A 55,796-nucleotide genomic window follows, 5' to 3' on the forward strand; every position below is an offset into this window, starting at 1 on the left:
CGACGACGCCCTGCAACTCTTTGGCGGCTATGGTTATATCCGCGAGTACCCGCTCGAGCGCTACCTGCGCGATACCCGGGTTCACCGCATTCTGGAGGGGACGAATGAAGTGATGCGGCTCATCATCGCCCGCCGTCTGCTGGCCGAGCCCGGTCTGGCGCTGGAGTAGCGAGAGGGGGCCGCCCTGACGACGCGGTTGGCGTGACTCGTCGTCAGGCTTTGTGAGCCAGCCGCAGGTCGGCTCCATTCAACCCTGTCATCATGGGGCAGGTTTTTTGACAAGGACAACGCAATGACAAGGATCAGGCTCGAATATCACGGTCACGTGGCCTACATCACCCTCGACCATCCTCCCGCCAACACCTGGACGCTCGCCAGCCTGCAGGCCTTCCTGCAGATGATGGTGGAGCTCGACGGCCGCCCCGACGTGGTGGCGCTGGTGATCCGCGGGGCCGGGGACAAGTTCTTCTGTGCCGGCGCCGATCTCAACATGTTTGCCGACGGCAACCTGGAGCACGCCCACGAAGTGGCCGAGGCCTTTGGCCGCGCCTTCGAGGCGCTGGCCCGCTTTCACGGGGTCAGCATCGCCGCCATCAACGGCTACGCCATGGGGGGCGGCCTCGAGGTAGCGCTGGCCTGCGACATCCGCATCGCCGAGCAGCAGGCCAAGCTGGGCTTGCCGGAGGCCTCGGTGGGGCTCTTGCCCTGCGCCGGCGGCACCCAGCGCCTCACCGAACTGGTGGGACCGGGCTGGGCCAAGCGGATGATCCTCTGCGGCGAGAAGGTGAGCGCCACCCTGGCCTACGAGATGGGGCTGGTGGAGGAGGTGGTGAAGGAGGGCCACGCCTGGGAGGCGGCGCACCAGATGGCCCAGCTGGTGGAGCGCCAGAGCCCGAGCGCCCTGCGCGCCTGCAAGACCCTCATCAATCAGGGGCGCAGCGGCCATCGGGACGCGGCGCTGCCGCTCGAGCGCAGCCTGTTCCTCACCCTGTTTGACGATGCCAACCAGCGGGAAGGGGTGACCGCCTTCCTCGAGAAACGGGCCCCGCGCTGGCACTACGACCAATCGAAGCCTGTGAAGAGTGAGGGAGTGAAGGATGAATGAGGTAATGATGGCGGCCCGCCGTGTCGCAGGGGCTGATACCCGGTCTGCGGAGGCCAGCCATGAGTGAGCCTGTGCGCATCGATACCCTCCCCACGGCGGATGGTCGCCACATCGGCATGCTGACCTTGGCCAGCCCCGCCTCCCTCAATGCCCTGAGCCTTGAGATGATCCAGTTGTTGCAGGCAGCGCTGACCCGCTGGGAGCAGGACCCGGCCATCGTCTGCGTGCTGCTGCAGGGGGCCGGCGAGAAGGCGTTTTGCGCCGGCGGCGACATCCGCTCTTTTTATTACCGCAAGCAGGAGGCGAGCGAGTCGGCACTGTTCGGCTATGCTCGCGACTTCTTCCTGCAGGAGTACCGGCTCGATCACCACATCCACTGCTACGGCAAGCCCCTCATCTGCGTGGCGGACGGCATCTGCATGGGGGGCGGTATCGGCCTCTTTGCCGGGGCCGGTTTTCGGGTGGTGACCGAGAAGAGCCTGTTCGCCATGCCGGAGGTGACCATAGGCCTCTACCCCGACGTGGGGGCCAGCTGGTTTTTGAGCCGCATGCCAGGCCGGCTCGGGCTCTGGCTCGGTCTCACCGGGGCCCGCTTCAACGGGGCGGACGCCATCGGTCTGGGTCTGGCGGATCACGCCATGGCGAGCCACGAGCGGGCGGAGCTGCCGGCGCGCCTCGCCGCCCTCGACTGGTCCGGCGCTGTCGATGCCAGCGAGCAGATCGAGGGACTGCTGTCCGGTTTGCAGCAATCTCTTGGCCAGACGCTGCCGGCCCCCGTGCTGTTGCCCCACCAGGCTCGCATCGATGCGCTGTTGGCCAGCCGCTCCCTGCAAGGGGTGTTGGCACGCCTCGAGGGGGCCGAGCTGGACGAACCGGCGCTGGCCCAGGCGCGGGCGACCTGCCAGAGCGGCAGCCCCATCAGCCGCGCCATTCTCTGGCGCCAGTTCTGGCAGGCACGGCGCCAGTCGCTGGCCGAGGTGTTTGCCGACGAGCTGACTCTCTCGGTCAACTGCGTGCTCAGAGGGGACTTCGTGGAAGGGGTGCGGGCCCTGCTCATCGACAAGGACAAATCCCCCCGCTGGCAGGCCCCGCAGACAGGCGAGGCCTGGCTGGATGACTTCTATCGCTGGCCCGAGGGGGACAACCCCTTGCGCCCCTGCTGACGCGGGATCACACACAAGGAACAGACCATGACAAGGATTGGATTTATCGGGCTTGGCAACATGGGGGGCCCCATGGCCGCCAACCTGGCCAGGGCGGGGCACACAGTGCAGGTGTTTGATCTGGTGGCCGAGAGCCTGACCCGCGCCATCGAGGCCGGCTGCATCGCCGCCGGCGATGCCCGCGAGGCGGTGAGCGGCTGCGAGCTGGTGATCAGCATGCTGCCGGCGGGGGAGCATGTGCGCAGCCTCTGGTTGGGTGAAAGCGCCGGTGAGCGGGGTGGGCAGGATCTGCTGGCGGCCCTGCCGCACGGCGCCCTGGTCATCGACTGCTCCACCATAGACGTGGCCTCGGCCCGCCAGGTGGGGGCGGCGGCGAAGGCGCGCGGTATCCGTTTTCTCGATGCTCCGGTGTCGGGAGGGGTGGCCGGCGCGGCGGCGGGGACGCTCACCTTCATCGTCGGCGGCGAACTGGCGGATTTTGAAGCGGCCAAACCCGTGCTCGCCTGCATGGGGCAGAACCTGTTCCACGCCGGAGCGCTCGGTGCGGGCCAGATCGCCAAGATGTGCAACAACATGCTGCTTGCCATCCACATGGCGGGCACCGCCGAGGCGCTGGCGCTCGGGGTCAAGGAGGGGCTGGATCCGGGCGTGCTCTCCACCATCATGGGCAAGAGCTCGGGCAACAACTGGAGCCTCGAGCGCTACAACCCCTGGCCCGGGGTGATGGAGAACGTACCGGCGTCGCGCAACTATCAGGGGGGCTTCATGACCCGGCTGATGGTCAAAGACCTGGGGCTCGCCATGGCCCTGGCCGAGCATGCCCACAGCGCCGTGCCCATGGGGGCGCTGGCGCGCAACCTGTTCAACCTGCACGCCACCAAGGGGCAGGGGGCCCGGGATTTTTCCAGCATCGTCGAACTCTATCTGGACAAGACAGAGCCGGGTTAAGGGCCGCTATCTACCTTTTTACCCGATAGTCTTTGACTCGATAGTCACCGGCCATCTCACCAGGAGCATTTATGGATATCACACAGAAAGTCATCGCCATCACGGGGGCGGGCAGGGGGCTGGGCCGCGCCATCGCCCTGAGTCTGGCGGAACAGGGGGCGCAGCTTGCGCTCATCGACGTCAACCGCACCGATCTGGAGGTGACCGAGGCGGAGGTGCGCAGCCGTGACGGCCGCTGCGCCCTGTTCGTCTGCAACGTGGCGAGCGAGCCGGAGGTCGAGGCGACCTTCACCGCCATCAAGGATCAGTTCGGGGTCCTGCACGGCCTCGTCAACTGCGCCGGCATTCTGCGGGACGGCATGCTGATCAAGGTGAAGGAGGGGACGCTTGCGGAGAAGATGAGCCTGGCCCAGTGGCAGAGCGTCATCGACGTCAACCTCACCGGCACCTTCCTGTGCGGGCGCGAGGGGGCGGCGCTGATGGCCACCGGCGGGGAGGGGGGCGTCATCATCAACATCTCCTCCATCGCCCGTGCCGGCAACATGGGTCAGAGCAACTATGCCGCCAGCAAGGCGGGGGTGGCCTCGCTGGTGGTCACCTGGGGGAAGGAGCTGGCCCGCCACGGCATCCGGGTGATGGGCATCGCCCCCGGAGTCTTCGCCACCGACATGACGGCGGCGATGAAGCCCGAAGCCATGGCCCGCATGCAGCAGGCCATCCCGGTGGGGAGCCTCGGGCAGGCGGCGCAACTGGCCCAGACGGTGCATTTTATTCTCGCCAATGACTATCTGTCGGGGCGGATGATCGAGCTGGACGGCGGCTTGCGCCTCTAAATTCCAGCTCTCTTTTGCAGATGCCCCTGGCCCTCGGCGCAGGGGCATTTTTATTGAAACGTTTGTCAGCAGTCAGGTTTGCCGAGCTCGGCTGCAAGCTGCATTCTCATGCAGGTCTTATCCGCAAAAAGGGGGCTCAGGTCATGGAAAAATGTGAAATATCAACGGGTCTTTCTTAATTTGAACCAGCTCACAGGCCCCCGGGGTCAGTGCTGTAAAATTGCGCGCGGTCAAGGCGGTGCATGATTGACGGTACGAGGGATTGCGGTCGGAATAGTCATGCAATATAGTTGCCGCCTTTTTCACGGGGTACGGATTTCTAGCCCCTCCCATATTGCGCGCAGTATGAATACGGACGCTCTGCCGCCGCCTAATTAAACAGGATTGAGATGGACAAGAAACTGGGGCTTGGCGCCCTCATCTCGCTGGTGATCGGCTCCATGGTCGGTGCCGGGGTCTTCAGTCTGCCGCAAAACATCGCCGCTCATGCCAGTGCCGGGGCCGTCGCTTTGGGATGGGCCATCACAGGTATCGGCATGATCTGCCTCGCGCTTGTGTATCAGAACCTCTCCATGCGTCGCCCTGATCTCGATGGCGGCATCTTCAGCTATGCCAAGGCCGGTTTCGGCGATTTCATCGGCTTCAACGCCGCCTGGGGCTACTGGCTCTGCCAGCTGCTGGCCAACGTCTCCTACGCCATCGTGGTGTTCAGCGCACTGAGTTACTTCTTCGACACGCCGGACAACGTCATTTTCGGTGACGGCAACACCCCAGTGGCCATCACGCTCGCCTCCATCCTCATCTGGTCGGTACACGCCCTGGTGCTGCGCGGCATCCAGGTGGCGGCGCTGGTGAACATCGTCACCACCATCGCCAAGATGGTGCCGCTCATCGTCTTCTGCGTGGCCATCCTGCTCGCCTTCAACATGGAGACCTTCACCCTGGACATCTGGGGTCAGGGCACCCCTGAGCTGGGTTCGGTGATGGATCAGGTCAAGTCCACCATGAAAGTGACGCTCTGGGTCTTCATCGGCATCGAGGGGGCCGTGGTGGTCTCCGCCCGTGCCCGCCATCGCAAGGACGTAGGCCGTGCCACCGTGCTGGCACTGCTGGGTGCCCTGACGCTCTACGTCATGGTGACCCTGTTCTCGCTGGGGGTCATGAACCAGCCGCAACTGGCGGCCCTCAAGAACCCCTCCACCGCCATGATCCTGGAAGCCGTGGTCGGCCCCTGGGGCGCCTGGCTCATCAACATCGGCCTGGTCATCTCTGTGATGGGGGCCCTGCTGAGCTGGACCGTGCTGGCGGCGGAAGTGCCCTACATCGCGGGCAAGACCGGCGTGTTCCCCGGCTGGTTCGCCAAGGAGAACAAGAACGGCTCGCCCCAGGTGTCGCTCTGGTGCTCCACCTGCCTGGTACAGACCTTCCTCATCATCATCTACTTCCAGAGCAGCACCTATCTGGCGCTGGTCAACATCGCCACCTCGGCGGCGCTGGTGCCCTACGTCTTCTCCGGCGCCTACGGGCTGAAGCTGGCGCTGAAAGGGGAGACCTACGCAGGTCAGCCCCATCAGCGCAAGCGCGACCTGTTCCTGGCGCTGGTGGCGACCGTCTATGGCTGCTGGCTGGTCTATGCCGCCGGGGTCGAGTACCTGCTGCTGGTGGCGCTGCTCTACAGCCCCGGCATCTTCATCTACTGGAAGGCGCGCCAGCATCACGGGCTGCGCGGCCTCAACCGGCTGGAGCAGGGGATGACGGCGGCCCTGCTCGGTTGCGCCGTGCTGGCCTTCTACAAGGTGATGGACGGTACCATTCCCTTGAGTTAACCGGCACAATAAAGAGATGGCCCAAGGGCCATCTCTTTTTTTATGTGCTGCACACGACTCGGTGCGCGGCAGAGCCTCGGAAGGAATTTTTATGCTGTTTATGGGTTATCTGCTGCTGGGGGCATTCGCCGGCATGCTGGCGGGATTGTTCGGCATCGGCGGCGGTCTCATCATAGTGCCCGTGCTGGTACTGAGCTTTCACGCCCAGGGCGTCGCCCCCGACATCATTACCCATCTGGCACTCGGCACCTCGCTGCCCACCATGATCTTCACCGGCTTCAGCTCCCTGCGCGCCCACCAGGAGGCCGGGGCGGTGGACTGGGTGATGATCCGCCGGCTTGGCGCCGGCATGCTGATCGGGGCCTGGCTCGGCGGCATGACCGCCAACCTGCTCAGCGCCAGCACCCTCAACATCATCATCGGCTGCTTCGCCTGGACCATGGCGCTGCAGATGGGGCTCAACCTCAAGCCCAAGGCGGAGCGTCATCTGCCGGGGGCGCTCGGCACCGGCATCGCCGGCACCCTCATCGGCTGGATGTCGGCCTTGTTCGGCATCGGTGGCGGCTCGCTGACCGTGCCTTATCTGAGCTGGAACAGCGTGCCGATGCGCAACGCCGTGGCGGCCTCCGCCGCCTGCAGCATGCCCATCGCCCTGGCGGGCAGCCTCAGCTATCTCTACGCCGGCTGGGGCAACCCGGATCTGCCAGAGTGGAGCCTGGGTTACATCTATCTGCCGGCCCTGCTTGGCATAGTGCTCACCAGTACCCAGTTTGCCCGGGTGGGGGCCAAACTGGCGCACCGACTCTCTCCCCAGCGGCTCAAGCAGGCGTTCGCCCTGTTGATGCTGCTGGTGGGGGCCAAATTCATGCTGTTTAGCTGAACCCTTGGCCAGATTGTTGAAAAATAAGGCGAACGGCACGAGCGAGGGCAGAAAGCCGTTGCATTGATGGGCCAGTTTGCCTATTCTCCTCACCGGTGGTCCTATTGGTCCTCTCGCATTGATAACCCGTCGACCTGGTCAGGACCGGAAGGTAGCAGCCAAGGCGGGGGACTCGAGTGCCGGGATGTGGCTGGTAGGGCCACCACTTGTTTCTGCAATTCAATCAGTTAGCCTCCATTACCCCCTTCAGACCTCTTGGTCATCCACTTGATGTGGATGAGTCTAGCGTCTTCATCCCATATTTCCGATTCTCTGCCGCAAGCTCTCAGGTGCGACCGCAAGGTGACCCTGGTGTCCAGCGCAAACGTCCTCTTGATCTTCCACGTAGTTCCCTTGGGATCATGTTTCCCTCAGTCACTTCACGTGGCCTTTATTGCCATTGCATCCTCTTTGTTTTCACCACGCTAAAACCCCTTTTCGAAAGAGAAGGGGTTGCCGTACGCCTACGGCCAGGCGCTGGAAAGCGCCAGACCGTCGGCAAGCCGGGCACTTGACTGGTGGCGCGTGAACCACTTGCTGGCCTGACGGGCAACGGCCGGCGCAGTGACATCAGACCAGCTGCGCTCGCTTCTCGATCAGGAAATCCATCAGCGCCCGGATCTTGGCCGGCATCTGGGCCCGCGACGGCACATAGAGATAAAACCCCGGGAAGGGGGGGCACCAGGGGGCGAGCACCCGCACCAGTGAGCCGTCACTCAGGTGCTGGCGCACCCGCAGATCCAGGTGTTTGACCAACCCCACCCCCTGCAGGGCCGCCTGCAGCATGCTGTCGTCGTCGTTGAACACGGCGTTGCCCTTGGGATCGACGATCTGGGTGTGCTGCTCCTCATCGGGGGAGGTAAACGACCAGCGGTCGATGGTATTGCTGGAGGTAAAGCGGTAGGCCAGGCAGTTGTGCCGGGTGAGATCCCCCGGGGTCTGCGGCGTGCCATGCTGCCTGAAATAGTCGGGTGAGCCGACGATGGCCATGGTCAGAGGGGGGGTGATGGGCACCGCCACCACGTGTTCATCCAGGCTCTCCCCCAGGCGAATGCCGGCATCCATCCCGTCGGCGATGATGTTGGAAAACCCGTCCGCCATCACCAGCTCCAGCCGCAGTTTGGGATGGCGCGCCAGAAACTCACCCATGTGGGGCTCGAGCAGCAGCCTGGCGGCGATGCGCGAGCTGTTGATGCGAATAAGGCCCGAGGGCTCAAGGTGGGAGTCATTGAGCTCGCTCACCACCCGCTCGATGGCCGTGAGGGAGGGTTGCAGCACGTCCAGCAGGCGCTGCCCCTCCTCGGTCAGCGACATGTCGCGGGTGGTGCGGTTGAGCAGCCGCACCTGCAGCTGCTGCTCCAGCCCCTTCAGGTGCTGGGAGAGGGCGGCGCGGGTCACCCCCATCTCGGTGGCGGCCTTGGTGAAGCTGCGATGACGGGCGATGTGGGCAAACCACGTCAGTGACGCGACGAGTGAAGGTTCTATGGGCATTTGTTTAGCCTGGCTAATCAGTCATGTCTTGATAGGTGCGTATATCTAGCTCAATAGACTTACTACTATTAGCTCGAACTCGCGTCAAGCATGACGCCCCTGAACCTAACGGAGAGCCCGACCATGTCCCACGTCACCTTCCTCAATCGCAACGGCCAAGGCATCACCATGGCCGCCATCGTTCACTTCCCGCCGCACTTCGATGATCGCAAGCAGTACCCGGCGGTCGTAGTCTCCCACCCCGGCGGCGGGGTGAAGGAGCAGACTGCGGGCCTGTACGCCAGCAAGCTGGCCGAGCAGGGCCTCGTTGCCATCGCCTTTGACCGCTCCTATCAGGGCGAGAGCTCGGGCGAGCCGCGCCAGCTGGAGAATCCCCACGTCAGCACCGAGGATGTCAGCGCCGTGGTGGACTACCTGACCACGCTGCCCTATGTCGACGAGAACCGGATCGGGGCCATGGGCATCTGCGCCGGTGCCGGCTACAGCGCCAATGCCGCCATCCAGGATCGCCGCATCAAGGCGCTCGGCATGGTCAGCGCGGTCAACATCGGCCAGATGTTCCGCAATGGCTGGGACAACAGCGTCAAGGATGCCGATGCCATGGGCTATCTGGCGTTCGGCTCTCAGGCGCGCACCGCAGATGCGACCGGCAGCGGCTACGCCACCATCCCCTTGGCCCCCCTGCGTGAAGAGGATGCTCCCAACGAGGAGCTGCGCGAAGCCTGGGAGTACTACCATACCCCGCGCTGCGAGCACCCCAACGCGCCGGGCTTTGCCCTGACCCGCAACCTGAACCAGATCATCACCTACGACGCCTATCACAAGGCCGAGGCCTTCCTGACCCAGCCGATCCTGGCGGTGGCAGGAAGTGTGGCCGGCAGCAAGTGGATGAGCGACGACCTGCTGGCGCGCGCCGCGAGCACAGACAAGACCCTGCATGTGGTGGAGGGGGCCAATCACATGTCCCTCTACGACGTGCCCCGCTTTGTCGACGAGGCCGTCGCCCAGCTGGCCCCCTTCTTCCTGCGAACCCTGAACTAATCGGCCCGCGAGAGGGGGAAACCCCTCTCGCTTATCGAGGAGCATCATCATGAGCCATGTATTGAACCTGACCTATCAGAACCTGGGCTGGCAGACGGCGGCCGACCTCTACCTGCCGCCCGATTTCGACGAGCAAAAGCGCTACCCGGCCATCGTCAGCACCCACCCCATCGGCAGCTGCAAGGAGCAGACCGCCGGCAATGTCTACGCCAAAGGGCTGGCTGCGGCGGGGTTCGTGGTGCTGGTGCACGATGCCAGCTTCCAGGGTGCCAGCGGCGGTGAGCCGCGCTTTATCGAGGATCCGGCCATTCGGGTCTCCGACATCCGCTTCGCGGTGGACTACCTGCAATCCCTCTCTTATGTGGATAGCGATCGCATCGGCGCCATCGGCGTGTGTGGCGGCGGCGCCTACACCATCCATGCGGGCATCACGGATCACCGCCTCAAGGCGCTGGTCTCCATCACAGGGGTCAACTATGGCCGCCTGATCCGCGAAGGCTTCGCCCAGTTCAAACCTCTTGAGCTGGCCCAGGGCATCGCCCGGATGCGCACGGCGCAGGCACAAGGTGACGCTACGGAACCCGCCGATCTGCTGCCGGCGTCCGTGGCGGCGGCCACCGCGGCAGGCATCACCGACATCGACGTGCTGGAGGCCACCGAGTACTACAAGACGGCGCGTGGTCAGCAACCTCACGGCGCGACCCGCCAGCTGATGTCCTTCACCGGCGCCGCCATGGGGTGGGATGCCTTCCTCCATGCCGAGGTGCTGCTGACCCAGCCGCTGATGGTGGTCATCGGCGACAAGGCGGGGGGCTTTGGCGCCTATCGGGATGGTTGGGAGATCTACGGCCGCGCCGCCTCCACCGACAAGCACATTGTCGTGGCCGAAGGTTGGTCCCATTACGACCTCTACGACAAAGCCGAGCCGGTGGCCATCGCCATGGCAAGCGTGGTGCCCTTCTTCCAGCGCACCCTGTGATCCCGCGGTGGGGGCATCCCCACCCATTCAAGCGACAAGGTAAACCGATATGCGAAACGTACTGATCCTCGGCGCCAGCGGCCAGATAGCCCGGTGGGTGGTCAAGGGGCTCGCCGGGCAGGGCGACATCCGCCAGACCCTGCTGCTGCGCGACCCAAAGAAGTTGAGCGGCCGTGAGCCGGCCAACGCCAAAGTGGTGATCGGCAGCGTGCTGGACAAGCCGCTGCTCAAGGAGGCGATGGCAGGACAAGAGATCGTCTACGCCAACCTCAGTGGCGACAATCTGGACAAGCAGGCCCAGGCGGTCATCACCGCCATGCAGGCCACCGGAGTGAAGCGCCTGGTCTTCGTGCTGTCGCTTGGGATCTACGACGAGGTGCCCGGCAAGTTCGGCGAGTGGAATCGCGGGATCATCGGCGAGGAGCTCAAACCCTACCGCCGTGCCGCAGACGCCATCGAGGCATCGGGGCTGGATTACACCATCTTGCGTCCGGCCTGGCTGACCGATGAGGATGAAGTGGATTACGAGCTGACCGCCAAGGGCCAGCCCTTCTTGGGCACTGTGGTGTCGCGCAGGAGCGTGGGGGATCTCATCACCCGGATCCTGGTCTCGCCCGAACTGCACGTGAGGGAGAACCTTGGCATCCACCAACCTGGCAGCGAGGGCGACAAGCCGTACTTCATGTAAGGGGAGGCCAGGGCCCTGGTCTGCGGCGCCGGGACGGGGGCGCGGGCGTCATGTCGCTTGCAGCGACGCCATGCCGGTCCGGTGGGCCTGCTCCAGCTCATCGAGGTCGAGCACATAGGCGCGGTTGTCCGCGAGGCTGACTATCGCCAGATCGATGAAGTGGCGCACCCGGGCGGGCTGGGCGGCGCGACTGCCGTAGTAGAGAAACAGGCCGAGCCTCTGGGTCATGTGCTCGAGCAGCAAGGGCACCAGGCGGCCGGCGCGGATATGTGCCGCCGCCGTCGGCCCGGCCAGCTGGCCGATGACATCGCCGGCCAGCACGGCCCCCAGCTCCACCATCTCGTCGTTGGTGGAGAGCGCCGGGCGCACCGGATGCTCCTGCAGTTCGTCCCCCATCTTGACGTACCAGGGGATCAGGCGTCCGTTGCCGGCGTGGCGAAAGGCACTGCAGCGATGCAGGGCAAGGTCGTGCAGGGTGAGGGGCACGCCATATTTGCGCAGATACGCGGGGGCGGCGCAGATGATGAGCTGCATGGGGAACAGGCGGCGCGCGATCAGCCCCTCCTGGGGCGAGATGCCGATGCGCAGCCCCACATCGACCCGCTCCTCCACCCAGTTGCCGACCCTGTCATCGAGCCGGATATCCGGCTGCACATCGGGATAGCGGCGGCAGTACTCCTCCAGCAGCGGCCCTATGACCGTCTGCACCACGGAGCGCGGGCCCACTATTCGCAGCGGGCCGGCGAACTCCTCACGGGTCTGGCGCGTCGCCGTCAGGGCCTGCTGCAGGCCGAGCAGGGCAGGCTGCGCCGCCTCCAGAAATCGTTGCCCCTCTTCGGTCAGCGACATGCTGCGGGTGGTGCGATGAAACAGGCGTACCCCCAGATAGCTTTCCAGCTGCCCGAGCGCCTTGCTGGCGGCCTGAGGAGAGATCTGCTGGGCTTCGGCCGCCTTGCTGAGGCTGCCCAGCTCGGCCGTGTGTACGAAGGTGGTGATGGAGCGCAATTCGTTGATCATGGTCTGGCTCATGGATTTACATCATTTGGTTGTAACTGATTCCGTCATTTACCATCTAGTTCGATGTTTATCCCATCTCTATAGTGCGTCCATCGACCGCGCCAGCCTTTAGCGCTTGACTCCCCTTCGGGTTGGTTGAGACAAGGGTCTGTGCATCCATGGTTACCAGGGCAGTTTCGGCTGCATTGTGAGAAAAGGAGCAAGCATGCAAACACGTCAATTGGGTCACAACGGGCTGACGGTATCCGCCATCGGTCTGGGCTGCATGGGCTTGAGCTTTGGTTATGGCCCCGCCACCGACAAGGCGGAGGCGATCGCCCTGATCCGGCGCGCCCATGAGCTCGGGGTCACCTTCTTCGATACCGCCGAAGCCTATGGCCCTGGCGACAACGAGTTGCTGCTGGGGGAGGCGCTGGCCCCGTTTCGCGACAAGGTGGTGATCGCCACCAAGTTCGGCTTCAAGCACGGCAAGGTACCCGATGGGCTGGACAGCCGGCCGGAGAATATCCGCGCCGTGGCCGAGGCCTCCCTGCGCCGGCTCAACACCGATGTCATCGATCTCTTCTATCAACACCGCGTCGATCCCGAGGTGCCGATGGAAGAGGTGGCCGGCACAGTACAGGACCTGATCCGCGAGGGGAAAGTGCGCCACTTCGGTCTGTCCGAGGCCGGCGTCGATTCCATCCGCCGCGCCCACAAGGTGCAGCCGGTGGCGGCGCTGCAGAGCGAATATTCCCTCTGGTGGCGTGAGCCCGAGCAGATGATCCTGCCGCTGCTCGACGAGCTGGGGATAGGTTTCGTGCCGTTCAGCCCGCTTGGCAAGGGCTTTCTGACCGGGGCCATCAAGGCCGATACCCGCTTCGAGGCGAACGATTTTCGCAGCATAGTGCCGCGCTTTGCCGAGGAGGCCCGCGCCGCCAACCTGCGCCTGGTGGAGGTGCTGGGGGATCTGGCCGCCAGCAAGGGGGTAACGCCGGCCCAGATTGCGCTTGCCTGGCTGCTGGCCCAGCGGCCCTGGATCGTGCCCATTCCGGGCACCACCAAGCTGCACCGGCTGGAAGAGAACCTGGGGGCCGCCGCCATCAGGCTCGGCAGCCACGAGCTGGCCGACATAGACGCCGCCGTGGCAGGCATCGAGCTGGAAGGGGGGCGCTACCCGGCGCACCTGGGAAAACTGGTGGGGCGCTGAGGCGCCCTGTTTGAAAGCGAGCCGTGCAAGGCACCCGGCCACTGCCGCGTGTCTTGGCAACGCTTGCGTCGCCCCGGTTTGCCGGGGCCCTTATGTTGTTATGACTCACAGGAGCCGCGATGGCCGGTATTATCTCGTCTGTATTGCAATCGGGTCTGCCCGAACATCAGGACTCAAGCCAGTATCGGGCAGGCCGGTTTCACAATCTGGTGGCGCCCCCCGCGCGCAGTGTCTGGAAAGAGGTCGGGATCTGGCGTGACTTCCTGTTTGGCAAGCCAGCCGGCACCCTGCCGGATCGCGCCATCCCGGTGCAGGCGATGACCCTTGCGGATGTCATGGCGGCGCCGGATTCCAGCGTCTGGCGGCTGGGTCACTCCAGCCTGCTGCTCAAATTGCGCGGCCAGTTCTGGTTGACGGATCCCGTCTTCAGCGAGCGCGCATCACCGCTCTCATGGCTTGGTCCCAGGCGCTGGCATGCCCCGCCCATGGCCCTTGAGGATCTGCCGCCCCTGGCCGGGGTGATCCTCTCCCACGATCACTATGACCATCTGGATCAGGCCACCATAGTGGCGCTGCAGGGGCGGGTGGCGCACTTCATCACCCCGCTCGGGGTCGGGGCCAGGCTCCGCGCCTGGGGCGTGCCGGCACACAAGATCAGGGAGCTGGACTGGTGGCAGCAGACCCGGGTCGATGGCATCGAGCTCATCGCCACGCCGGCCCAGCACTTCTCCGGCCGCGGCCTGAGCGATGGCAACCAGACTCTGTGGGCCTCCTGGGTCATTCGCAGCGATGAGTGCAAGCTGTTCTTCAGCGGCGACAGCGGCTATTTCGCCGGCTTCAAGGAGATAGGGGAGCGCCATGGTCCGTTCGACATGGCCTTCCTCGAGACGGGGGCCTACAACGAGCGCTGGGCCCATGTGCACATGTTTCCGGCCCAGACCGCGCAGGCGTTTCACGATCTGCGCGCAGCCTGGCTCTATCCCATCCACAACGGCACCTTCGATCTTGCCATGCACCCATGGGATGAGCCGCTGGAGCAGATCACCCGGCTGGCGGCCGAGCAGCAGATCCCGCTGACCACCCCCATGATGGGGGAGTCGCTGACCTTGCTGGCCCCCCATGGCGGCAGCCCCTGGTGGCGGGAGTGAACCTGGGTCTGGCTCAAGCGTGAAAACGGGCGCCCATGGCGGGCGCCCGCATCGTCGAGCCAGCGCCTGCTACCTTCACGCTGCTGTGTTCGGGCGCAGCGGCGCCGCTTCAAGCCTGATTGCCCAGGGTCATGGTGCGCTTGCGCTGCTCGCGCACCAGATGACGGTTGATCTCCCCCAGCAGCGTCTCCTTGCTGATGGGCTTGGTGATGTAGCCGTTCATGCCGTGAGACAGATAGTACTGCTTCGATTCGGGCATGGCATCCGCGGTCAGGGCGATGATGGGAATGTCGGCCCAGCTCTGGCTCGAGGCGCGAATATGGGTGGTGGCCGCCAGCCCGTCCATCACCGGCATCTGCACATCCATCAACACGATGTCGAAGGTCTCTTGCGCCAGTCTGGCCAGCGCCTCTTCCCCCTGCAGCGCCAGCGTCACCCGATGGCCGGCAGACGCGAGCATGGCACCGATGACCTTGCGATTGGTGGCGTTGTCGTCCACCAGCAAGATGCGATAGCTCTCCTGACTGGTCGGCTTGCTGGGCAGGCTGGTCATCGACGGGGTGGTCGCCTGGGCCGGCCAGAGATAGGTAAAGGTGCTGCCGAACCCCTCGTGGCTCTCGACCGAGATGTCGCCCCCCATCAGGCGGGCGAGGTTGCGAGAGATCTCGAGGCCCAGCCCCGAGCCACCATATTGGCGGGTGATGGAGATGTCGGCCTGGGAGAAGCGCTGGAACAGGTTGCCCATCTGGTACTTGCTCATGCCGATGCCGGTGTCCTGAATCGCGATCCGAATCGAATGACGCTCCTTGTCCAGCGGCTGGCTGTCCACCCTGATGTTCACCTCGCCCTGGTGGGTGAACTTGATGGCGTTGCTGAGCAGGTTGAACAGGATCTGGCGCACCCGCAGGGGGTCCATCATCAACCATTCCGGCGTGTTGGGGGCCAGGGTCAGGCTGAGCTTGATCCCCTTCGCATCGCAATTGCTCTGCATCAGGGCCCGGATGTCCTCCAGCAGCTTGGGCAGATGGTGGGGCACGAGCTGCAGCTCGATACGCCCCTCTTCCAGTTTCGAGATATCCAGAATGTCGTTGAGCAGCCCCAGCAGATGGTTGGCTGACTCCCGTGCCGTCTCCAGGTACTCCCGCTCTCTGGGGGCCATGGTGCGATCCGCCAGCAGCGACAACATGCCGAGTATGCCGTTCATGGGGGTGCGGATCTCGTGGCTCATGTTGGCCAGAAAGCTGCTTTTCGCCCGCTGACCCGCTTCGGCCTCGCGGTTGGCCCGCACCAACTTCTCGTTGAGCTGCTGCATCAGCTTGTGCTGCAGGAACGAGATATTCATCTGCCGCCAGATGAGCAGGGCCAGCACGAACAGCAGGGCAAACTGCAGGGCCGCGATCAGGCTGGTGGTGATGATCTGCTGGCGGACCCCCTCGCGGCGGGCGACGTCAAGCAGGGTCGCCTGCTCGTTGACCTCCAGGGTCAGCTGGTGGAGCTGGGGGAGCAGGACGGTCAGTTGCTGATCAAGCTGCTGATGGGCCGCCTGATCCAGCGGCTTGTGCTGGACCGGCCCGAGCCAGAGATCGGCCAGGGCGATGAAGCGGCGCATCTCCTTGCTGGCCTGCTGATAAATCTGGGTATGTTGCAGCAGGTTGCGATCCTTGCTCTCCAGCACCAGCTCAATCCGGCTGACCAGAATGTCGTATCTGAGCTGGAACTTGACCCGCGGCTCATTTTTCAGGGCATTTTGAAAGCGCAGCGCCTCGTTGTAGAGCTGGAAATAGTTCCACATGACGTTGTCTTCACCCTGACTGGTGCTGTGCTGCAGCTCCTCGAACTGCCGGTACTGGACGGTACCGATACCGGCAAACGCCAGCAACAGCACGCAGAGCACGACGAACAGGGAGCGCTGACTGGCTGCCATGGATTGCATGATGCGGTTCACTCCACCTTGATCTTGTTGATCTGCCAGATGGCACGGCCGTAATAGAGCTTGTTGCGAAGCTCGGGGTATTGATCAAACGGGTAGATGAGGAACAGGGGCCCCTTGTCGCGCACCGACAGCGGCTTGCCATCGATGCTGCGGGCCAGGATCACCTGATACTGGGCGGCATCGCTGGTGGGCACCTGGATCGAGTAGTCGTTGAGCGCCGTGATGGTCAGCTGCTTGCCGCTGGCGCCCACCTTGGCCAGCAGATCGCTCAGACGGGGGCCGCGAAAGGTCTTCTCTTCGTCATACCAGGGGGTGTGAGTCTTGATCTCGTATTCGGGCAGTTGATCCAGCATGGCGGTGTCCCACAGGGCGTCCTGCTGGTAATTGGGCTGGGTAATGGCGCCTTCCACCCTGAGCTGGGCGCTGTCGGGATCGGGAGTCGCCTGGGCGGTAGCGCAAAGAATGGCCAGCAGGGGAGCAACATAAAAATTGAGTCTCATAACCTTCCTCCATGGAACCGTGAGAAGCAGATGCCAGGGCAACGGCGGGCCTGGCATAGAGGCAAGGCAATAAACGTGCCTGATAGTGGAAAGCGGCAGCTGGCGTGGCTTAGACGGGGGTGAAGAGGGGGTGAGAGTGCCTTTTCATCGCATTTTGCAATGAGAAGGATGAGCCATGTTGCAAATTGGCAAAGAATGTTCCCCTTGCCGTGGCCGATGTGCTTCTCTAGTTAAGGTGAAAAACAGGGTTTCTTTGGGTCTTTTTCTTGCCAGGCACGGCTCTTGCTTTACTGGGTATGGCATGGAACTAAACCGTCTTGGCATAGACAAGGAGCTTCAACATGGAAAGCATGACCTACACCCTTAACGACACTCAGGTTGTGGCATTGGAAAGCGAGTTTGATGCGATGGCCGTCAGTGAATTGCGCCCCTTATTTGAAAAGCTGTCGGAGTACACAGGTGATGTGCTGGCGGATCTGCGAGACGTGCACTTCATCGACTCCTCCGGGATCGGTGCCCTGGTGTTTCTCCACAAGCGACTGGTGATGAATGGGCATCATCTGGAGATCATCTGTGGTCCCGGTCAACCCCGCGATCTGCTGGACATGCTGCACATCAACCGGGTCATCCCCTGTCATGAGAACGTGAAAGCCTACATGCAGTCATCCGGCATGGTGGTGACATCATGAAGCACTGGCTTGTGCTCGGGATCTCGCTGCTGATGGCGGGTTGCGCGCAATGGCCATCCGAGGGCAAGGGGGGAATGGCCGAGCTGAGACCCACCTGGTTACCGTTAAATGAGGATGAACAACGCCTGCTGTCAGGTTATGATGAGCGTCAACAGAAGCTCGATCAGCAACTGGTCAGCCTGCAGCAGGCGGGTCTGCGCGACTGCATGCCGGCTGGGCTAAAACAGCTACAATCTCAACGAGTTGATATAGTACGGGATGTACATGGCCGGCTCTGGGCCGACGTAGCCTGGCGTCAGGCCATGCTGGCCGAGTCGTTGAAGCAGGTGCGTTTGCAGCTGGAAAAGACCACCAGTGGGGGTTGTAGCCGAAGCTGGTCTGGACTTCCGTTGCGTCAGTGGAGGCAAACGTAACAATAAAAAGGATGTCTATGGATCGGGGCGCTATCAAGGGATTTATCGCGGTTGTTCTGTTTTTGTTTACCTGTCCGCTGCTGGCAAGCACCCTGCTGGCGCCGGGTGATCGGCTCTCAATCGTGCAGCCGGGGGAGGCCGCCTTCGACAAGCCCTTCCAGATCGACAAGCAGGGTGAAATCAAACTGCCCGAGGTGGGGACCGTGGTGGTGGGCGGCAAGACGCTCCCAGAGGCGGACGCCATCATTCGCACCGCCCTCAAGCCCGTCTACAACAACCTCTCCCAGCTGACCATCACCCTGTTGGAAAAGCGGCTGCTCATCAGCGTCATGGGCTATGTCAAAAAGCCCGGCAGCTATGATCTGGCGCCCGATGGCAACGTGCAGATGGCGCTGGATGCGGCCGGCGGCCTGGTGCCGGGGGCCCAGCTCAACAACATGCAGGTGCGCCGCGGCGACACCGTCTCCAGCTTCGACTACAAGCGCTATCTCGATACCGGCGATGCCGGCCTCTTGCCCCCGCTGCAATCCCTCGACGTGGTCTTCGTGCCCGCATCCCCCCTCATCGGCAACGTCCAGATCGATTTTGATGCCGCCACCCTGGCCGCCGGCGGGGATGGCGACACCGGCAAGGCGATCAAGGTGTTTGGCGAGGTGAACAGCCCGGGCGCCTTCAGCTTCAAGAGTGGCAACTCCATCGTCGATCTGCTGATGCGGGCCGGCGGGGTGACCCGCTTTGCCGGGGTGGAGCGGATCCGGGTGATCAACGGGGATGCCCCCGAACTGTTCGATCTCAAGGCCTACCTCGATTCGGGCAACAACAAGCTGCTGCCGGCGCTGGCCCCTGGCGCCACCATCTTCGTGCCGAAGGACGAAGAGCAGATCAAGCGCGGGGCGCGCACCATCTACATCATGGGGGAGGTGTTCAAGCCCGGTGCCTATGAGGGGCGGGAGGGGGATACCTTCCTCGACATCCTGGCCAACGCCGGCGGGCCGACCCGCTATGCCGAGAGCCGCCAGATCCGCTTGCTGCGCACCAATGGCGCGGTCGAACCCATCGATCTGCAGGCCTATACCGAGGGCATGCAGAAAAACCTGCCGCAGATAAGGCCGGGTGACGCCATCTTCGTGCCGGAGAAGACCGACATCAACGAAAAATCCTGGCTAAAGGTGGCGCCGGGACGGGCGGTGATGGTGATGGGGGCGGTACGCATTCCCGGCCGCTATGAATGGTCTGACGAGATGTCGCTGCTCGATCTCATCGCCCATGCCGGTGGCCCCAACGAGCGGGCCGACATCGCCAAGGTGCAGATCCTGACCTCGGAGGGGGGCATGGCGACCCCGACCATCTTCGATCTCGACAAGTTTCTCCATCAGGGGGGGGCCCTTGGCAGCCTGCCCAGGATCCACGCCGGCTTCACCATCATGATCCCCGAGCTGCCTACCGATCCCAGCGACAACAAATCCCAGTGGGTACGCCAGTCGCCGGACAGTTCCATCTACATCTTCGGTCAGGTCGGCGCCCCCGGTCGCTACGCCTTTAACGAGGAGATGGGCTTTATCGACATCCTCTCCGCCGCCGATGGCCCCACCGCAGCGGCGGATTTGCGCAACGTGCGCATCGCCCATCGCAACGGCAGTACGGCGCGGGTAAGCAAGCTGGATCTCGCCCTCTACTTCGAGACCGGCGACGAAACACTGTTGCCCAAGGTGCTGCCGGGGGACTCCATCTACCTGCCGGAGAAGAACCGCCCCTGGCTCGACGAGCCCAAGGAGAACACCATACGGGTGCTGGGGGCCATCGCTCGGCCGGGCCGCTATCGCTTCAACTCCTCCATGACCCTGCTGGATCTGCTGGCGGAAGCCGGCGGGCCCACCAGCTCGGCCTACATCAAGAAGATCGTGGTGATCAACATGGCCGTCAGCGGCCAGGGGGATCAGGCCCGCACCTTCGATCTGGACGGCTTTGCCAAGGAGCCCGATTTCAGCCAGCTGCCGGTGCTCAGGGCAGGGGACACCGTCTTCATCCCCGACAGCAAGAGCAGCAACTGGGCCATCTTCATGGACGGGATGCGTGACATTCTTACCACCATCTCGGTGGTCGCCCTGGTGGGAACCCTGTAACGTGAGCATCCCGATCCAGTATCTGGAACTGGAGTCGCTCTACGCCTCGACCCTGGCGCGGGGGATCCGCTCCCTGGCAGTCACCTCGGCCGAGGGGGGCGAGGGGGTCAGCACCATCTGCGAGGCGCTGGCCCGGCGCGCCGAGGCGGACGGTCTCAAGACCCTGCTGGTGGATCTCAACCTCTATCACCCGGGCCGGCCCGCCGGCCAGGCCTGGGGGCCCAACGACGTGCCCGAGCCCCAGCACCAGGGCCACGCCCTGGCGGTGCTGCCGGCACCGGGCAAGGATCTGATGGCCTTTCGCAACAAGGAGACCCTGCGCGCCCTGCTGGTGCGCTGGCTCGAGCACTATGATGTCGTGTTGTTCGATACCTCCCCCCTCAATGCCCTCAACCGGGGCAATATCCCGGCGGATCAGGTGTGCGCCGCCTGCGAGGGAACCCTGCTGGTGGTGCTGGCCGGGGTGACGCCGACCACCATGGTGCAGAGCGCGGTGGAGAAGCTGACCCGGGCCGAGGCCAATCTGCTGGGGGCCGTGTTCAACGACAGGGTCAATCCGGGGCTGGCCAGCGAGATCCTGCGCGAACTCAACCGGCTGCCGAGCAACCGGCTGACCGAATGGCTCAAACGCTGGTGCCGGCGCAGCATGCTGCTCAACTTCCGGATCTGAGGGAGACGATATGAAAGAGTGGTTGCGATCCGCCCCCGCCACCCTGCAGTCGGTACGCGAGCTGCGCGGCCGTCTGGCGCAAGGGTTGGCACTGTTTCAGGTTGCCCCCGAGGAGCAGGCCAACTGGCTGCTCTGTTTCAGCGAGCTCGCCACCAATATCGTGCGTCATGGGGAGCCGCCGGCGAGCCAGCTCTGGCTCACCCTGCAGCAGGATGAGTCGGGCCTGAGTCTGCAACTGGATGACGACGGCGGGCCCCAGCCCGCGCTGGCGGCCAACCCCCTGCCGGCAGAGCCGCAGGAGGGGGGCTATGGTCTGGCGCTGGTGCACAGCCTGTTTGAGGAAGTGAGCTTCAGCCACCAGCAGGGGCGCAACCGGGTGATCCTGCGGGCCCGGCACGCTCCCCGGCGGATGCCCATGGTGGCGGTGATCGACGATGACAAGGTGATGCGCACCCTGCTCACCGGCTATCTGCACGACAACTATCAGGTCGACAGCTTTGCCGATCCCCTGGCGGCCCTGCAGGCGCTGGGACGCCAGCCGCCGGATCTGGTGCTCTCCGACATCGAGATGGAGGGGATCGACGGCTTCGCCCTGCGCCAGCAGCTGATGAAGGATCCCAAGATGCGCGGGGTCCCCTTCATCTTTCTGACCGGCCACCATGATCAATGGACCCAGAGCCGGGCTGGCGCCCTTGGCATCGATGATTTCCTGATCAAGCCCATCACCAAGCAGGCGCTGCAGCTGGCGGTCGCCCGGGTGCTCAAGCGGTCGGCCCAGCTCAAGGCCCAGTGGGGGGATCAGCTGGATCAGCGGATGACCTCGGCCCTGCGCCCCCTGCTGCCGGCCAACCAGCTGCACGGCTATCAGCTGGCGCTGCAGACCCGCGCCGCCGCCGTGGGGGGGGGGGATTTCCTGCTGGTGAAGGAGCGGGTGCTGTGGCTTGGGGACGTGATGGGGCACGATGCCGAGGCCAAGTTCTTCGCCCACGCCTACGCGGGCTATCTGCGCGGTCTGCTGACCGCCCAGAGCGAGCAGCGATCTCCTGCCAGCCTGCTGACCACCCTCTCCACCGCCGTGCACAGCGATCCCCTGCTGGGGGCGACCCTGCTCACCACCCTCTGCATCGAGCTGGGGGAGGCGGGCCGCGTTCGCTGGGCCAGCGCCGGGCACCCGGCCCCCTGGCTCATCGGGGCGGACGGGATGCATCCGCTCGGCGTGACCGGCCCCTTGCCCGGTCTGCGACCGGATCCCCACTTCGAGACCTGCGAGCATCAGTTGCAGCCGGGCGAGCGCCTGCTGTTCTGGACCGATGGCCTGCTGGAGAGCCGGGACCCCGCCGAGCGCCAGTTGTGGGAGGCGCAGCTGCAGCAGATCTGTCTCACCCCCGCACCCGGCCTGGAGCAGCTGGCCCTGGCCATTGCCACCTGGTTTGACGAGCGGGCCGACAAGGCCCCGGATGACATGACCCTGCTGCTGGTGGCATTTCCTGCCGACTGAGGCCCCCAAACTGCTGGCACACTCTATGCAAAACCCCCGCTGCAGGTGGCCCGACGCCACCAGAGGAGGTTGCCCATGTTGCCAACACATCAGGTCTGGCTCGCCATCGATGCCCGTCAGGTCGGCGGGATCGAGGTTCACATCACCCACCTCGCCAGCGATCTGCTGGCAAGGGGGCTGGAGGTCACCATAGTGCTGGTGGCCGATCACGGCATGACCCCCTTTGTCGCCCTGCTAAGGCAACAAGGATTGCCATACCGGGTCTGTCGCAACAGCCGGGACTTTGTGCGAGTGCTGGCGCGCCAGCCCGGCTTCGTGCTGCTGCACACCCACGGCTACAAGGCCGGGATCCTGGGGCGCCTCACCGCCTGGTGCAGCGGCAAGCCGGTGGTCTCGACCTTTCACAGCGGGGATGAGGGGGAGGGGTGGCTGAAACTCTACAGCTGGCTCGATAGGCTCACGGCGCGCTTTGCGAAGTGCATCGCAGTGAGCGAGCCCATTGCCCGCAGATTGCCTGTGCCGAGCACCGTCATCAGCAATTTCGTCCCCATGCCTGCCGTCCCGGTGGCGGTGGCGGGCAATCGCATCGCCTTCGTCGGTCGCCTCTCTGCCGAGAAGGGGCCCCAGGCGTTTTGTCAGCTGGCCGCCTTTTGCCCGGAGGGGAGCTTTCACCTCTATGGTGAGGGGCCGCTGATGGGGGATCTCAGCATGCAGTATGGAGATCGGGTCGAGTTTCACGGTTTTCGCCGGATGGCCGACGAGTGGCAGCATATCGATCTGCTCTGCATCACCTCCCGCTTCGAGGGGCTGCCGCTGGTGGCGCTGGAGGCCATGGCCCACGGCATTCCGGTCTGCGCCTTTGCGGTGGGGGGGCTGGTGTCGCTGATTGACCACAAGTCCAACGGCTGGCTGGTGGAGCCGAGCCAGGTGCAGGACATGGCGGCCATCGTCAACTACTGGCTGAGCCGCGACGAGCAGGCGCGGGGCGCCATGAGCCGGGCTGCCCGCCAGACCATCGCCCGGGGTTACAGCGTCAACCACAGGGTGAGCGATATCCTGGCGGTCTATGGCGGCTGATCCCGGGCCGCCGGCACACCGCCAGCAAGCGCAGCGAGTGGCCAGGCCACTCGCTTTTTTTATGGCTGTGCGACGCACCTTCGGTCAACCCTTCTCCCTGTCAGCCTCGCGCTCTCTGCTCTGCCTATCTGGCGCAGGGGATGGTGCGGCTGGATGCCTCAGTCCGTCAGGCTCCTGACGAGGTGACACAGCACAGGCAGCGCCAAGCCGCTTGCCCACGAACACCTCGCTATAGAAGCAGGCCGCGACCTCTGGCTCCCCTGGCAGGGAGCCAGAGCAGGCGCCGGGGAAAGGGGGCGGCACAAACCGCCCCGGGATGGCGAGGGGCGTCGTTCTGGTAAGAGATGCGAGTGAGGGCTGCGTTGGCGCGGCTCGCTGTCAGCAAGAAGATGAAAAGGGGATGCAGGCCCGACAGGCTGGGGTGGCTGAGGGTGAAAAGAATCGGGCCACCGCCTAGGCAGTGGCCCGAAATCCGGCAGCAGGGTGAGGCTCAGCGCCCCTTCTTGCCCACCATGATGGCGACCGTCTTGCCGATGATCTGCATGTCCTGCAGCAGCCAGCGCCAGGGGTGGAGCAGGGTCACCGAGTAGGCGAGATCGAAGGCGAGCTTGCTGCGCACATCGTCCAGCGACTCGTCATAGCCCTGATTGACCTGGGCCAGCCCTGTGATGCCGGGCGCTATCTCATAGGTGCGCTCGATAAAGAAGGGCACCGCATCCTCCAGCCGGTTGGCGATGCCGGGGCGCTCCGGCCGCGGCCCGATGAGTGACATCTCCCCCTTGAGCACATTGAGGAACTGGGGCAGCTCGTCGAGCCGGGTCTTGCGCAAAAAGTTGCCGCTGCGGGTGATCCGGCTGTCGGCCTTGCCGCACCAGACCGGCCCGGTGCCTGCCTCGGCATCGGCGCGCATGGTGCGAAACTTGATCATGAAGAAGAGCTCGGTGTGGCTGGCGTGGCTGCGGCCAATGCGCAGCTGGCGAAAGAACACCGGGCCCGGACTGTCGAGCCGTATGGCCAGCATGATGAGCGGCCACAGGGGCAGGGTCAGCAGCAGGCCGAGGCTGGCTCCGGCCAGATCCATGATGCGCTTGAGCACCAGGGTCGCTTTGGGGATGGGGTGTTTCATGCTGCTCTCTCCTGTGTGGTGGGGCGGGTCAGCCTCCGCAGGCCGTAGCGCAGGGAGCCGATGCCGTTGTACCAGTGTCCGAGTACCAGATAGTGGATCTTGCGAAACAGACCGGGCCAGTTGTGCAGCGGGGTGAGCTGGATCAGCAGCACCAGGGCATAGCCCAGCAGTTGAGCGGCCAGCAGCGCCGCGAACAGGGGCGAGTGGATGGCCAGCGGAATGGCGCACAGCCACAGCAGGGTCAGGCAGAGGGGCATCAGCACCCGCAAGCCCTTGCCACTGGCGAAGTTGAACGCCACCCAGCCGAATCTGGGGTGCAGCAGTGGCAGCAGACGCAGCAACTGCTGGGTGTTGCCGGCACCGATGCGCTTGCGGCGCTTGGACTCCAGCTGGGCATCGGAGACCTCCAGCTCAAGGGCGGCGCAGCGATTGTCATAGACCGCCTTGTAGCCCCTGGCGATGGCCTGCATCGGCAGGATGAAGTCATCGTTGATGGTGTCGGGCGCCAGCGGTGCCAGGCAGTCACTGCGCATCACATAGAAGGCGCCGTGGGCCCCCAGCATGCTGCCAAGGGCGGACTCGCACAGCTTGATCTGGCTCTGGTAGCGCCAGTAGCTGGCCTCACCCTGGGAGCCCGGCTGCCAGAAGCGATAGGCTTCGCCCACCACGCCGACGGCGGGATCCTGAAAATGGGCGGCGGCCAGCAGCAGGCTGTCGATGGGCAGCAGGGCCGACACATCGCTGAAGGCGACCAGGGGGCTCTCGATATGGGTCATCGCCTCGTTGAGCACGGCCACCTTGCCGCGATTGCGCGGGTGTTCGAACAGCCGGATCTGCAGCTGCAGCAAGGCGGGATCCCCGAGCTGGCAGAGGGCAATGGCATAGCTGTCGTCGGTGCAGCCATCAAAATGCAGGTGCACCGCCAGCTTGTCGGCCGGGTAGTCGAGGCTGGCCAGATTCTGCAGCTTGGCCGCCAGGGTGGTCGCCTCGTTGTAGATGGGCATCACCAGGGTGATGGCGGGGAGCTGCTCATCGCCGACCTCGGTCCGAAAACCCCGTTGGTGCGGGGTCGGTTGGTGCTGGCGCGAGCAGGCCCGTTTGCCGACCCATTTGAGCAGCAGGGGGTAACCCACATGGTGGTACACCACCAGGGCTGCACACAGCCAGAACACGATCATGATCCATTCCATGGGAGGCTCCTTTTGCTGTCTCTTTGCGTGTCGGTGGCATCGCCTCAGCGGGCGTACAGCGCCTGATAGGCTTGAGCCATCCGGCTCAGGCTGCCCTGTTCACAGACAAATTCCCGGGTGACGGTGCGCAGGCCACGAGAGTTGAGCAACCCCTGTGCCAGAAGTTGCGCCAGCAGAGCCGGATCTCGCGCCTCCAGCAACTGACCGCTGGCCGGGCAGACGATATCGGCGGCGGCCCCCACCGCGCTCATCACCACCGGCACGCCGCAGGCCTGGGCCTCCAGCACGCACAATGGCATCCCCTCCGCCAGCGACGGCAGGCAGAAGAGGTCCAGCCCCTGATAGAAGCGGGGCATCTGCTCCACCAGGCCGAGAAAGTGCACCCGATGGGCAATCCCCAGCAGTCGGCACTGCTGCTGCAACGCATTTTGCAAACTGCCCACCCCGGCCAGTGCAAGATGCACCTCGGGGGAGAGCCGCGCCACGGCCTCCAGCAGCAGGTGGTGACCCTTGACCGTCTCAAGGCGAGCGGCGCAGCCGATGAGCCTCACCCCGAGGGGCAAGCCCAGTGCCTGACGCGCCAGCTCGGCGGGGCCGGGGACGAAGCGCCCCTCGTCGATGCCGTTGGGGATCACCTGGGCCTGGATGGCGCCGAGCCTCGCCTGCAGCTGGTGCGCTACCGGGGTGGCGTCTGCCACCAGGGTGGGCCGCAAGGTGCGCAGCCCAAGCCCGGCCAGCTGGCGCTGACGGGGATCGTCGAGATACCAGGCGTCATGCTCGGTGTGGATAAGACACGCCACCCGGGCCAGCCGGGTGGCCAGCCCGCCATAGAGCAGCGGGCCCAGATGGTGGGTGTGCACCGCCGCCGGGCGCAGTTGGCGCAGCAGGCGGATGAGGCGATAGAGGGTGGTCAGCGACCAGCCGGCGGGCTTGTCCAGACAGTGGATCCGCGAGGCGAACGGCCCCAGGGCGGGCCAGGCGGCGAGCAGCGCCTCCTTGCTCCCCTCCAGCGAGACGATGTGCATGGGCTGGTGGCACTCGTTGGCCTGGCTGAGGTTGAGCACCATGGTCTCCAGCCCCCCGGGCTGCAGGTGCTGGACGATTTGCACGATGGCGGTGCTGGCTGACCGGGCGGTGGTGGGCATGGCGCTCTCCTCACAGTTGTCGGCCCTTCCCGGGCCCCTTGGCGGGACTATGCGAATCCTGTACCACAACGTCTGCCATGTTGGCCCGCTTGCTGGCATTACCCTTGCATTTCCTCCTCCATTCGTGGAATGCCATACCTGCCTTGAGGGGAGTGACGCCATGCCGGTCCAGTTCTACTACAACCTCTACATCATCCTCTTCGCCGCCTGGCGGCGACGTTATCTCATACTGATGCCGGCGCTGATCATGCCGCTGGTGGGGGTGGGGATTGGCGTGCTGAGCCCCAAGGTGTACGAGAGCCGCACTACCTTCATGGTGCCGCAGGATTCCAACCAGACGCCGACCCTCAAGGATCTGATCACCCAGGAGAGCCTCAAGGATCGCTTCGCGGTGCTGGAGGCCATGCTGCGCAGCCGCTACGTGATGGACGGGGTGGCGCGGGACCGCAAGCTGGTGGATGACAACACCCCGCCGGCCAAGCGCGACGCCATCATGGACTGGCTCTCGGCGTCCGTCTCCATCCGTCTTATCGGGGACGAGGTGATCGAGCTGAAGGTGAAAGCCGACTCGGCCGAGAGCAGCGCCGGCCTGCTGGAGGCCGTCTCGCGCCGCTTCTTCTTCAACCTGCTGAACAAGGGGCGCCAGTCGGCCGAGTCCTCCGAGCGCTTCCTGCAAAGCCAGCTCGACAGCCGGCGCAGCGAGCTGCAGGGGGCCGAACAGCTGCTGGCGGATTTCAAGCGCGAGCATGCCAGCGCCCTGCCGGATCAGCAAAATGCCAACGCCGCCCGGCTCTACGGCCTGAAAGATCGCCACGCCGAGAGCCTGCTTCAGTTGCAGCAGGCCAAGGCCCGGGTCGAGCAGCTCTCCCACGGCCAGGAGGGGGCCACGGCCCGCAGCCTGGAGGAGAAGCTGCAGCAGATGCAAACCGAGCTGGCCCTGCTGCGAGTGCGCTACAGCGATCAGCACAGCGAGGTGCAGAGCCTGCGCTACCAGATTGAGCAGTTGCAGCAGGAGCTGGAACAGCAGAAGAGCCAACCCGGTGTGGCGGTCGGGCCCGAGTGGGATCAGGCCAGGGCCCAGCTGGCCGAGGCCGAACAGAATGCCGCCGCGCTGCAGGCCCAGCTCGACGATCTGAACAAGGTGGTGGCCTCTCAGGGCGAAACGGAGAGCCAGCTGGCGGAGCTGGAGCGCGATCTCGAGGTCAAGCGCTCCCTCTATCAGGATCTGCTGCTGCGCTACGAGAAGGCCAAGGTGACCGGGGCGCTCGGCAGTTTTGAGCCCGGCGAACGGATCAAGGTGATCGACAGGCCCTTCGCCCCGAGCAAGCCCAGCAACTACCCGCTCTGGCTGTTTCTGATCGCCGGCATGGTGGGGGGCTTCGGGCTCGGCTGCGGGCTGGCGCTGCTGATTGAACTGGCGGATACCAGCCTGCGCCGCACCGATCAGCTGGCAGCGCTTATCAAGGCGCCAGTGCTAAGCCGGATCCCCTACTGCGAACCAGTGCATGCACACAGCGGTCAGGCGGCTCAAGCCCAGCCGTCACTGGTGGAGGTGCCGGGGTGATATTTACCCGTGGCCATCAAGGCAGGTCACCACTCTGAACCAGAATATTTCTGATAAGGCCTCGTAATGAGGCCTTTTTTTATGTCACTCAGATAGCGTCTGACCAACGACTATGGTTTGCATCGAATTTTTATGTGATTGCGACGATAAAGTCTGGTGGCGCTTCCTCATTCTGCTTATTGACTGTGGTTTTATACAGTGATACAACTGAAGCCAGTGTGGAGCGCTAATAATACGCATATAGATCAGTTAGATTGAAGCTGATACTAGCGCATTAATTTCGTCTTCTACCTAATTACTATTAGCCCAACAAGGCGAGATCTTAGCTATGGATATAGTTTTAGAGTTTATCAATGACCCTTTAATGCAAAGTTTGCTGCTCGGACCTTTAATGGGAGTGATTTTTGCTGCTTTATTTTCTGGGTTAAATAAATCTCCCGAGCCTCAAGCACCAGCTACAGTTATTCAAACAAGGACGGTTTATGTAACTAGAGTTGTTGAGAGAAGGCAAGCATCCAACCAATCTGATGATGGTATGGGCCTCCTAATAATTGGAGGCATTGGTTTATTATTTATACTTTGGAAGTACGCAATATATTTCGATACAATTCAGTACTACCTAGCATCCTTAATACTAACGGTGTTTAGTTTTTCAGCTACAACGATAATTATTTCTTTAGTAAAGGGTCAATACACATCAGGTGAATGGTGGCTCTATACTGCTGGCCCGCTTGTATCGCTTTGTATAGCTATTTATTTACTTAATTTGGCGAAAATCAATTTCGACCCTAGTATACAACAGGGAGCCTTAAGTAATACCTTTTTTACATTCTATTCAGATTGGTTAAGTGAGTATGGGCGAAATTTCATGTTTGCTCATGTGGGCGGAATTGTGATACTAGCATTAGCTGTTATTTTAACGGCGTTGTCATTGATTCATTATCTAAGCTTAATGAATCAACGTTCTTCTGGTATTATGCATGGATTGTGGTTTTTCTTAACCAAATCTACTTCGTTTTTCTCTGGTAAGTCTTGGCTCATATTAATTGGGTTTTTACTGGTCGCAGCTTATACCTTGATTAATCCAGATCTTATGGCAACTTGGATGACCAAAAAATAGTGCTAACAAGCACATTTTATCTAACCGATTTTATGTTGCGCCTCAAATCAGCCCAAAATGAGGGGTTTATGTTTTTTTGTGGGGGGGGGAAGTTTTGACATCTTTAAGTAAAGCAAAGAGTTTAGAGTGCGATGAAATACTTACTCCGGAATTGGCAGAATCATATTACAAAATGGGCCTTATTTCCGATAAAAGAAAATTTGTATGCATCGGTAAAGGATGTTCTTGCAGAATAACTTGCGCCAATATGGACAATCCAAAACGTAAGTTAGACCCATACTTTAGAACAGTTGAAGAGCATTCAAAATCATGTGATATCTACGAAACAAAGTATAGAAACACTGTTGATTTAGGTGATTTTTCTCATGTGCCATCAGAGCAGAGCAAGGATCCCAATAGACCTGATGAATTCATTATTGTTCGACCTAAAAGTCATTTTTTTGAAGAGCGGGCTTCACCCCATACAGAAGGTGTAGAGACTGTTACGGTTATTAAAGGTAAGCAAACGGGGGGGATTGATTATTACTCTCCGACCAATTTATATCATCTTGGCTCCTTGGTTGCGAAGTATAATAGGTTTGAGAGGGAAAATCAGCATAAGAAGCGTTCGGTGGCTATAGGAGAAAATAAATATCTTTATAGTGAGTTATTTAAACGCTTACAGAATCAGCATTTTGATAGTTATGAGATTGTAAGTCAAAGAAGACGGGTTTACTGGGGACATGTTTCTAGTGTTGTGCCTCAAAGCAATGGTGATGTTAGGTTCACATTATCAGATGTATCCAGATTTAAAAAAGATACTGCAATTGTTTCAGTCTTTATCAAAAAGTCTATATTAGACGGTTATCAATATAAACGTCCTATTCGCGACGCTATCATTGATAGTATTGGCATGAGTCAGAATGATTTATATATATATGTCTACGGCATACCATCATTGGAAGTAAAAGGTCGAGTGTTCTTAAATTTTAGGCCTTCTAATCTTGATTTGGTGGAAATACATAGGAATAACAATAAAATTTAAAAAGGGATTCACAATACGTGGCATTCTCTGTTTGAATTAACTTCAGTGTATGAGGCACGCTATGCTATTTGTATTGATATAAGCGAGGCTTGTAGGTTCGATTAGCCGATAGGTGTAATCGGACGCTCGCGGTGACTTTCCCCGTCAATGTGTTAACTACGTCCAGACCGATGTCAGTTTTTTGGAGGGTGAGAAGTAGCAAAATGAGAAAATTTGGGCGAGTAAAATAAACATATTACAAAAAGGCCGCGAACGTCCGATTACGCTTCGCTAATCAAACCGGCGATCCTTTAATGACTAAAAATAATAAAGCATTGAGGGGTAATTCCCGATGCTTGGTATTTTTAATTCCATGATAGGGGCTCATGTTTACGGTGATATGATTTAGGTTTAGTGGGTTAGTTGCTTAGAGATTGAATGTGACGCTGTGCGTATTGAATATTTATGTGATATCTTATTATCATTTGTTAATGATGGCGATGATTTTATATTGTAAATCGTTGTTGTGTAGATCATCTGTTGAGTGAGCGTTTAATGACTTACAAGAAAGTTCAAGAATATGTGAAGGGACAGCATGGCTTTTCAGTGAAGAGTTGTTGGATTGCTCATGTTAAGGAGTTAAATGGCGTCTCAATGAAACAGGCGCCAAACAGGCAATCCCCAAAGTTTCGAAAATACCCGTGTCCAGAAGACAAAGTGACGGTATTAGAAAATGCTATGCGGCAGTTTGGGTTAATAAAGTGATTTAGATAAGAACACATGCGTATACAAGAGGTGCGATATTTTCCGTCCCTGTGTCCGTGGTGCCATGGTGGCAGCAAAAAACAGGGAGCCATGGCTCCCTACTCATAACAAAAGTTACAGACAGTGTAACTGCTAGCCGACGGCTGGTATCGGTTGCCAGCCGGCGTGCTGCTGGTTCCCCTGATTACGGCCTTGAATACGGCGTTGATAGCGCCAGGCCAGCAGCAAGGGCATGCCGAGCAGCAGCTGGGCCGCCAGCGGGATCTCCTCGATGGGGGCGGCCAGTGCACCTTCCGGGATGATCCCCCCCTCAATCTCGGCCGCGAGTTTCAGCTCCAGGGCGCTGCCAAAATCGGCGAAGGTGGTGGCGTTGATGACGAAGGCATCCTCGCCGCCGGCGATATTGTTCAGATACCAATCCTGCAGCACCCCATCGGGGTAGTCCTGGCCTATGGTGATGCCGTTGATGGTATCGATGCCGGAGGCGAGCAGCTGATCCCGTACCGTGGAGGTATCCAGCCCGGCGTTCTGGATCCCGTCACCGGAGACATCCATCACCTGGCGCGTGGCGGTAAAGTCGTTGGTATCGAACTGCAGGGCACCGAATTGCATGGCTGAGCCCGGCGCCGTCATCCCCGAGTAGGGGCGTGTCAGGGCGTCCAGGGTGGCGGCAAACTCGTTGATGGAGGTCATGTCATAGAGGTAGAACCAGTCGGTCATCACCGCCTGCTGGGTCGAGCCGCTCCACATCACCATCTGCACGGCGATGGTGCCCAGCTTGCCGTCGCTGGTATCCAGGATGGCGTCTTGCACCGCCTGGCTGTAAAAGGCATCCACATAGCCCTGCAACTGCAGGTTGAACTCTGACGCGCTGACGCTGCCCGACACATCCATCAGCAGTTGCAGCTCGGTATCCACTTCGGTCAAAGCGTAGGCGGGGGCGCTGACCAGCAGCATCCCCACCAGCCCTGCCAACGGTTTTAGTCTCATAACTCACTCCTTCTCCTTGAGGCCTGGCCCTGATCCTCAGTGCCGATGGGGAGGATGAATAAAGCGTGCCACTTTGCAGGGATCAGCAGCGGGCATGAAATTTGCGGTCTTCGCACAGGATGAAAACGAACAAGTGCGGGGTGAGGCGATGGAGATCCGTCCCTGGCAGTGGGCGCCCAACTGGTTGCTGTTGGGGCTGCTCAATCAGTGGGCCATGGTGTGGCTCAACACGGGCCACTTCAACCTGCTGGTGGTGTTGCTGATTGCCATCTGGTGGCAAATTGCATCGCGGGTTGCGCCAGCCTGGCAACCTGGCCGCGCCGCTCTGCTGCTCTTCTCGCTGCTGCTATTGATCCCGAGCGCCAGTTGCAAGGCGCTGGCCTGCCTGCTGCTGGCCGCGAGCCTGTGGCGGCGCCAGCAGCCTTGGGACGAGCGCGCCGCACTACAGATAGTGGTGGCCTTCACCCTGGCCGTGCTGTGGGGGCAGCAGCTCTTTGCCCTCTGCTCCGGCCCCGTGCTGGCGCTCGATGCCTGGGGAGTGGGCCAGTGGCTGCAACTGCTGGGGTGGGAGACGGTGCAAAGCGGCAACCGCATCGAGCGGGTGGGGGGCCATGCCTTGATCGTGCTCAAGGGCTGCTCCTCGTTCTCCCAGCTCTATCTGGTGGCGCTGGCCTGGCTGGTCTCCTCCTGCTGGCTCGCCCCCGGGCGGGCGCTGCACCGTCAGCTGCCCCTGCTGGGGCTGGTCTTGCTGCTCTATATCGGCAGCAACCAGCTGCGGCTGGTGCTGATGAGCCTGGATCTGCGCTGGTACGGCTGGCTGCATACCGGCACGCTCGCCCAGCTCTACCAGTGGCTGGTGCTGCTGTTGCTGATGACACTGCTGTTTAACAGGGGGCGCCATGTCACCACCGATTAGGGGCTATCTCTGGCTGGTGCTGCTGGCACTGGCCTCCACCGGCGCCATGGGGTGGCGCTATCAGCACCGCCAACCGGTGGATGGCGCGCGCCAGATGCTGCAGGAACTCCGCCAGCTCGGCTGGCAGCGGCAGGGGGCCAGCCCCTTGCTGGGGGGCACCTATGTCGGCTACCGGCTGCGCCACCCAGATTGTGACGGGGTCTTGCAGGCGATGGCGGTGGCCCCGGATCGGGAGGCCATGTCGGTAAGACTCGCAGGCGCTGGCCAGCTGCAGGGGGTGATGTTTCGGGGGCAGTGGCACCCGGAGCCGCCACTGCTGGCCTATCGATTCAATCAGGGCTGGCACAAGCTGTGGGGCGACGCGCCGGCCCCCCTCTATCGGGTCGCGCTGCCTGCGGCCTGTCTTGCCCTTATTGCGCCTGGCGAGCCTCGTTGAGGGGGCTCGCCGCGTCGGCGGGCAACACCCGGATCAGCAGGCTGTTCGGGGCCAGCATGGGGTCGTAACGCGGTTCGAGCTCGATGGCGCGGGCACTGAGCAGGCTGGCCAGCTTGCCAAGGCGGTTGCTGGCAAGGCGCGCACTCTCCAGCATGTCGGTCTGCGGCCCGGGGCCGCTGATAAGGGCTATCTTCGCTGGATCCCGCTGGCCGAGAAACTGGTGCAACTGCTGCTCCTGATCCGCCGCCAACATCACCGCTTCCTCCTGATAAGTCAGCGACAGCTGGGCCTGCTCGGCCAGCTGCTGCTGGCGCAACTGCGCCAGCATGGGAAAAGGATCCTCGGTGGGCGTCTGGCGGGCACAACCAGTGAGTAGCAAAGAGGGCAGCAAGGAGAGCAGCAAGGCAGGCAACAAGCCTGCGGCAAGCCCGCTCTGGCGGGGACGACGCCCGGTACTCTGGCGCCCAAAAGCCTTTATGTTGGTGACGTTCTGATGCGGCATAAGCTGGCCAGTCAGGGGGATGAATTGGCTCCAGTTTGCAATGTTTTCAAGCGCTTGGCCAGTTGTTCAATCTCGCCGCGAAAGATGGCCCAGCGGCTGGCGGGGAGTGCTTCGGCCTGCTGCCAGCGGGTGGGCACCGAATCGCGCAGTCGCTGCATCAGCAGGGCCGCCTCCACCTGTTGGCGCGCCGCCTGCTCGAGCCAGGCGAGCCAGCGCAGATCCTCGATGCCCTGTTGCAGCAGCAATAGATCGTAGGAGAGGCGACGGGCCTCGCAGGCCTGCGGGCCCAGCAGCAGAAAGTCGCTCTCGCGCCCGTCGGTGGGGTCATAGGGCAGGGCGGTGGGCATGCGCCCGTGCCACTGCAGATAGCCCTCGGCCCCGCTCTGCCAGAGGTAGAAGCCGGCGGCGCGCGGGGTGCCGAGGTTGTAAAACCAGGGGGTGGCCCCGGCGGCCCTGACCCGCTCCACATCGGCCTTGTCGGCGCCAAAGCCTGCGTTGATCAGGGCTATCTCCACCTCGCCAAGCAAGGGCGCCTGGGCGGGGTGGTTGAAGTGACCGGCCCGCACCACGGCGGGATCCCGCCGCTTCATCTCGCTGGCCATGGCTTGAATGGCGGGCAGGGCGCCGAGATCCGGCTCGTCAAACAGGCTCCAGGCCAGGGGGGGCAGCCCCTGGGCGCGAAAGGCCGCCTGGCGCTGCTGCCAGGCATCGAGCCGGCTGTTGGTGTCGCTGCCCCAGCGCTTGAGCGAAGCGTAGGCCAGCAGCGGCATGTGAAAACCAAGGCCGATGGCCTCCTCCTGGGTGGTGCGCATCCCGGCTTCATCCTGGGGCAGGGCGGGGGCAATGCCGCTTATCCCAAGCCCGGCGAGCCGCTGCAGATCGCAGCGACTGGCGGCCAGCTGGGCGCCTGCCAGCTCCGGGCCCTGGCTGAACCAGCCAAGGTAGGGAGGGGTGTCGAGGTAGATGCCGACCGGTTTGCTGGCGGCGGGCAGGGTCAGGGGCAGCACCTCGACGTCTAGCGGCAACTGCACCAGCTGCTGGTGGCTGAGCAGCTGGATATTGCCCTGATAGCGCCCCGCCGGTGCATCTCGCGGAATGGGGAGATGCAGCACCAGGCGCCTTGGCACCCCGCGCTTGAGGGTGAGCCCCGCCACCCCTTCCACCAGCTCCTGATCCGAGGGGAGCAGCAGGGTGCCGCTCGCCTGGGGGCGCACCAGATGCCACTGGCTGTGGTAGGGGGTCAGCGGCAGGGTAACGCCGTTGGCTGCCGGCGGCTGGATCACCAGCAGGGGGGCGGCGTCATCCTCGGGCGTCTCGATGACGAACTCCAGCAGCAGCTGGCTGCCTTGGGCGGCCAGTACGGGAGTGGCAGGGGGGGCCGGGCTGGCCCTGGCACTCAAGGTCGGTTGCCCCTGCGCGATGGGGGTCAGGGTGAGACGAGCGAGGGGCTCTGGCAGCGAATAGGGGGCCAGGGCCCACTTCTCCGTAAAGAGCTGGCGCTGCTTGGCCAGCACCCGCCGGGTGGCCTCGGCCAGCGGGTGAGGGTTAGCCTTGGTATCAGCCTGCTTGTCCGCCGCCGGATAGGGGGCCAGCAGCAGGCCGGCGAGGAATTTTGCATCCGGCGAATTGCCCCCCAGGGTGAGGGTGAGCGGGCCACTTGGATGCTCTAGCACCAGGCTGACCGGCCCCCCCTGGCGGGCACCGAACAGCAGCCAGGGATCGGGATTGGGCAGCGCCTCCTGCTGCTGGCCGGCGAGATAGCGCTGGGCCAGCCACTCGCCCGGCTGCCACCGCTCGGCCCAGACCGGCTCGCCATCGATCAACACGCTGCGCTCGAGGGGGTGGGGCAGGTACTCCCACTCGCCCGGATCGTCGAGCCAGAGGGTGAGCTGGTAGCGCCCCTTGGGAACCTCCAGCCTGACGCCGTCGAGGTTGCGCAGCCCGTCGCGGATCAGCGCATCGCCGGAGGGGCGCAATATGGGGCTGGGGTGGCCCAGCAGACGCGGATCCCCCGGCGCCAGGGGCTCGAAACCGGTGAAGCGGGGCGAGTCGCTCGCCCCCAGATCGAGGGCAATGGTGCCGGCGGGCAAGGTCAGCCCGGGGGACCAGTACCAGCGTGTCAGGGTGAGCTGCGTCGCCCCGTCAGCCATGAAGAGATAGAGCCTGGTGAGCTGGTCGAGGGCCAGGGCCCTGGGCTGGGCGGTGCGCCAGTCGCTTAACGAAAAGCGCAGGGTAAAGGGGCCCGGGGGGATGATCCGCTCCAGATTGACCCGGCTGCGGTAGTTGACCGAGGCGGCGTCATCGATCCGCAGGATCAGAGTCTGGGGGCCTGCCGCGGGATTGTGACCCTCGATCACCAGTTCGTCATCCGCCCCGACGGGCCAGGGCAGGCGCTCGAAGGTGAGCCGCTGGGGCGTCTGCTCGCCGCTCAGCGGCAAGGGGGTGGGGCCATCAAGGCGGCTCGCCGCCAGCACAGAGCTCCCTATTATCAGGCAGAGGGTCATCAGGCCGAGTACCTGCAGCAAGAGCACCAGCGGCCAGGGCGCCTTGTGTAGGCGCAGCGTCAACCAGCCCATCAGAGCAGCCCTGCCAGCCAGCTTTTAAGCTCGTCGGCCCTGTGATCCCAGCTCTGCTGCGCCACTGCCTGCTGGCGACTCTGGCGCCCTTCGCTGCGAGTCAGCGCTTCCCACTCGTAGCGCTGGAACCAGTCCTGGGCGGGGGCGTCGAGGGCGGCACGCTGGATGGCCTGGGCCAGGCTGTCGCCCGGGCGGGGCAGATGGACCAGCGCCCGATAGCCGTCCAGCGCCGGAAAATCGGTGCTGACCACGGGCCGGCCGGTCGCCAGATACTCGCGTAGTTTCAACGGATTGCAGGCCCTGATCTGGGCATTGTCGACGAAGGGCAGCAGGCTCACCTGCCAGTGCTGGGCGTAGGCGGCCAGGGTGTGGTGCGGTCTGGGGCCGAGCAGATGCACGTTCGGCAATCCTGCCAGCGGGCTCAGGTCAGTCTGCCTGGGCCCTATCAGCACCAGATCCCAGTGGGGCAGGGCGCGAGCGGTCTCCGCCAGCAGGGGGACGTCTATCCAGTCGCTCAGGCTGCCGTAAAAACCGGCGATGGGGCGCCCGCTCGGCAGATCCGCCGGCCTGGGTTGGGGGGGCATGAAGAGGCCGAGATCCACCCCGTGGCTCAGCAGCCGGGTCTTGTGGGGGGGAAAGCGGCTGGCCAGCGCCGGACTGGCGGCCAGGATAAGGTCCGCTTTTTCTACCAGCCTGGCCTCGCAGCGGGCGATGGCGGCGTGATCCACCCCCGCCAGGGCCGAGAAGTCGTCGCCGCAGTAGTAGATCACCGCCCGCTCGCCGAGCTTGCCCACCAGATCCACCGCGCTTGGCAGGGAGATCCAGAGTAGCGGCTTGTCGAGCTCGGGCAGCTGGCGGCGGATCTGGGCCGCCAGCCAGTGGCCATTGATCCGCCCCGCCAGCGGGCTGCCGGGCAGGGGCAGCGCCAGCGGCGGCATCACCTGAGGCGTTGGCCCGCTCTGGATGGCGGGTGACTGGGCCTGGCCCTTGGCCGGGCGGCGCAGCACGGCCCCCAGCTTGCGGCCGAGCCGGCCCAGGTCGCGCACGTTGAGGCGGGGGCGGCGCAGGCCGATGGAGTTGACCCAGAGTACCCGATAGTCCGGCAGCAGGCGTTTGATGAGGTGCTGGGTGCTGGAGGGGTGCTGACCCCAGTCTTCCCCCAGTACCACCAGTTGGGGCTGTGCGCTCGACGGTTTCATGGCTGCTTCTCCTCACTCGGGCGGCTGGCGGCACTCTCTGCCAGCGCGTCGCGGCAATCTTGCGCATCGAGGGGGCGCAGCACCCGGGCCGGCACCCCGGCGGCCAGCACCCCGGCGGGCAGGCTATGGGTCACGATACTGCCGGCGGCGACCACGGTCCCCGCGCCTATGGTCACCCCCGCCATCACCATGGCGCCGGTGCCGAGCCAGACGTCATGCTCGAGCACGATATCGCCGACCTGCTCGTCCCGATCCGGCAGCCCCCGGGCCCGCTCCTGGGCATCCAGCGGGTGACCAGGATAGCCCGCGAGAAAGGCGCGCCCGGCGATGCGCACGTTGTCGCCGAGCACTACTTTGCTGCCCACGGCGATGGTGGTCTGCCAGCCGATGCCGACGTTGTTGCCAATCCTGAGAGCGGGCCCCTTGCTCGAGGGGCGGCCGCTGATGGTCATGGCGGCGCTGAGGCGACAATCCGCCCCCACCTCGATTGACACGGGGCCGCTGATAAAGGGGATGCCGCCGTAAAGGTAGAGGCGGGGGGCGGGGGCACGCAGGCGGGACTGGAACAGCGGCGTCCACCAGAGGGTGCGGGCCAGGGTGGCGAGAGTCTGGCTTGCCAGCCGATAGAGACGATAGAGCAGGCCGTGCAGGGGCGGGATGAGCGGAAAGCTCCAGCTGCGGGCCCCCTTGGCGAGGCGCCACAACAGGCGGGCCAGCGGCGTCTCTCCCTGCTTGGCCCAGGTTTTCATCCGGTACAGGCTGATGCTGTTCATGGTGTGCTCTCCCTTGGTTCTGCTGCCGTCATGGCCGACCAGTCAGGCACTAGCAGGGATCGGGCCAACTGACGCTCAGCACGCTGTTGGCTGTCTGCCAGGGGGTTGGATGGTAAGGCGCTGTGCAAATTGCGCCGGCCGGGCTGCAAAACGCAAAAATCAGATTCATTTTGGGCCTGATGTGCGTTGCAGTGAGGGGCGAGAGCGTGACATACAGGGCTGCACGGGGAATTGCACCGGCTGGCGTGCCCCTTGCATTGGCTGACCCCAGATGACCCAAGATCCGTTGCCTGGTGGCTGGGAGGCCCTATGAGACTCGGAGTAAACCAGATAGCCATGCTCTATTACGCCGCCGGCCTCTTGCTGATGAAGGGGATCTCCCTGCTGATGCTGCCGGTGCTGACCCACCTGCTGGCGCCGCGGGAGTATGGCCAGCTGGAGGTGCTCTTGACCATCATCAACCTGGGCTCCCTCATCCTGGGGTTCGGGCTGGTGGACGCCCTCTATCGTTTCGCCGGGATGGCGGCAGATGAGGGCGAGCGTAAGCAGGTGGTGGCGCGGGTGTTCGGCCTGGTCTGGATCATCGCCCTGGCCAGCCTGGTGCTGCTCTGGTGGCTGGCGCCCCTGGTGCAGCGACTGCTGCCAACCGAAACCCGCCTTGCCGATGTGCGCTGGGTGCTCAGTGCCCTGCCGTTCGAGGGGGTGATCGGGGTGCCGCTGGCCTGGCTGCGGATGCGCAATCAGGCCCGTCTCTTCTTCGTGGCCACCGCCGGCAAGGCGGTGATCCAGTCCCTGCTGACCGCCTGGTGGCTCTGGCTTGGCTGGGGAGTGAGCGGAGTGCTCGCCTCCGGCACCCTCACCTGTGTCGCGCTGGCGCTGCTGCTGAGCCTCTGGCAGTGGCGCGATGGTGGCATCCGCTTTGACTGGCAACACTATCGCCCCCTGCTGCGCTATGGCCTGCCGCTGGTGGTGAGCGGGCTGGCGGGCTTTGCCCTGAGCGGGCTGGATCGCTGGCTGCTGGCCGAGCACGTCGGCGAGGCGCTGCTGGCCTACTACGCGGTGGCGGGCAAGCTGGCGCTGGCGGTGGGACTTTTGCTGCAACCCTTCGCCCTCTGGTGGTATCCGCGCCGCTTCATGCTGCTCAGGGAGCCGGATGGCCTGCGCCTCAACGCCCACTACAGCGTGCTCGGCTCCGTGCTGGGGTTTGCCACCGCCGGGGTGGTGGGGCTCACCGCGCCCCTGCTCATTCGCTGGCTCACCCCCGAGAGCTATCACGGGGCCATCGCCTATATCCCGCTGCTGGTGCTGGGGATGGCGGTGCGCAATGTCTCTGACTTGCTCAACGTCGGCTGCTTCAGCGGCGAGGAGAGCAAGGCCCAGATGATTATCAATCTGGGATGCAGTCTGCTCGGCGTCATTGGCTTTTTGCTCGCCATTCCGCACTTCGGGGTGGCCGGGGTGATCTGGACCCTGCTGCTGGTCTACCTGGTGCGGGCGCTCGCCTTCTATCTGGTGAGCCAGCGGTTGCTGCCGCTGCCTTACCGTCTCTCCATGCTGTGGGCGAGCAGTGCCGGCTCCCTTGCCATGATGTGGCTCGGCCAGTGGTGGGCAGGGCAATGGGCCGCCTGAGCCACGCCCTCTGGGGGCTGGCCGCCACCCTGGTGGTGGCCGGACTCTGGTGGCGGCTGCCGCACCCGCTGCTGCTGCCGGTGCTGGGGCTGGCCATTCCCGCCATCTGGTTTGCCCTGCGCTGGCCGTTTCTGATGGTGCTGGGGTTCGTCACCTTCTCGTTTTTCCGGCTGCACGAGGTGTTTCCCCAGCTCTATCCCCTCAAGATCCCTCTGCTCTTCTCGCTGGCGGCGATCGGCGCCCTGATCTGGCACACCCTGCTCACCGGCCGCATCAAGCCCTACTGGAGCCAGCCCCTCAGCTGGTTGACCGCCTTCTTCGTGATGGTCTCCATCGGGGTGCTGTTTGCCAGCAACCGGGGGGAGGCGATCGCCACCTGGACCGGCAGCTACAGCAAGATCTACCTGATGACGCTGGCCACCGCCTGGCTGGTACGCAGGCCGGAGGACTTCGCCCTGGCGGTGCGGGTCTTCGTGGTGGCCGGCTGCATGGTGGCCCTGGTGGCGCTCTACAACAAGAGCAGCGGCATCGGGCTGGTGGAGGGGACCCGGGTCACCATAGGGCGCGAGCTCGGCTCGGTGCTGGGGGATCCCAACGATCTGGCGCTGGTGCTGCTGTTTCCCGCCGGCTTCTCCCTGAGCCTGCTGCTCAACCGGGGCAACGGCCTGGGAGGGCGCATCCTGGGGGCGGTGGGGTTCGTGCTGGTGGCCGCCGCCATCATCGCCACCCAGAGTCGCGGCGGCCTGCTCGGGATCTGCGCGGTGAGCGGCCTCTTTGCCTGGCAGCGGGTGCAGTCGAAAACCCTGCTGATCCTGTGCGGCACCCTGGCGCTCCTGGTGCTGTTCGCCGCCGCCGGGATAAGCGACAGGGCCTCCGGCGGGGCGGCGGAGAGCGGGGTGGATGCCTCGGCCATGGGGCGGCTGTATGCCTGGCAGGCCGCCTGGGGCATGGCGCTGGCCCATCCGCTCATCGGGGTGGGGCTCTCCAACTTCTACTACAACTACTTCTTCTACAGCCCCCACTGGGACGGCCTCAACCACGCGGTGCACTCCACCTGGTTCGGGGTGCTGGCGGAGACCGGCTTCGTGGGGCTGACCCTGTTTGTCGGCATGGTGGCGGTCACCCTCTACCGGGCGTGGCACTGCCGCCTGGATGGCATGCCTCCTGCAGTAGTCACAGCCATGCAGGGGGTGATGGCGAGCATGGTGGGGTTCGTCATCTCGGGGTCCTTCCTGACCCAGGGCTTTACCTGGCCCATCTATCTGGAGCTGTCGCTGGCGGTGGCAGCCATCAAATATGTCCGGCAGGCCAGGGAAGCGGAAATGGCCATGGCCGGGGTGGAGCGGGATAAACAGGAAAAGGGAGCAGAGTCATGAGCGCAACCCCCATTTTGCTGGTGCACTACGGCGAGAACTGGATCCGTGGCAGCGAGCGCTGCCTGCTGGATCTGCTGGCCCACCTCGATCGCAGCCGCTTTGCCCCCCTGCTCTGGTGCAACAGCCAGCAGCTGGCAGAGGAGGCCGCCCTGCTCGGGGTGAAGGCGGTGGTCGAGCCCTTCTCTCTGCTGCTGGGCTGGCAGTCCCCCCGCTTCGATCTGGCCGCCCACCGCTCCTTGTGCCAGCGGGCGCAGGCGCTGATAAGCGAGCACGGCATCACCCTGGTGCACGCCAACAGCGCCGCCCCCTGCCAGTGGCTGGCCGGGGTGTGCCGCAAGATGAAGGTGCCCCTGGTGTGCCATCTGCACGCCCGTTATCAGCCCAGAGACAGGTTCACCCTGCGGGTGCATCAGGCCAACGTGCTGATCGGGGTAAGCCAGCCGGTGCTGGCCCCCTGGCGGGAGGATGGCTGCGAGCACACCCGGCTGGTCCACATCGCCAACGGCGTGGATGAGATGCGGCTCAATCGGGGTGAGCCCTGGCCCGTCAGCAGCCTGCCCGGGCTGCCGTCGGGGGAGCTGATCCTGGCCACCATAGGGTCGCTGATCAAACGCAAGGGGGTGGACCTGCTGATCCGCTCCCTGGCCGAGCTCTGCGCTCAGGGGGGCAAGGCGCAGCTGCTGGTTGTCGGCAGCGGCCCCGAACTGGCCGCGCTCACGGCATTGGCCGCTGAGCTGGGGGTGGCCGAGCGGGTGCACTTTCTCGGCGAGCGGCCTGACAGCGCCGCCATCCTGCGCGGCGGGGTGGATCTGCTGGTCTCCGGTGCCCGTGAGGAGGTGTTCGGCCTGACCCTGGCCGAGGCCGGCACCCTGGGGCTGCCGGTCAGTGCCTATCGGGTGGGGGGGATCCCTGAGGTGGTGGAACACACGGTGACGGGCCTTCTGGCCGATCCCGGCGACTGGCGCCAGATGGCTGCCCACTGGCAGCGGCTGGGCGATGCCGGATTGCGCTACCGGCTGGGGCGGGCGGGGCAATTGCGCGCCAGCCAGCTGTTCACGGTCAAACGCTATGTGGATAAGGTGAGCGAGCTCTGGTCGGCGACCCTCTCGGGGCGCTGGGACAATCCCGAGCTCCCCCCCTACGGGCGCATGGTGCGCTGGCTCGGCCAGCGGCTGCTGGCCAGGGTGGGTCTGGCGGGGGAAGGGGGGCTGCTTGGCGGGCGCAGGGCGGCGATCGGGTCGGATGAAGGAGCACCATCATGAAGCCGCACCATGAGTCGACTGCTGGCAAGGCCGGGCAGGGGGAGACGCTGCTGGTGGTGGATCCCATCTCTTTTCGCGGCGGCTCCAAGGTGGCCACCGAGGTGATCCTGGCGGGGCTGGCCGACCGCCTGCCGGCCCTGGCGCTGCATGTCCTGACGCCGGACTTGGACTCCTGGCCCGGATGTCGTCACCATTCGCTCTGGGTGCCCGCCTTGCTGCGGGGGCGCGAGTCGGGCCTGGGGTATCTGCTCAAGCAGGGGTGGCAGAGCCTGATGATCCTCTGGCTGATATGGCGGCTGGGGGAGGTACGCGGCCTGCTGGCGGCCTCCGGCCCCGGGGTGGATCTCTGCTGCTACTGGGCGGCTCGGATCGCGGGGATCCCGGTGGTGCAGCTTATTCACGGCCCGGTGGGCTGCTCCGGCATGTCGGCAAGGGCCCTGTGGCGCGCCAGCCAGGTCTTCTATCTGGAGGCCGCCCGCCCTTCGCTCTCGGCCCTGATTGCCCGCCTTGGCGAGCGCGACTTCCCGTCCCGCTGGCAGCCCTTCATCAACGGCCTGTGCGAGGCGAGCTGGCCCACGGCCACGACCGGCGGATCCGGCATCTTGTGGGCCGCCTCCTTGCTCAAGTGGAAAGGGCTGGAGACCATGCTGGCGGCGCATCAGCAGCTTGCCGAGCCCCGTGCGCCGCTGACCGTCTGCTATCTGCAACCGCGAAACATACTGCAACCTTGTAGCGAACCCCGGCCAGAGCTGCCCGATACCCGCTGGCATGAAAACCCCGGCAACCTTGACGAGATCAGGGCCGGCTGCGGCATCTTCGTCTCCACCAGCCATCAGGAGCCCTTTGGCCTCTCCATCCTGGAGGCCATGGCCGCCGGCCTGTGCGTGGTGATCCCGGCGGATGGGGCCTGGTGGGATCGCCACCTGACCGACGGGGTGAACTGCCGCAAATATCAGCCGGACAGCGCCGATGAACTGGCGAGCGTGCTGGCGGCGCTGCAGGAGGCCCCCGCTGTGGCCATGGCCATAGGGGAGAATGCCAGGCTGCATGCGGCGGCGCATTACAAGGCGAGCGCGACGGGCAGAGAGATGGTGGTGGGGCTGGCACGACTGCTTGAGCGGGCCGAGCCTGAGTGCGCCGCGAAGCGCCCTAGCACGGCGCTGTAGCGGCGCGTCACTCCTAGCATCGCGGCCTTGCCCGGGCCTTGACCTTATGGCAGGTCCGGCTCGCTCATGCTGGCGACTGTCTGCCAGAAGGCGTCGATGAGAGGCCCCTTGCTGTGGGCTGGGCGAATAAGGCCTATGGTCCAGCAGGCTTCCCCCTCGGTCAGCGGCAGGGTCAGCACGTCCGGGTGCTCTATGGTGGTGGAGGAGGGCACCAGGGTCCAGGCGATATCGGCGGCGGCGGTGGCGACCCCGGCGGCGAAGTCGTTGACGTACTGGATATCGCGAAAACGCAGCCCGCTCTGGGCCAGGTAGTGCATCAGGTGATCGTAAAACGAGGGGGCCTTGTCCCGGCGCAGGATGGCCAGCGGTTTGTCCACCAGATCAGCCAGCTTGCTCACGCCGGCGTAACTGGCGGGCAGCACGGCGACAAAATGGGCCCGCACCATCGGCAGACACGGCCACCCCTTGGGGGCGGGCAGGCGGCAGAAGCCGAGATCCAGCTTGCCTTCGCTCAGTGCCAGCAACTGATGGTGGGTGGAGAGATCGTTGAGCTCTATGGTCACCTGGGGGCGTTCGGCCCGAAATTGCGCGATGGCGGCGGGCACCAGCAGCTTGGTGGCGACCCCGAAGCCGATGCGCAGGGTGCCGCTGTTGCCGGCTAGCACGTCGCGGGCACTGCGTGCTAGCTGCTCGCTGGCCGCCACCAAGGCGCGGGCATCCTCATAGAGGGCGCGTCCCAGCACGGTGAGACGGGTGCTGCTTGCGTTGCGTTCGAACAGCTCGCCGCCCAGCTCCTCTTCCAGCCGGCGGATCTGCTTGCTCAGCGCCGACTGGGTGACGTGCTGGCGCACCGCCGCCTGACCGAAGTGCAATACCTCCCCCAGGGTGACGAAGGCCTTCAGATCCCGCAACTCCATGTCGGCTCCTGTGATTCCTGTTTGGAATGTTGAATGGTTAAATTTGTCATTGGACGGAATTTTAGAACTGTTCGATGCTAATGCCAATTCCATTGGGCACCGCCAGTCGGTGCGATCAAGGTGGCCAGCCCACCGCCGCAGAAGGAGCAACCCCAGATGCATCACCACAAATTCAACGACTTCCCGAAAGATTTTCTGTGGGGCGCCGCCTCCGCCGCCTATCAGGTGGAAGGGGGCTGGGACGCCGATGGCAAGGGGCCCTCGGTGTGGGATCTGTTCACCAAGCTGCCGGGCAAGACCTTTGAGGGGAGCAACGGCGACGTGGCGGTGGATCACTACCACCGCATGGAGGAGGACGTGGCGCTGATGGCCGAGATGGGGCTCAAGGCCTACCGCTTCTCGGTGAGCTGGCCGCGTATCTACCCGACCGGCCGTGGCGAGGTGAACGAGGCGGGGCTCGCCTTCTATGAAAAACTCATCGATACCCTGCTGGCCCACCAGATTGAGCCGGTGCTCACCCTCTATCACTGGGACCTGCCCCAGGCGCTGCAGGATGAATACGGCGGCTGGGAAGACAGACGCATCATCGCCGATTTCGAGCGCTACTGCGTGACCCTCTACCAGCGTTTTGCCGGCAAGGTGAAGTACTGGGTGTCGCTCAACGAGCAGAACTACAACCTGACCAACGCCTATCAGCTCGGCACCCATCCGCCCGCGGTGCAGGATCGCAAGCGCTTCTTTGCCGCCAACCACATCGCGTTTCTGGCCAACGCCCGGGTCATAAAGGCGTTTCGCCAGCACGTGCCGGGGGGACTGATCGGCCCAAGCTTTGCGTATTCTCCCGCCTATCCGGCCTCGTGCGATCCCAAAGACATGCTGGCTTACGAGAATGCCGAGGAGTTCACCAACCTCTGGTGGCTGGATGCCTACTGCTTCGGCCGCTACCCCCAGGCGGCGCTCGCCTATTTGCGGGAAACCGGCGAGGCGCCCCAGATCCTGCCGGGCGATCTCGAGCTGTTGCGGGAAGGAACCCCCGACTACATAGGCGTCAACTACTACTACACCCTGACCTATACCGACAACCCGCTCGGCGGCCAGACGATGCAGCGCATCAACACCACGGGCAAGAAGGGCACTACGCCGCCAAGCGGCATTCCCGGCCTCTACAAGACGGCCCCCAACCCGCACCTGGAGACCAGCAACTGGGACTGGGCCATCGATCCGACCGGGATGCGCATCGCCCTGCGCCGGCTCTCCTCCCGTTACGGCCTGCCGCTGATGATCACCGAGAACGGCCTCGGCGAGTTCGACAAGCTGGTAGAGGGAGATCGGGTGCACGACGACTACCGCATCGACTATCTGCGCAGCCACGTCAAGGCGTGCCAGGAGGCGCTGCAGGACGGGGTGGAGCTGCTGGGCTATTGCGCCTGGTCGTTCACCGACATCCTGAGCTGGCTCAACGGCTACCAGAAGCGCTACGGCTTCGTCTATGTTGAGCGGGACGAGCAGGGGGGCTCCCTGCGCCGGCTCAAGAAGGACAGCTTCTACTGGTACCAGACAGTGATAAGCTCGGGCGGCAAGACACTGTAACCAAATCCATCCCCTCGACGGGCCCCGCCAACTGGCGGGGCCCGTTTTTTTGTCCGTCTGCCGGGCCGACCCACGCCGCATCCAGGCATGGCACTTGCCGGATTGATCCAACTCATCTTTTTATCAATTAGCGTGTGCGGATGGCGGCTGCAAACCGGCGGGAGGGGCAATCTGGTTTAGATTCAATATGTTTACGCGGCCCCGAAGAGGGATCTATCACCTTGGCAGAGGTGGAAGCGCATCATGCACCACAACAGCTCTCATCCCCGCTGCGGCGGGCTGGTTGCCCAGCAGGTTGATTTGCGCCAGCTGGTATACGCCCTGTCGGCGTCGCTGGATTTGGTCGGCATCGGCGATGTGGCACACGGCAAGCGGGTCGGCATCATGGCCGCCGAGTGTGGCAAGGCACTGGGGGCCGGTGAGAGCGAGCAGGCCTGCCTGTTCGAGCTGGGGGTGCTGCACGACATCGGCGTCTCCTCCACCTTCATCCACAGCCATCTGGTCAGCGAGTTCGACTGGGAGTCTTCCCAGCGTCATTGCGAGGTCGGTTACGATCTGCTCAAGGATTTCCCGCCGCTGGCCCCGCTGGCGGAGCCCATCCGCTATCACCACACCCACTGGCATCAACTTGTTCGGCAGCAGGGGGTGACGGCCACGGTGCGGCGCCAGGCCAACCTCATCTTTCTGGTGGACCGGGTCGATGCCCTGGCGGCCCCGCATTATGGGGACGGCTCCCTGCTGATGCACACCCAGGAGATCCGGCAGCGGATCGAGGCGTGCGCCGGCGAGTTCTTCGACCCCGAGCTGGTGGCGGCCTTTTTGCGGGCCTCCCTGCCGGAGGCGTTCTGGCTGCAGCTGGAGGGGCGCGCCATCACCGACTACATGCGCGGCATGCTGAGCGAGCGGGAGCCCTGCCTCACCAGCAACGGCGAGCTTAAGCAGCTGGCGCGCATCTTTTCGGCCATCGTCGATGCCAAGAGCCCCTTCACCGTGGCCCACTCCCTCGGGGTGGCCAGGCTGGCGCGGCGGCTGGCCCAATGGATGGGGATTGAGGAGGGACGCTGCGAGCAGCTGGAGATCGCCGGGCTGCTGCACGATCTCGGCAAGCTGCGGGTACCCGACGAGATCCTCGACAAGGCGGGAAAACTCGATGAGCGGGAGCGGGCCATCATCAACACCCACAGCTTTGAAACCTATCAGATTTTGCGCCACATCGACGGCTTCGAGGAGATTGCCCTGTGGGCCTCCTATCACCACGAGGAGCCCAATGGCTGCGGCTATCCTTTCCACCTGACCGCCGAGGCGATGCCGCTGGAGGCGAGGATCCTGCGGGTGGCCGACATCTTCCAGGCCATGGTGCAGCACAGACCCTACCGGGCGGGGCTGAGCGCCGACGCGGCGCTCGCATTCTTGCAACAGCTGGCGAGCCAGGGGCGGGTCGATGTCGACGCCGTGGCTACCCTGGCGGCGCACCTGCCCGAGGCCCATCAGGCCGCCAGCGGTCAGACGCAGGCGGCCCAGAGAGATCTCGGCGTCGGTGAGCGGACGCCTTAGAGGAACATGCCGCCGGAGGCCTCGATGCGCTGGGCATTGATCCAGCGGCTGTCGGGGGAGAGCAGGGCGGCGATGACGCCGCCGATGTCCTCCGGCTGGCCCACCCGACCCAGCGCGGTCTGGCTGGCGATGAAGTCGTTGACCGCCTGATTGTCCCGCACCACACCCCCGCCAAAATCGGTCTCGATGGCCCCCGGCGCCACCACGTTGACGGCGATGCCGCGCGGCCCCAGCTCCTTGGCCAGATAGCGGGTCAGCACCTCGACCCCTCCCTTCATGGCCGCATAGGCGGCATAACCGGGCAGCGCGAAGCGGGTCAGTCCGCTCGACAGGTTGAGGATGCGCCCGCCATCGCGCAGAAGCGGCAGCAGCTGCTGGGTCAGAAAGAAAACCCCCTTGAGGTGAATGTTGAACAGGGTGTCGAACTGCTGCTCGCTGGTCTGCTCGATTCTGGCGTGAATGCCGATGCCGGCGTTGTTGACCAGAAAATCGAACCGATCTCGCTGCCACGCGCCCAGCTGCTCGCGCACCTGGCTGGCGAAAGCGGCAAAGCTGCTGCTGTCGGCCACATCGAGGGGCAGGGCATGGGCCCTGACGCCGAGGGCGGTCGCCTCGGCCACCACGGCCGCTGCCTCTTCGGCCTGACTGCGATAGGTGATGATGAGGTCGACGCCGCGGGCGGCGAGGGCCAGCGCCGCCTGTTTGCCAAGGCCGCGGCTGGCGCCGGTGATGAGTGCGATGGGATGGGTCATGAGAGGACTCCTGTCTATGGTCATGGGCTCGGGGTGAGCCGGTGTGATCACTCTATTGCCCGTTGTTGATTGGATAAATAAGGCGATAATGAATGCACTGTTCCGATTAGCGAGACAATGGCGGCATGGATCAACTGGATGCGATGAGGATGTTTGTGCGGGTGGCGGAGCTGGAGAGCTTTACCCGCAGTGCCGAACAGTTAGGAGTCCCCAAGGCGACGCTCTCGGCGGCCATCCGCCGGCTGGAGGAGCAGATGGGCACCCGCTTGCTGCAGCGCACCACCCGGCGGGTGCAGCTGACCACGGATGGCCGGCTCTGTTACGCCCGTTGTCAGGATCTGCTGGCAGACATGGAGGAGTTCAACGGGCTGTTTCGCCAGCAGGGGCAGCTGAGCGGCCAGCTGCGAGTGGACATGCCGGGCCGGATGGCCCGCCATCTGGTGATGCCGGCGCTGCCCGCCTTTCTGGCGGCGCATCCCGCCTTGCAGTTGATGCTGAGCAGCACGGACCGGCGGGTCGACCTGGTGCGGGAGGGGTTTGACTGCGTGATCCGGGTCGGGGCGCTCGAGCCCTCCAGCCTGGTGGCGCGCCCCCTCGGCCATTACCGCCAGATCAACTGTGCCAGCGCCGCCTACCTGGCCCGCTACGGAACGCCCCGCAGCCTGAGCGAGCTGAGCGGCCATCGGCTGGTGCACTACGGCAGCAGCAGCGGGCCCAGAGAGAGCGGTTTCGAGTATCTGCAGGCGGATGGCTCGCGCGCCGTGCTGGCGATGAGCGGGGCGCTCACGGTGAACGACAGCGAATCCTATCTGGCGGCGGCGCTGGCCGGGCTTGGCATCATCCAGCAGCCGCGAGTCGGGGTGGAGCCACTGCTGGCCAGCGGCGAGCTGGTGGCCATCCTGCCAAAGTGGCAGGCGCCCCCGCTGCCCATTCACGCCCTCTATGCCCATCGCCGTCAGCTGGCCCCTAGGGTGCAGGCCTTCATTCAGTGGTTGAGCGGCATCCTGGCGTCAGCGCTGGGCCCTGACGGCCCGCGCGATGGCCTGGCGACGCGGGCAGGGATGGACGCGGCCGATTGATGGTTTGATGCTAATCCCCACCTGCGGCGGGTCTCTCTATGGCTGCCATCGACAATCCCGGTTTGGCGCCGGCCGGGTGGCTTGGCATAATGACGCCCCACACGGGTTGGCCGCCCCTTTGCGGTGTGGCCGGCCCCAGCAACAGTGCAGAGGAGATGTGATGAAATTTATCGGAGCCCACGTCAGTGCGGCCGGCGGGGTGGAGAACACCATCGCCCGCGCCCAGGCCATCGGGGCCAACGCCTTCGCCCTGTTTACCAAGAACCAGCGCCAGTGGCAGGCGGCGCCGCTCTCCGAGACCAGCATTCGCGCCTTCAAGCAGGCCTGCGAGAAGGGGGGCTTTCGCCCCGAGCAGATCCTGCCCCACGACAGCTACCTCATCAATCTGGGTCATCCCGACCCCGATGGCCTCGCCAAGTCCCGCGATGCCTTTCTGGACGAGATGAAGCGCTGTGAACAGCTGGGGCTTTGCTACCTCAATTTTCATCCGGGCAGTCACCTGAAGCAGATCCCGGAGGCGGCCAGCCTCAAGCTGGTGAGCGAATCCATCAACTGGGCGCTGGAGCGCAGCGAAGGGGTGACGGCGGTGATCGAGAACACCGCCGGTCAGGGCACCAACCTCGGCTGGTCGTTCGAGCACCTGGCCACCATCATCGACGGGGTGGAGGACAAGAGCCGGGTTGGCATCTGCTTTGATACCTGCCACGCCTTTGCCGCCGGCTACGATCTGCGTACCGCAGACGCCTGCGCCGCCGTCTTTGCCGAGTTCGACCGGACAGTCGGCTTCAAATATCTAAAAGGGATGCATATCAACGGCGCCAAGTGCACCTTCGGCAGCCGGGTCGATCGTCACCACAGCCTGCGCGAGGGGAACCTGGGAGAGGCGGTGTTCCATCACATCATGAATGATCAGCGCTTCGACGGCATTCCGCTGATCTTGGAGACCATCGACGAGTCCATCTGGGGTGACGAGATCCGCTGGCTGCGCAGCCTGGCGCAGGCATGATGATTGACCGGCAGAGGGCATAAGGAGACAGGGATGCAAGAGAGCACAAGCGAGCAGCCGCTGCGCTGGGGTATTGCCGGCGCGGGGGCCATCGCCCGCCGTTTTTGTCAGGATGTGAACGGGCACGCCAGTGGCAGCCGGGTGGTGGCGATCGCCGCCCGTGATCAAGCACGGGCGCAGGCCTTTGCCGACGAACAGGGGTTGCCCCACGCCCATGGCAGCTATCAGGCGCTGGCGGCCAGCCCCCAGGTGGAGGCGGTCTATGTGGCGGTGATCCACCCGGAGCATGCCGCCCTGATCGAACGCATGCTGCTGGCGGGCAAGCACGTGCTGGTGGAAAAGCCGGCGGTGACTCGCGTCGCAGATTGGGATCGGCTGGTACGGCTCGCCGCCGAGCGGGACCTGCTGCTGATGGAGGCGATGAAGGTGATGTGCTTCCCCGCCATGCGCGCATTGCTGGGGCGCCTGTCGGCCCTGCCAGCCCCCGACAGGCTAAAGGCCGCCTTCGGCTCGGTGCAGACGCGGGACGGCAAGCTGTTTGATCCGGCGCTGGATGGCGGCGCCGCCTGGGATGTGGGGGTCTACCCGCTCTGGCTCTATGCCGCCCTCTGTCACCAGCTGGGGCTGGCGGCGGGTGAGCCCGAGGTCACGCTGTCTCGCCGTGAGGGCGAGGTGGATGAAGCCGCCCGCTTTGCTTTCGCCGGCCCGCTCAAGGCCGAGCTGGTTGCCTCCATCGTCGAGGATCTCGACAAGTCGGCCTGGTTGTCCGGGCCCGGCTGGGCGCTGGAGCTGGTGGGCAAGTGGTGGAACCCCCAGCAGATCGTCTGGCTTGGCGGCGCCCCCTTGCCGGCCTGGCCCCACGACATCGCGCTGCCGGTGGCGGGCGGTGGCATGCAGCACGAGGCGGATCACTTTGCCGCCTGCGTGAGGGCGGGCATCACCGACTCCCCCTGGGTGCCGCAGGCACTGACCAGACAGGTGCTGGGCTGGGTCGAGCGGGGATTGCTGCCCGCGAAACGCTGAGTCACAAGGCAGAATGACCAAGAGGGAGAGCCTAGGCTCTCCCTCTTCTATTGCTGCCGATACCTGGCGGCAAGGGCCATGCCGGGCAATAGGCTGCCCGATCATCCCATTGGCTCAGGTGCTGCTGATCTGGCTGGGTAACACGTCCTCCTGGGCGCGGCAAAATTGCAGAAAGCGGCGCAGGGTGGCGGAGTGATACTTCTGCCGGTGCCAGATGAGGGAGAGCTGGCGGGGAAAGCGACGGGCGAGGGGCAGGGCCACCAGACGGCCCGCCTGCAGCCGGTCCGACACCGCCAGGTGAGAGATGAAGGAGATGCCGAGCCCCTTCTCGACTGCCAGCATCACCGCCTCCAGGGTATTTAGCTCGAGCCCCGCCTGCCAGCGCGGCAGCTCGGGCTGGATCTGCTGCTCGAACTGCTCGCGGCTGCCGGACTGGGGCTCGCGCAGCACCCAGGTTTCGTCGCTCAGCTGGGCGAGGGAGAGGCGATGGCGGCCGGCGAGGGGGTGATCGGGCTGGGCCACGATCAGCATCTCGTCGTGGAGCCAGGGCTCGCTGACCAGATCCGGGTGGTGGTTCTCCCCCTCGATCAGCGCCAGATCCAGCTCGAAGTTGGCCAGCAGGTGGCAGAGCTGGTGGGTGTTGGTGATGGTGACCCTGGGCGGTTGTCCCAGCTCCTGCTTGCTGGTGGCGAGCAGGGCCGGCAGCAGGTAGTTGCCTATGGTCTGGCTGGCGCCCAGACGCAGCTGGCCGCTCGGTTCGGCATCCGGGCTGAACAGGGTTTCGATGTCCTGCATCCGGGTCAGCAGCTCTTCGGCCGCCGGTTGCAGCAGGCGTCCCTCGTTGTTGAGCTGCAGCCTGGGGTGAATGCGATCGAACAGCGGGGTGGCGAGCTGACGCTCCAGCTCCTGCAACGACTGGGAGACGGCGCCCTTGCTCAGGCACAGTTCATTGGCGGCCAGCCCCAGATTGCCGTAACGGGCGATGGTGGCAAAGACCTTGAGTTGTTGCAGGGTCAGCTTCATGTTTGGAAATCCTGAACGATTGATTTAATTCATTTAGATATCGTAAACGATGGCCGCTCATTATCCTATGTCCATCGTCTCTCACATGAGGTTTCAGACATGATCGCAAGAACCCGTCAATCCCTGGCCGCTGCTCCGACCCCCATGGCAGGACTGGCGCTCGGGATCGCCAGTCTCGGTTGGTGCTGGGAAAATGCCGGTCACTTCGATGGCCGCCTGCAGTTGCTGGGCGCCGCCGTTGCCGCCGTGCTGCTGGTGATCCTGACCTTCAAGTTTCTGCTGCACCCGCGCCTGCTGTGGCAGGATCTGGCTCACCCGGTGGTCGGCAGCGTGGTGCCCACCTATGCCATGGGCACCATGGTGGTCTCCAAGGCGGTTGGCATGCTCAACGCCGGTCTGGGGGAGGGGCTCTGGCTGTTTGCGGTGCTGCTGCACTTGGGGTTCCTGGCCACCTTCGTCTGGCATCGGGCCAAACAGTTTGAGATCCACCACATGGTGCCGAGCTGGTTCGTGCCGCCGGTGGGGATCATAGTCGCTGACGTCGCTTTTCCGGGCGGCCAGTATGCCGCGCTGGCCAACGGCCTGCTCTGGTTCGGCATGCTCTGCTACGGCCTGATGCTGCCGCTGATGCTCTATCGCCTCATCTTCAGCCATGAGGTACCGGATGCCGCCAAACCGACCATCGCCATCCTGGCGGCACCCGCCAGCCTGTCACTGGCCGGCTACCTGACCGTGAGCGAAGAACCTTCTCTGCTGCTGGTGGCCGTGCTGCTGGGGATCGCCGTGCTGATGACCGGCATCATCTACCTGGCCTTCATCAAGCTGCTGCGTCTGCCGTTCTCGCCGGGCTATGCCGCCTTCACCTTCCCGCTGGTGATCGGTGCCACCGCCCTGTTCAAGGTGAGCCATCTGGTCGAACAGTGGCCCCAGGCGGCCGAGTACGTCGAGCAGATCCGGTTGCTGGCCCATTTCGAACTGGGCGCCGCCACCCTGATCGTCGGTTACGTGGCCCTGCGCTACCTGATGTTCTTCCTGCCGCTGGGCAACGACGAGCTGGCATCCGGCATGGTTCGTCGCTAGGAAATGGCCGCAAGAGGGCCGGGATAAGGGGTTCGGTGAGCAGGTCTGCGCAAGACGGACGCCACCGAACAGATGACGACAAGGCGCTCCACCTCGGGTGGGGCGCTTTTTTTATGCACTTGCCTGCGCAAACCCGCCCGCTTTGTTGGTCCCGACCGGGGTGGCACCTTCGCCAAAGCCATGATGAATTTAACTGGTATTACCTGTCAGGATGAATACAATGCAGCTCCCTTTCCCATGCTTGACCCCATCCATGTCTTCCCATGATCCCGTGTTTGACTCTCGTTTCGAGACCCGATTCCTGCATCCGCGTTACTGGTTCAGCTGGCTGGCGCTTGGCGTGCTGATGCTGCTGGCCTTCGTGCCGGTGAGGCTGCGCGATCGGCTGGCCGCCGCCCTGGCGCCGCTGGTGTTTCGCATCTCGAAAAAGCAGGTCTACATCGCCAGAACCAACCTGGCCCTCTGTTTCCCGCAAAAGAGCGAGGCCGAGCGCGACGCCATCCTGATGACCTCGATCCGGGTCGGCCTCAAGAGCCTGCTCGGCTTTGGCGAGTTCTCGGTGCGCAGCCCCGCCTATCTGATGAAGCGGATGCGGGTCACTGGCTGGGAACATATCGAGGCGGAGCAGGCGGCCGGCAGACCGGTGATCCTGGTGGTGCCCCATAGCTGGCCGGTGGACGCGGCCGGTTACTACTTCACCCGACGCGGGGTGCCCATGTGCACCATGATGAAACGGGCGCGCAACCCGGTGTTCGACTGGCATCTGAACCGTGCTCGTGCCCGCAATGGCTGCCGCGTCTATGAGCGCAGCGCCGGCATCAAGGCGGTGATCCGCACCATCAAGGAGGGGAACAGCTTCTTCTACCTGCCGGATCAGGATCATGGTCGCGAGAAGAGCATCTTCGCTCCCTTCTTCGGTCAGCCCAAGGCAACCCTGCCGGCCCTGCCGCGACTGGTGCAGGTGAGCGGTGCCAAGGCGGTGCCGCTGCTGGCCTGCTATGACGAGGCGCACCACTGCTACCGGCTGGAGATAGACGCCCCCTTTGACAACTATCCCACCGACGATGTGATGGCCGACACCTGCCGGATGAACGACATGGTGCAGCAGCAGCTCAGCCGGGATCCGGGCCAGTACATGTGGTTTCTCAAGATCTTCGACACCCGCGAGGATCAGGTCGGGCTGGATGGCCGCTACGAGGCGGGGATCCAGCGGATCCGTCGCGGGTTGCAGCCGCTCTCCTGATGAGCAATTCCTTGTTGGTACTATGGCCCTGCGGGGCCATTTTTATTGCCCCTCTGCCGGCTGGCAGGGCGAGCAGTCGAGCCGGCGCCTGCCCCAACCGGGCCCGCGCCAGCCCAAAGTGGAAAATTTTGTCAGGATAATTAAAATAACCGTTTATTTTCTATGACTTGATGGCGGCCATGTCCTCACACGATCCGGTTTTCGACACCTCATTTCATCCCCGTCTGCTCCATCCGCGCTGGTGGGGCAGTTGGCTGGCGCTCGGCCTGCTCTGCCTGCTGGGGCTGCTGCCTCATGGTCTGCGTGACCGGTTGGCCGACCGGCTGGCTCCCCCCCTGCTGCGTCTGTCCAAGAAGCAGGCCTATATCGCCGACACCAACCTCAAGATCTGCTTTCCCGAGTTGGATGAGGCGGGCCGTCAGGCCCTGTTGCTCAAATCGATCCGGGTGGGGCTCAAGACCTTCATGGGCTTTGCCGAGCTGACCCTGCGCAGCGCCGATCACCTGGCCGGCCGCATCAAGGTGCGCGGCTGGGAACACAT

50 protein-coding genes and 1 other RNA gene (2 of these 51 cut by a window edge) are annotated in these 55,796 nt (G+C 63.9%); 36 read left to right on the forward strand and 15 right to left on the reverse strand.

Annotated features, from left to right (window positions below; genetic code table 11):
- From I6L33_RS14580 to ffs, 8 genes are all read left to right on the forward strand, one after another.
- Positions 1-169: the 3' portion of an acyl-CoA dehydrogenase family protein gene (locus I6L33_RS14580; RefSeq protein ID WP_216972781.1), read on the forward strand. It extends 989 nt beyond the left edge of the window; the window shows 169 of its 1,158 coding nt (coding positions 990-1,158); the start codon falls outside the window, past its left edge; it ends in the stop codon at positions 167-169.
- A 123-nt stretch (positions 170-292) separates the two neighbouring features.
- Complete coding sequence (locus I6L33_RS14585; RefSeq protein ID WP_216972782.1) at positions 293-1,105, forward strand: enoyl-CoA hydratase; 813 nt, start codon at positions 293-295, stop codon at positions 1,103-1,105.
- Positions 1,106-1,164: 59 nt separating this feature from the next.
- The gene (locus tag I6L33_RS14590) at positions 1,165-2,268 is read left to right on the forward strand and encodes an enoyl-CoA hydratase/isomerase family protein (RefSeq protein WP_216972783.1); all 1,104 of its coding nucleotides are present in this window, start codon (positions 1,165-1,167) and stop codon (positions 2,266-2,268) included.
- Between the two features lie 27 nt (positions 2,269-2,295).
- Positions 2,296-3,216 carry a 3-hydroxyisobutyrate dehydrogenase gene (mmsB, locus tag I6L33_RS14595; protein ID WP_216972784.1) on the forward strand — a complete coding sequence of 307 codons (921 nt, stop codon included), beginning with the start codon at positions 2,296-2,298 and terminating at the stop codon, positions 3,214-3,216.
- A 71-nt stretch (positions 3,217-3,287) separates the two neighbouring features.
- Positions 3,288-4,049 (forward strand): SDR family oxidoreductase, encoded by a 762-nt coding sequence (locus I6L33_RS14600; RefSeq protein WP_216972785.1) that lies wholly within the window; start codon positions 3,288-3,290, stop codon positions 4,047-4,049.
- Positions 4,050-4,438: 389 nt separating this feature from the next.
- The gene (arcD, locus tag I6L33_RS14605; RefSeq protein WP_005301466.1) at positions 4,439-5,875 is read left to right on the forward strand and encodes an arginine-ornithine antiporter; all 1,437 of its coding nucleotides are present in this window, start codon (positions 4,439-4,441) and stop codon (positions 5,873-5,875) included.
- A 91-nt stretch (positions 5,876-5,966) separates the two neighbouring features.
- On the forward strand, positions 5,967-6,755 hold the full coding sequence (locus I6L33_RS14610; protein WP_019840551.1) for a sulfite exporter TauE/SafE family protein: 789 nt from the start codon (positions 5,967-5,969) through the stop codon (positions 6,753-6,755).
- A gap of 102 nt (positions 6,756-6,857) precedes the next feature.
- An RNA gene (gene ffs, locus I6L33_RS14615) (signal recognition particle sRNA small type) lies at positions 6,858-6,954 on the forward strand.
- Between the two features lie 410 nt (positions 6,955-7,364).
- On the opposite strand, the gene I6L33_RS14620 is transcribed toward ffs, so the two are convergent.
- Positions 7,365-8,285 carry a LysR family transcriptional regulator gene (locus I6L33_RS14620; RefSeq protein ID WP_216972786.1) on the reverse strand — a complete coding sequence of 307 codons (921 nt, stop codon included), beginning with the start codon at positions 8,283-8,285 and terminating at the stop codon, positions 7,365-7,367.
- A gap of 123 nt (positions 8,286-8,408) precedes the next feature.
- Between I6L33_RS14620 and I6L33_RS14625 the strand changes: the two genes are divergently transcribed.
- The 3 genes from I6L33_RS14625 to I6L33_RS14635 are packed head-to-tail and all read left to right on the forward strand — an operon-like array spanning position 8,409 to position 10,993.
- On the forward strand, positions 8,409-9,326 hold the full coding sequence (locus tag I6L33_RS14625) for an alpha/beta hydrolase (RefSeq protein WP_216972787.1): 918 nt from the start codon (positions 8,409-8,411) through the stop codon (positions 9,324-9,326).
- A 49-nt stretch (positions 9,327-9,375) separates the two neighbouring features.
- Entirely contained in the window at positions 9,376-10,305 is a 930-nt protein-coding gene (locus I6L33_RS14630) for an alpha/beta hydrolase (RefSeq protein WP_216972788.1), read from the forward strand.
- 49 nt (positions 10,306-10,354) lie between these two features.
- Complete coding sequence (locus I6L33_RS14635; protein ID WP_216972789.1) at positions 10,355-10,993, forward strand: SDR family oxidoreductase; 639 nt, start codon at positions 10,355-10,357, stop codon at positions 10,991-10,993.
- A 48-nt stretch (positions 10,994-11,041) separates the two neighbouring features.
- Here the strand turns inward: I6L33_RS14635 and I6L33_RS14640 are convergent, their stop codons facing one another.
- Complete coding sequence (locus I6L33_RS14640; RefSeq protein ID WP_216972790.1) at positions 11,042-12,022, reverse strand: LysR family transcriptional regulator; 981 nt, start codon at positions 12,020-12,022, stop codon at positions 11,042-11,044.
- A 193-nt stretch (positions 12,023-12,215) separates the two neighbouring features.
- Between I6L33_RS14640 and I6L33_RS14645 the strand changes: the two genes are divergently transcribed.
- Complete coding sequence (locus I6L33_RS14645; RefSeq protein WP_216972791.1) at positions 12,216-13,199, forward strand: aldo/keto reductase; 984 nt, start codon at positions 12,216-12,218, stop codon at positions 13,197-13,199.
- A 119-nt stretch (positions 13,200-13,318) separates the two neighbouring features.
- Positions 13,319-14,347 (forward strand): MBL fold metallo-hydrolase, encoded by a 1,029-nt coding sequence (locus I6L33_RS14650; protein WP_254204934.1) that lies wholly within the window; start codon positions 13,319-13,321, stop codon positions 14,345-14,347.
- 109 nt (positions 14,348-14,456) lie between these two features.
- Here the strand turns inward: I6L33_RS14650 and I6L33_RS14655 are convergent, their stop codons facing one another.
- Both I6L33_RS14655 and I6L33_RS14660 read right to left on the reverse strand, forming a co-directional pair.
- Entirely contained in the window at positions 14,457-16,280 is a 1,824-nt protein-coding gene (locus I6L33_RS14655) for an ATP-binding protein (protein WP_254204935.1), read from the reverse strand.
- 8 nt (positions 16,281-16,288) lie between these two features.
- Positions 16,289-16,780: a molybdopterin-dependent oxidoreductase gene (locus tag I6L33_RS14660; RefSeq protein ID WP_010633831.1), complete on the reverse strand. Its 492-nt coding sequence runs from the start codon at positions 16,778-16,780 to the stop codon at positions 16,289-16,291.
- 341 nt (positions 16,781-17,121) lie between these two features.
- Here I6L33_RS14660 and I6L33_RS14665 point away from each other — a divergent pair, with 341 nt between their 5' ends.
- The 6 genes from I6L33_RS14665 to I6L33_RS14690 all read left to right on the forward strand — a co-directional run bounded on the left by I6L33_RS14665 (position 17,122) and on the right by I6L33_RS14690 (position 23,250).
- On the forward strand, positions 17,122-17,469 hold the full coding sequence (locus I6L33_RS14665; RefSeq protein WP_216972793.1) for an STAS domain-containing protein: 348 nt from the start codon (positions 17,122-17,124) through the stop codon (positions 17,467-17,469).
- Positions 17,466-17,882, forward strand: coding sequence for a hypothetical protein (locus I6L33_RS14670; RefSeq protein WP_010633832.1), 417 nt, complete (start codon positions 17,466-17,468; stop codon positions 17,880-17,882). The genes I6L33_RS14665 and I6L33_RS14670 overlap by 4 nt, the downstream gene beginning before the upstream one ends.
- Before the next feature lie 17 nt (positions 17,883-17,899).
- Positions 17,900-20,005, forward strand: coding sequence for an SLBB domain-containing protein (locus I6L33_RS14675; protein WP_216972794.1), 2,106 nt, complete (start codon positions 17,900-17,902; stop codon positions 20,003-20,005).
- A gap of 1 nt (position 20,006) precedes the next feature.
- Complete coding sequence (locus tag I6L33_RS14680) at positions 20,007-20,675, forward strand: CpsD/CapB family tyrosine-protein kinase (RefSeq protein ID WP_216972795.1); 669 nt, start codon at positions 20,007-20,009, stop codon at positions 20,673-20,675.
- A 10-nt stretch (positions 20,676-20,685) separates the two neighbouring features.
- Positions 20,686-22,173, forward strand: coding sequence for a SpoIIE family protein phosphatase (locus tag I6L33_RS14685; RefSeq protein WP_216972796.1), 1,488 nt, complete (start codon positions 20,686-20,688; stop codon positions 22,171-22,173).
- Positions 22,174-22,248: 75 nt separating this feature from the next.
- Positions 22,249-23,250, forward strand: a complete 1,002-nt coding sequence (locus tag I6L33_RS14690; protein ID WP_216972797.1) for a glycosyltransferase family 4 protein — start codon at positions 22,249-22,251, stop codon at positions 23,248-23,250.
- A 490-nt stretch (positions 23,251-23,740) separates the two neighbouring features.
- On the opposite strand, the gene I6L33_RS14695 is transcribed toward I6L33_RS14690, so the two are convergent.
- Genes I6L33_RS14695 through I6L33_RS14705 form a run of 3 tightly spaced genes read right to left on the reverse strand, consistent with a single transcriptional unit; the run spans position 23,741 to position 26,711 of the window.
- The gene (locus tag I6L33_RS14695; protein ID WP_005301410.1) at positions 23,741-24,376 is read right to left on the reverse strand and encodes a sugar transferase; all 636 of its coding nucleotides are present in this window, start codon (positions 24,374-24,376) and stop codon (positions 23,741-23,743) included.
- The gene (locus tag I6L33_RS14700; protein ID WP_216972798.1) at positions 24,373-25,566 is read right to left on the reverse strand and encodes a glycosyltransferase family 2 protein; all 1,194 of its coding nucleotides are present in this window, start codon (positions 25,564-25,566) and stop codon (positions 24,373-24,375) included. Before I6L33_RS14700 ends, I6L33_RS14695 begins: the two co-directional genes overlap by 4 nt.
- A gap of 44 nt (positions 25,567-25,610) precedes the next feature.
- Complete coding sequence (locus I6L33_RS14705) at positions 25,611-26,711, reverse strand: glycosyltransferase (protein ID WP_216972799.1); 1,101 nt, start codon at positions 26,709-26,711, stop codon at positions 25,611-25,613.
- A gap of 160 nt (positions 26,712-26,871) precedes the next feature.
- Here I6L33_RS14705 and I6L33_RS14710 point away from each other — a divergent pair, with 160 nt between their 5' ends.
- From I6L33_RS14710 to I6L33_RS14720, 3 genes are all read left to right on the forward strand, one after another.
- Positions 26,872-28,275: a GNVR domain-containing protein gene (locus I6L33_RS14710; protein WP_216972800.1), complete on the forward strand. Its 1,404-nt coding sequence runs from the start codon at positions 26,872-26,874 to the stop codon at positions 28,273-28,275.
- Positions 28,276-28,603: 328 nt separating this feature from the next.
- The gene (locus I6L33_RS14715) at positions 28,604-29,395 is read left to right on the forward strand and encodes a hypothetical protein (protein ID WP_216972801.1); all 792 of its coding nucleotides are present in this window, start codon (positions 28,604-28,606) and stop codon (positions 29,393-29,395) included.
- A gap of 94 nt (positions 29,396-29,489) precedes the next feature.
- Entirely contained in the window at positions 29,490-30,419 is a 930-nt protein-coding gene (locus tag I6L33_RS14720; protein ID WP_216972802.1) for a hypothetical protein, read from the forward strand.
- 876 nt (positions 30,420-31,295) lie between these two features.
- Here the strand turns inward: I6L33_RS14720 and I6L33_RS14725 are convergent.
- Complete coding sequence (locus I6L33_RS14725) at positions 31,296-32,153, reverse strand: DUF1194 domain-containing protein (protein ID WP_216972803.1); 858 nt, start codon at positions 32,151-32,153, stop codon at positions 31,296-31,298.
- A 94-nt stretch (positions 32,154-32,247) separates the two neighbouring features.
- Here I6L33_RS14725 and I6L33_RS14730 point away from each other — a divergent pair, with 94 nt between their 5' ends.
- Both I6L33_RS14730 and I6L33_RS14735 read left to right on the forward strand, forming a co-directional pair.
- Positions 32,248-33,069, forward strand: coding sequence for a hypothetical protein (locus tag I6L33_RS14730; RefSeq protein WP_042006394.1), 822 nt, complete (start codon positions 32,248-32,250; stop codon positions 33,067-33,069).
- Positions 33,053-33,505, forward strand: a complete 453-nt coding sequence (locus tag I6L33_RS14735; RefSeq protein ID WP_216972804.1) for a hypothetical protein — start codon at positions 33,053-33,055, stop codon at positions 33,503-33,505. The genes I6L33_RS14730 and I6L33_RS14735 overlap by 17 nt, the downstream gene beginning before the upstream one ends.
- Here the strand turns inward: I6L33_RS14735 and I6L33_RS14740 are convergent.
- Genes I6L33_RS14740 through I6L33_RS14755 form a run of 4 tightly spaced genes read right to left on the reverse strand, consistent with a single transcriptional unit; the run spans position 33,480 to position 38,555 of the window.
- The gene (locus tag I6L33_RS14740; RefSeq protein ID WP_254204936.1) at positions 33,480-34,007 is read right to left on the reverse strand and encodes a hypothetical protein; all 528 of its coding nucleotides are present in this window, start codon (positions 34,005-34,007) and stop codon (positions 33,480-33,482) included. The genes I6L33_RS14735 and I6L33_RS14740 overlap by 26 nt on opposite strands.
- An 11-nt stretch (positions 34,008-34,018) precedes the next feature.
- Complete coding sequence (locus tag I6L33_RS14745; protein WP_216972805.1) at positions 34,019-36,583, reverse strand: hypothetical protein; 2,565 nt, start codon at positions 36,581-36,583, stop codon at positions 34,019-34,021.
- Positions 36,583-37,782, reverse strand: coding sequence for a glycosyltransferase (locus I6L33_RS14750; RefSeq protein WP_216972806.1), 1,200 nt, complete (start codon positions 37,780-37,782; stop codon positions 36,583-36,585). Before I6L33_RS14750 ends, I6L33_RS14745 begins: the two co-directional genes overlap by 1 nt.
- Positions 37,779-38,555 carry a DapH/DapD/GlmU-related protein gene (locus I6L33_RS14755; RefSeq protein WP_005301377.1) on the reverse strand — a complete coding sequence of 259 codons (777 nt, stop codon included), beginning with the start codon at positions 38,553-38,555 and terminating at the stop codon, positions 37,779-37,781. The genes I6L33_RS14750 and I6L33_RS14755 overlap by 4 nt, the downstream gene beginning before the upstream one ends.
- 309 nt (positions 38,556-38,864) lie before the next feature.
- On the opposite strand from I6L33_RS14755, the gene I6L33_RS14760 reads away from it, so the two are divergent.
- Genes I6L33_RS14760 through I6L33_RS14775 form a run of 4 tightly spaced genes read left to right on the forward strand, consistent with a single transcriptional unit; the run spans position 38,865 to position 43,988 of the window.
- Entirely contained in the window at positions 38,865-40,184 is a 1,320-nt protein-coding gene (locus I6L33_RS14760; protein ID WP_216972807.1) for a lipopolysaccharide biosynthesis protein, read from the forward strand.
- On the forward strand, positions 40,172-41,560 hold the full coding sequence (locus I6L33_RS14765) for an O-antigen ligase (RefSeq protein WP_216972808.1): 1,389 nt from the start codon (positions 40,172-40,174) through the stop codon (positions 41,558-41,560). The genes I6L33_RS14760 and I6L33_RS14765 overlap by 13 nt, the downstream gene beginning before the upstream one ends.
- On the forward strand, positions 41,557-42,822 hold the full coding sequence (locus I6L33_RS14770; protein WP_216972809.1) for a glycosyltransferase family 4 protein: 1,266 nt from the start codon (positions 41,557-41,559) through the stop codon (positions 42,820-42,822). Before I6L33_RS14765 ends, I6L33_RS14770 begins: the two co-directional genes overlap by 4 nt.
- Complete coding sequence (locus I6L33_RS14775) at positions 42,819-43,988, forward strand: glycosyltransferase family 4 protein (RefSeq protein WP_216972810.1); 1,170 nt, start codon at positions 42,819-42,821, stop codon at positions 43,986-43,988. The genes I6L33_RS14770 and I6L33_RS14775 overlap by 4 nt, the downstream gene beginning before the upstream one ends.
- 44 nt (positions 43,989-44,032) lie before the next feature.
- On the opposite strand, the gene I6L33_RS14780 is transcribed toward I6L33_RS14775, so the two are convergent.
- Positions 44,033-44,905, reverse strand: coding sequence for a LysR family transcriptional regulator (locus I6L33_RS14780; protein WP_216972811.1), 873 nt, complete (start codon positions 44,903-44,905; stop codon positions 44,033-44,035).
- 156 nt (positions 44,906-45,061) lie between these two features.
- Between I6L33_RS14780 and I6L33_RS14785 the strand changes: the two genes are divergently transcribed.
- Both I6L33_RS14785 and I6L33_RS14790 read left to right on the forward strand, forming a co-directional pair.
- Positions 45,062-46,495 carry a glycoside hydrolase family 1 protein gene (locus I6L33_RS14785; RefSeq protein WP_201876990.1) on the forward strand — a complete coding sequence of 478 codons (1,434 nt, stop codon included), beginning with the start codon at positions 45,062-45,064 and terminating at the stop codon, positions 46,493-46,495.
- Positions 46,496-46,738: 243 nt separating this feature from the next.
- Positions 46,739-48,049, forward strand: coding sequence for an HD-GYP domain-containing protein (locus I6L33_RS14790; protein WP_195878559.1), 1,311 nt, complete (start codon positions 46,739-46,741; stop codon positions 48,047-48,049).
- On the opposite strand, the gene I6L33_RS14795 is transcribed toward I6L33_RS14790, so the two are convergent.
- Complete coding sequence (locus tag I6L33_RS14795; RefSeq protein WP_216972812.1) at positions 48,046-48,801, reverse strand: SDR family NAD(P)-dependent oxidoreductase; 756 nt, start codon at positions 48,799-48,801, stop codon at positions 48,046-48,048. The genes I6L33_RS14790 and I6L33_RS14795 overlap by 4 nt on opposite strands.
- A 125-nt stretch (positions 48,802-48,926) precedes the next feature.
- Between I6L33_RS14795 and I6L33_RS14800 the strand changes: the two genes are divergently transcribed.
- From I6L33_RS14800 to I6L33_RS14810, 3 genes are all read left to right on the forward strand, one after another.
- Positions 48,927-49,880: a LysR family transcriptional regulator gene (locus I6L33_RS14800; protein ID WP_017764366.1), complete on the forward strand. Its 954-nt coding sequence runs from the start codon at positions 48,927-48,929 to the stop codon at positions 49,878-49,880.
- Between the two features lie 160 nt (positions 49,881-50,040).
- The gene (nfo, locus tag I6L33_RS14805) at positions 50,041-50,886 is read left to right on the forward strand and encodes a deoxyribonuclease IV (RefSeq protein ID WP_216972813.1); all 846 of its coding nucleotides are present in this window, start codon (positions 50,041-50,043) and stop codon (positions 50,884-50,886) included.
- 33 nt (positions 50,887-50,919) lie between these two features.
- Positions 50,920-51,909 carry a Gfo/Idh/MocA family protein gene (locus I6L33_RS14810; protein ID WP_216972814.1) on the forward strand — a complete coding sequence of 330 codons (990 nt, stop codon included), beginning with the start codon at positions 50,920-50,922 and terminating at the stop codon, positions 51,907-51,909.
- 114 nt (positions 51,910-52,023) lie between these two features.
- Here I6L33_RS14810 and I6L33_RS14815 read toward each other — a convergent pair whose 3' ends face one another.
- Complete coding sequence (locus I6L33_RS14815; protein WP_216972815.1) at positions 52,024-52,932, reverse strand: LysR substrate-binding domain-containing protein; 909 nt, start codon at positions 52,930-52,932, stop codon at positions 52,024-52,026.
- 99 nt (positions 52,933-53,031) lie between these two features.
- Between I6L33_RS14815 and I6L33_RS14820 the strand changes: the two genes are divergently transcribed.
- The 3 genes from I6L33_RS14820 to I6L33_RS14830 all read left to right on the forward strand — a co-directional run.
- Positions 53,032-54,012 (forward strand): TDT family transporter, encoded by a 981-nt coding sequence (locus I6L33_RS14820; protein WP_010633860.1) that lies wholly within the window; start codon positions 53,032-53,034, stop codon positions 54,010-54,012.
- Between the two features lie 253 nt (positions 54,013-54,265).
- Complete coding sequence (gene lpxM, locus I6L33_RS14825; protein WP_017764371.1) at positions 54,266-55,255, forward strand: lauroyl-Kdo(2)-lipid IV(A) myristoyltransferase; 990 nt, start codon at positions 54,266-54,268, stop codon at positions 55,253-55,255.
- A gap of 170 nt (positions 55,256-55,425) precedes the next feature.
- On the forward strand, positions 55,426-55,796 hold the start of the coding sequence (locus I6L33_RS14830; protein WP_215269108.1) for a lauroyl-Kdo(2)-lipid IV(A) myristoyltransferase. The gene runs 625 nt beyond the window's last position; 371 of the gene's 996 nt are visible here — the first part of the coding sequence; it begins with the start codon at positions 55,426-55,428; the stop codon falls past the right edge of the window.

Source organism: Aeromonas sp. FDAARGOS 1403 (genome assembly GCF_019047325.1).
Lineage (GTDB): Bacteria > Pseudomonadota > Gammaproteobacteria > Enterobacterales > Aeromonadaceae > Aeromonas > Aeromonas dhakensis.

What these genes read in the sequence shown, in the direction of transcription:
- I6L33_RS14780 (WP_216972811.1), bottom strand. Translation starts at nt 44,905, where the DNA reads ATGGAGTTGCGGGATCTGAAGGCCTTCGTCACCCTGGGGGAGGTATTG.
- I6L33_RS14705 (WP_216972799.1), bottom strand. Translation starts at nt 26,711, where the DNA reads ATGCCCACCACCGCCCGGTCAGCCAGCACCGCCATCGTGCAAATCGTC.
- I6L33_RS14740 (WP_254204936.1), bottom strand. Translation starts at nt 34,007, where the DNA reads ATGCCGCATCAGAACGTCACCAACATAAAGGCTTTTGGGCGCCAGAGT.
- I6L33_RS14660 (WP_010633831.1), bottom strand. Translation starts at nt 16,780, where the DNA reads ATGAGACTCAATTTTTATGTTGCTCCCCTGCTGGCCATTCTTTGCGCT.
- I6L33_RS14665 (WP_216972793.1), top strand. Translation starts at nt 17,122, where the DNA reads ATGGAAAGCATGACCTACACCCTTAACGACACTCAGGTTGTGGCATTG.
- I6L33_RS14795 (WP_216972812.1), bottom strand. Translation starts at nt 48,801, where the DNA reads ATGACCCATCCCATCGCACTCATCACCGGCGCCAGCCGCGGCCTTGGC.
- I6L33_RS14670 (WP_010633832.1), top strand. Translation starts at nt 17,466, where the DNA reads ATGAAGCACTGGCTTGTGCTCGGGATCTCGCTGCTGATGGCGGGTTGC.
- I6L33_RS14610 (WP_019840551.1), top strand. Translation starts at nt 5,967, where the DNA reads ATGCTGTTTATGGGTTATCTGCTGCTGGGGGCATTCGCCGGCATGCTG.
- I6L33_RS14820 (WP_010633860.1), top strand. Translation starts at nt 53,032, where the DNA reads ATGATCGCAAGAACCCGTCAATCCCTGGCCGCTGCTCCGACCCCCATG.
- I6L33_RS14655 (WP_254204935.1), bottom strand. Translation starts at nt 16,280, where the DNA reads ATGCAATCCATGGCAGCCAGTCAGCGCTCCCTGTTCGTCGTGCTCTGC.
- I6L33_RS14760 (WP_216972807.1), top strand. Translation starts at nt 38,865, where the DNA reads ATGAGACTCGGAGTAAACCAGATAGCCATGCTCTATTACGCCGCCGGC.
- I6L33_RS14645 (WP_216972791.1), top strand. Translation starts at nt 12,216, where the DNA reads ATGCAAACACGTCAATTGGGTCACAACGGGCTGACGGTATCCGCCATC.
- I6L33_RS14775 (WP_216972810.1), top strand. Translation starts at nt 42,819, where the DNA reads ATGAAGCCGCACCATGAGTCGACTGCTGGCAAGGCCGGGCAGGGGGAG.
- lpxM (WP_017764371.1), top strand. Translation starts at nt 54,266, where the DNA reads ATGTCTTCCCATGATCCCGTGTTTGACTCTCGTTTCGAGACCCGATTC.
- I6L33_RS14730 (WP_042006394.1), top strand. Translation starts at nt 32,248, where the DNA reads ATGAAATTTGCGGTCTTCGCACAGGATGAAAACGAACAAGTGCGGGGT.
- I6L33_RS14600 (WP_216972785.1), top strand. Translation starts at nt 3,288, where the DNA reads ATGGATATCACACAGAAAGTCATCGCCATCACGGGGGCGGGCAGGGGG.
- I6L33_RS14765 (WP_216972808.1), top strand. Translation starts at nt 40,172, where the DNA reads ATGGGCCGCCTGAGCCACGCCCTCTGGGGGCTGGCCGCCACCCTGGTG.
- I6L33_RS14790 (WP_195878559.1), top strand. Translation starts at nt 46,739, where the DNA reads ATGCACCACAACAGCTCTCATCCCCGCTGCGGCGGGCTGGTTGCCCAG.
- I6L33_RS14700 (WP_216972798.1), bottom strand. Translation starts at nt 25,566, where the DNA reads ATGGAATGGATCATGATCGTGTTCTGGCTGTGTGCAGCCCTGGTGGTG.
- I6L33_RS14810 (WP_216972814.1), top strand. Translation starts at nt 50,920, where the DNA reads ATGCAAGAGAGCACAAGCGAGCAGCCGCTGCGCTGGGGTATTGCCGGC.
- I6L33_RS14590 (WP_216972783.1), top strand. Translation starts at nt 1,165, where the DNA reads ATGAGTGAGCCTGTGCGCATCGATACCCTCCCCACGGCGGATGGTCGC.
- I6L33_RS14800 (WP_017764366.1), top strand. Translation starts at nt 48,927, where the DNA reads ATGGATCAACTGGATGCGATGAGGATGTTTGTGCGGGTGGCGGAGCTG.
- I6L33_RS14630 (WP_216972788.1), top strand. Translation starts at nt 9,376, where the DNA reads ATGAGCCATGTATTGAACCTGACCTATCAGAACCTGGGCTGGCAGACG.
- nfo (WP_216972813.1), top strand. Translation starts at nt 50,041, where the DNA reads ATGAAATTTATCGGAGCCCACGTCAGTGCGGCCGGCGGGGTGGAGAAC.
- I6L33_RS14770 (WP_216972809.1), top strand. Translation starts at nt 41,557, where the DNA reads ATGAGCGCAACCCCCATTTTGCTGGTGCACTACGGCGAGAACTGGATC.
- I6L33_RS14715 (WP_216972801.1), top strand. Translation starts at nt 28,604, where the DNA reads ATGGATATAGTTTTAGAGTTTATCAATGACCCTTTAATGCAAAGTTTG.
- I6L33_RS14625 (WP_216972787.1), top strand. Translation starts at nt 8,409, where the DNA reads ATGTCCCACGTCACCTTCCTCAATCGCAACGGCCAAGGCATCACCATG.
- I6L33_RS14735 (WP_216972804.1), top strand. Translation starts at nt 33,053, where the DNA reads ATGTCACCACCGATTAGGGGCTATCTCTGGCTGGTGCTGCTGGCACTG.
- I6L33_RS14755 (WP_005301377.1), bottom strand. Translation starts at nt 38,555, where the DNA reads ATGAACAGCATCAGCCTGTACCGGATGAAAACCTGGGCCAAGCAGGGA.
- I6L33_RS14815 (WP_216972815.1), bottom strand. Translation starts at nt 52,932, where the DNA reads ATGAAGCTGACCCTGCAACAACTCAAGGTCTTTGCCACCATCGCCCGT.
- I6L33_RS14620 (WP_216972786.1), bottom strand. Translation starts at nt 8,285, where the DNA reads ATGCCCATAGAACCTTCACTCGTCGCGTCACTGACGTGGTTTGCCCAC.
- arcD (WP_005301466.1), top strand. Translation starts at nt 4,439, where the DNA reads ATGGACAAGAAACTGGGGCTTGGCGCCCTCATCTCGCTGGTGATCGGC.
- I6L33_RS14635 (WP_216972789.1), top strand. Translation starts at nt 10,355, where the DNA reads ATGCGAAACGTACTGATCCTCGGCGCCAGCGGCCAGATAGCCCGGTGG.
- I6L33_RS14685 (WP_216972796.1), top strand. Translation starts at nt 20,686, where the DNA reads ATGAAAGAGTGGTTGCGATCCGCCCCCGCCACCCTGCAGTCGGTACGC.
- I6L33_RS14750 (WP_216972806.1), bottom strand. Translation starts at nt 37,782, where the DNA reads ATGAAACCGTCGAGCGCACAGCCCCAACTGGTGGTACTGGGGGAAGAC.
- mmsB (WP_216972784.1), top strand. Translation starts at nt 2,296, where the DNA reads ATGACAAGGATTGGATTTATCGGGCTTGGCAACATGGGGGGCCCCATG.
- I6L33_RS14725 (WP_216972803.1), bottom strand. Translation starts at nt 32,153, where the DNA reads ATGAGACTAAAACCGTTGGCAGGGCTGGTGGGGATGCTGCTGGTCAGC.
- I6L33_RS14640 (WP_216972790.1), bottom strand. Translation starts at nt 12,022, where the DNA reads ATGAGCCAGACCATGATCAACGAATTGCGCTCCATCACCACCTTCGTA.
- I6L33_RS14585 (WP_216972782.1), top strand. Translation starts at nt 293, where the DNA reads ATGACAAGGATCAGGCTCGAATATCACGGTCACGTGGCCTACATCACC.
- I6L33_RS14650 (WP_254204934.1), top strand. Translation starts at nt 13,319, where the DNA reads ATGGCCGGTATTATCTCGTCTGTATTGCAATCGGGTCTGCCCGAACAT.
- I6L33_RS14745 (WP_216972805.1), bottom strand. Translation starts at nt 36,583, where the DNA reads ATGGGCTGGTTGACGCTGCGCCTACACAAGGCGCCCTGGCCGCTGGTG.
- I6L33_RS14785 (WP_201876990.1), top strand. Translation starts at nt 45,062, where the DNA reads ATGCATCACCACAAATTCAACGACTTCCCGAAAGATTTTCTGTGGGGC.
- I6L33_RS14710 (WP_216972800.1), top strand. Translation starts at nt 26,872, where the DNA reads ATGCCGGTCCAGTTCTACTACAACCTCTACATCATCCTCTTCGCCGCC.
- I6L33_RS14695 (WP_005301410.1), bottom strand. Translation starts at nt 24,376, where the DNA reads ATGAAACACCCCATCCCCAAAGCGACCCTGGTGCTCAAGCGCATCATG.
- I6L33_RS14675 (WP_216972794.1), top strand. Translation starts at nt 17,900, where the DNA reads ATGGATCGGGGCGCTATCAAGGGATTTATCGCGGTTGTTCTGTTTTTG.
- I6L33_RS14690 (WP_216972797.1), top strand. Translation starts at nt 22,249, where the DNA reads ATGTTGCCAACACATCAGGTCTGGCTCGCCATCGATGCCCGTCAGGTC.